Source organism: Clavibacter sp. VKM Ac-2872 (assembly GCF_015351105.1).
GTDB lineage: Bacteria > Actinomycetota > Actinomycetes > Actinomycetales > Microbacteriaceae > Clavibacter.
Genome location: NZ_JADKRR010000002.1, coordinates 166,938 through 221,097 on the forward strand (window position 1 = coordinate 166,938; position 54,160 = coordinate 221,097).

60 protein-coding genes, 1 tRNA gene and 1 riboswitch (2 of these 62 only partly in view) are annotated in these 54,160 nt (G+C 73.4%); of the genes, 30 read left to right on the forward strand and 31 right to left on the reverse strand.

Going from position 1 to position 54,160, the window contains the following annotated elements; translation table 11 throughout:
• Positions 1-54, forward strand: partial view of a DUF2795 domain-containing protein gene (locus tag ITJ40_RS11025; protein ID WP_194667118.1) — the end only. 138 nt of this gene lie to the left of the window's left edge; 54 of the gene's 192 nt are visible here — the last part of the coding sequence; its start codon lies beyond the left edge, outside the window; it ends in the stop codon at positions 52-54.
• Between the two features lie 69 nt (positions 55-123).
• On the opposite strand, the gene ITJ40_RS11030 is transcribed toward ITJ40_RS11025, so the two are convergent.
• The 4 genes from ITJ40_RS11030 to ITJ40_RS11045 all read right to left on the reverse strand — a co-directional run bounded on the left by ITJ40_RS11030 (position 124) and on the right by ITJ40_RS11045 (position 2,263).
• Positions 124-288 carry a hypothetical protein gene (locus ITJ40_RS11030; RefSeq protein ID WP_194667119.1) on the reverse strand — a complete coding sequence of 55 codons (165 nt, stop codon included), beginning with the start codon at positions 286-288 and terminating at the stop codon, positions 124-126.
• 30 nt (positions 289-318) lie between these two features.
• On the reverse strand, positions 319-1,662 hold the full coding sequence (locus ITJ40_RS11035) for a hypothetical protein (RefSeq protein WP_228512341.1): 1,344 nt from the start codon (positions 1,660-1,662) through the stop codon (positions 319-321).
• A 72-nt stretch (positions 1,663-1,734) separates the two neighbouring features.
• Positions 1,735-1,980 (reverse strand): hypothetical protein, encoded by a 246-nt coding sequence (locus ITJ40_RS11040; RefSeq protein ID WP_194667121.1) that lies wholly within the window; start codon positions 1,978-1,980, stop codon positions 1,735-1,737.
• Between the two features lie 142 nt (positions 1,981-2,122).
• A complete protein-coding gene (locus ITJ40_RS11045) occupies positions 2,123-2,263 on the reverse strand; it encodes a hypothetical protein (protein ID WP_194667122.1) in 141 nt (46 codons plus the stop codon).
• Between the two features lie 56 nt (positions 2,264-2,319).
• On the opposite strand from ITJ40_RS11045, the gene ITJ40_RS11050 reads away from it, so the two are divergent.
• Positions 2,320-2,835: a DUF2087 domain-containing protein gene (locus tag ITJ40_RS11050; RefSeq protein ID WP_194667123.1), complete on the forward strand. Its 516-nt coding sequence runs from the start codon at positions 2,320-2,322 to the stop codon at positions 2,833-2,835.
• On the opposite strand, the gene ITJ40_RS11055 is transcribed toward ITJ40_RS11050, so the two are convergent.
• The 11 genes from ITJ40_RS11055 to ITJ40_RS11105 form a co-directional block, all read right to left on the reverse strand.
• On the reverse strand, positions 2,832-3,851 hold the full coding sequence (locus tag ITJ40_RS11055) for a zeta toxin family protein (protein ID WP_370532037.1): 1,020 nt from the start codon (positions 3,849-3,851) through the stop codon (positions 2,832-2,834). The two genes, ITJ40_RS11050 and ITJ40_RS11055, sit on opposite strands and share 4 nt — an antisense overlap.
• Before the next feature lie 3 nt (positions 3,852-3,854).
• A complete protein-coding gene (locus ITJ40_RS11060; protein ID WP_194667124.1) occupies positions 3,855-4,310 on the reverse strand; it encodes a hypothetical protein in 456 nt (151 codons plus the stop codon).
• A gap of 19 nt (positions 4,311-4,329) precedes the next feature.
• Complete coding sequence (locus ITJ40_RS11065; RefSeq protein WP_370532038.1) at positions 4,330-5,124, reverse strand: zeta toxin family protein; 795 nt, start codon at positions 5,122-5,124, stop codon at positions 4,330-4,332.
• The gene (locus ITJ40_RS11070; RefSeq protein WP_194667125.1) at positions 5,117-5,584 is read right to left on the reverse strand and encodes a hypothetical protein; all 468 of its coding nucleotides are present in this window, start codon (positions 5,582-5,584) and stop codon (positions 5,117-5,119) included. Before ITJ40_RS11070 ends, ITJ40_RS11065 begins: the two co-directional genes overlap by 8 nt.
• Positions 5,585-5,647: 63 nt before the next feature.
• On the reverse strand, positions 5,648-6,106 hold the full coding sequence (locus ITJ40_RS11075) for a hypothetical protein (RefSeq protein WP_194667126.1): 459 nt from the start codon (positions 6,104-6,106) through the stop codon (positions 5,648-5,650).
• A 19-nt stretch (positions 6,107-6,125) separates the two neighbouring features.
• Positions 6,126-7,001, reverse strand: a complete 876-nt coding sequence (locus tag ITJ40_RS11080; protein WP_228512343.1) for a zeta toxin family protein — start codon at positions 6,999-7,001, stop codon at positions 6,126-6,128.
• A 150-nt stretch (positions 7,002-7,151) separates the two neighbouring features.
• The gene (locus ITJ40_RS11085) at positions 7,152-7,610 is read right to left on the reverse strand and encodes a hypothetical protein (RefSeq protein WP_194667128.1); all 459 of its coding nucleotides are present in this window, start codon (positions 7,608-7,610) and stop codon (positions 7,152-7,154) included.
• Positions 7,611-7,812: 202 nt separating this feature from the next.
• Positions 7,813-8,259: a helix-turn-helix domain-containing protein gene (locus ITJ40_RS11090; protein WP_228512344.1), complete on the reverse strand. Its 447-nt coding sequence runs from the start codon at positions 8,257-8,259 to the stop codon at positions 7,813-7,815.
• Between the two features lie 101 nt (positions 8,260-8,360).
• Positions 8,361-9,536, reverse strand: a complete 1,176-nt coding sequence (locus ITJ40_RS11095) for a M23 family metallopeptidase (RefSeq protein ID WP_194667130.1) — start codon at positions 9,534-9,536, stop codon at positions 8,361-8,363.
• Positions 9,533-10,102 carry a hypothetical protein gene (locus ITJ40_RS11100; RefSeq protein WP_194667131.1) on the reverse strand — a complete coding sequence of 190 codons (570 nt, stop codon included), beginning with the start codon at positions 10,100-10,102 and terminating at the stop codon, positions 9,533-9,535. The genes ITJ40_RS11095 and ITJ40_RS11100 overlap by 4 nt, the downstream gene beginning before the upstream one ends.
• A complete protein-coding gene (locus ITJ40_RS11105; protein WP_194667132.1) occupies positions 10,102-11,499 on the reverse strand; it encodes an AAA family ATPase in 1,398 nt (465 codons plus the stop codon). The genes ITJ40_RS11100 and ITJ40_RS11105 overlap by 1 nt, the downstream gene beginning before the upstream one ends.
• Positions 11,500-11,763: 264 nt before the next feature.
• Between ITJ40_RS11105 and ITJ40_RS11110 the strand changes: the two genes are divergently transcribed.
• From ITJ40_RS11110 to ITJ40_RS11150, 9 genes are read left to right on the forward strand one after another with little or no spacing between them, the layout of a single operon-like run.
• Positions 11,764-12,375 (forward strand): DUF6668 family protein, encoded by a 612-nt coding sequence (locus tag ITJ40_RS11110; protein WP_194667133.1) that lies wholly within the window; start codon positions 11,764-11,766, stop codon positions 12,373-12,375.
• Between the two features lie 26 nt (positions 12,376-12,401).
• A complete protein-coding gene (locus ITJ40_RS11115) occupies positions 12,402-12,725 on the forward strand; it encodes a hypothetical protein (RefSeq protein ID WP_194667134.1) in 324 nt (107 codons plus the stop codon).
• Between the two features lie 51 nt (positions 12,726-12,776).
• A complete protein-coding gene (locus ITJ40_RS11120; RefSeq protein ID WP_194667135.1) occupies positions 12,777-13,529 on the forward strand; it encodes a hypothetical protein in 753 nt (250 codons plus the stop codon).
• A gap of 1 nt (position 13,530) precedes the next feature.
• Positions 13,531-15,084, forward strand: coding sequence for a hypothetical protein (locus ITJ40_RS11125; protein ID WP_194667136.1), 1,554 nt, complete (start codon positions 13,531-13,533; stop codon positions 15,082-15,084).
• 12 nt (positions 15,085-15,096) lie between these two features.
• Positions 15,097-16,605, forward strand: a complete 1,509-nt coding sequence (locus tag ITJ40_RS11130; RefSeq protein WP_194667137.1) for an SCO6880 family protein — start codon at positions 15,097-15,099, stop codon at positions 16,603-16,605.
• A gap of 60 nt (positions 16,606-16,665) precedes the next feature.
• Positions 16,666-18,363 carry an ATP/GTP-binding protein gene (locus ITJ40_RS11135; RefSeq protein ID WP_194667138.1) on the forward strand — a complete coding sequence of 566 codons (1,698 nt, stop codon included), beginning with the start codon at positions 16,666-16,668 and terminating at the stop codon, positions 18,361-18,363.
• A complete protein-coding gene (locus tag ITJ40_RS11140) occupies positions 18,360-20,126 on the forward strand; it encodes a type IV secretory system conjugative DNA transfer family protein (RefSeq protein ID WP_194667139.1) in 1,767 nt (588 codons plus the stop codon). The genes ITJ40_RS11135 and ITJ40_RS11140 overlap by 4 nt, the downstream gene beginning before the upstream one ends.
• Entirely contained in the window at positions 20,123-20,509 is a 387-nt protein-coding gene (locus tag ITJ40_RS11145) for a DUF4913 domain-containing protein (protein ID WP_194667140.1), read from the forward strand. The genes ITJ40_RS11140 and ITJ40_RS11145 overlap by 4 nt, the downstream gene beginning before the upstream one ends.
• Positions 20,506-21,351: a hypothetical protein gene (locus tag ITJ40_RS11150; RefSeq protein WP_194667141.1), complete on the forward strand. Its 846-nt coding sequence runs from the start codon at positions 20,506-20,508 to the stop codon at positions 21,349-21,351. The genes ITJ40_RS11145 and ITJ40_RS11150 overlap by 4 nt, the downstream gene beginning before the upstream one ends.
• 31 nt (positions 21,352-21,382) lie before the next feature.
• On the opposite strand, the gene ITJ40_RS11155 is transcribed toward ITJ40_RS11150, so the two are convergent.
• The 4 genes from ITJ40_RS11155 to ITJ40_RS11170 form a co-directional block, all read right to left on the reverse strand.
• A complete protein-coding gene (locus tag ITJ40_RS11155; protein WP_194667142.1) occupies positions 21,383-22,627 on the reverse strand; it encodes a PP2C family protein-serine/threonine phosphatase in 1,245 nt (414 codons plus the stop codon).
• Positions 22,628-22,758: 131 nt separating this feature from the next.
• Complete coding sequence (locus tag ITJ40_RS11160) at positions 22,759-24,087, reverse strand: PP2C family protein-serine/threonine phosphatase (protein WP_194667143.1); 1,329 nt, start codon at positions 24,085-24,087, stop codon at positions 22,759-22,761.
• The gene (locus ITJ40_RS11165; protein ID WP_194667144.1) at positions 24,087-24,509 is read right to left on the reverse strand and encodes an ATP-binding protein; all 423 of its coding nucleotides are present in this window, start codon (positions 24,507-24,509) and stop codon (positions 24,087-24,089) included. Before ITJ40_RS11165 ends, ITJ40_RS11160 begins: the two co-directional genes overlap by 1 nt.
• Positions 24,502-24,840: an STAS domain-containing protein gene (locus tag ITJ40_RS11170; RefSeq protein WP_194667145.1), complete on the reverse strand. Its 339-nt coding sequence runs from the start codon at positions 24,838-24,840 to the stop codon at positions 24,502-24,504. Before ITJ40_RS11170 ends, ITJ40_RS11165 begins: the two co-directional genes overlap by 8 nt.
• 265 nt (positions 24,841-25,105) lie before the next feature.
• On the opposite strand from ITJ40_RS11170, the gene ITJ40_RS11175 reads away from it, so the two are divergent.
• Complete coding sequence (locus ITJ40_RS11175; RefSeq protein ID WP_194667146.1) at positions 25,106-25,474, forward strand: hypothetical protein; 369 nt, start codon at positions 25,106-25,108, stop codon at positions 25,472-25,474.
• On the opposite strand, the gene ITJ40_RS11180 is transcribed toward ITJ40_RS11175, so the two are convergent.
• Positions 25,471-26,097, reverse strand: coding sequence for a histidine phosphatase family protein (locus tag ITJ40_RS11180; protein ID WP_194667147.1), 627 nt, complete (start codon positions 26,095-26,097; stop codon positions 25,471-25,473). The genes ITJ40_RS11175 and ITJ40_RS11180 overlap by 4 nt on opposite strands.
• Positions 26,098-26,221: 124 nt before the next feature.
• Between ITJ40_RS11180 and ITJ40_RS11185 the strand changes: the two genes are divergently transcribed.
• Positions 26,222-27,175, forward strand: coding sequence for a hypothetical protein (locus ITJ40_RS11185; RefSeq protein WP_194667148.1), 954 nt, complete (start codon positions 26,222-26,224; stop codon positions 27,173-27,175).
• Positions 27,176-27,178: 3 nt separating this feature from the next.
• Positions 27,179-27,817, forward strand: a complete 639-nt coding sequence (locus ITJ40_RS11190) for a hypothetical protein (RefSeq protein WP_370532039.1) — start codon at positions 27,179-27,181, stop codon at positions 27,815-27,817.
• A gap of 24 nt (positions 27,818-27,841) precedes the next feature.
• Here ITJ40_RS11190 and ITJ40_RS11195 read toward each other — a convergent pair whose 3' ends face one another.
• Positions 27,842-28,264 (reverse strand): GNAT family N-acetyltransferase, encoded by a 423-nt coding sequence (locus ITJ40_RS11195; RefSeq protein ID WP_194667149.1) that lies wholly within the window; start codon positions 28,262-28,264, stop codon positions 27,842-27,844.
• Positions 28,265-28,363: 99 nt separating this feature from the next.
• Here ITJ40_RS11195 and ITJ40_RS11200 point away from each other — a divergent pair, with 99 nt between their 5' ends.
• The 3 genes from ITJ40_RS11200 (at position 28,364) to ITJ40_RS11210 (ending at position 31,554) form a co-directional block, all read left to right on the forward strand.
• Entirely contained in the window at positions 28,364-29,455 is a 1,092-nt protein-coding gene (locus ITJ40_RS11200) for an ice-binding family protein (protein WP_194667150.1), read from the forward strand.
• Between the two features lie 150 nt (positions 29,456-29,605).
• Positions 29,606-30,565, forward strand: coding sequence for a carbohydrate ABC transporter permease (locus ITJ40_RS11205; protein WP_194667151.1), 960 nt, complete (start codon positions 29,606-29,608; stop codon positions 30,563-30,565).
• On the forward strand, positions 30,565-31,554 hold the full coding sequence (locus ITJ40_RS11210; RefSeq protein ID WP_194667152.1) for a carbohydrate ABC transporter permease: 990 nt from the start codon (positions 30,565-30,567) through the stop codon (positions 31,552-31,554). The genes ITJ40_RS11205 and ITJ40_RS11210 overlap by 1 nt, the downstream gene beginning before the upstream one ends.
• A gap of 71 nt (positions 31,555-31,625) precedes the next feature.
• Here ITJ40_RS11210 and ITJ40_RS11215 read toward each other — a convergent pair whose 3' ends face one another.
• The 7 genes from ITJ40_RS11215 to ITJ40_RS11245 all read right to left on the reverse strand — a co-directional run bounded on the left by ITJ40_RS11215 (position 31,626) and on the right by ITJ40_RS11245 (position 38,626).
• Positions 31,626-31,949, reverse strand: a complete 324-nt coding sequence (locus ITJ40_RS11215; protein WP_194667153.1) for a multidrug efflux SMR transporter — start codon at positions 31,947-31,949, stop codon at positions 31,626-31,628.
• A 9-nt stretch (positions 31,950-31,958) separates the two neighbouring features.
• Positions 31,959-32,023, reverse strand: a riboswitch (guanidine-III (ykkC-III) riboswitch).
• Between the two features lie 47 nt (positions 32,024-32,070).
• Positions 32,071-33,429: an ABC transporter substrate-binding protein gene (locus ITJ40_RS11220; RefSeq protein ID WP_194667154.1), complete on the reverse strand. Its 1,359-nt coding sequence runs from the start codon at positions 33,427-33,429 to the stop codon at positions 32,071-32,073.
• Positions 33,430-33,523: 94 nt separating this feature from the next.
• Positions 33,524-34,429 carry an alpha/beta hydrolase fold domain-containing protein gene (locus ITJ40_RS11225; RefSeq protein WP_194667155.1) on the reverse strand — a complete coding sequence of 302 codons (906 nt, stop codon included), beginning with the start codon at positions 34,427-34,429 and terminating at the stop codon, positions 33,524-33,526.
• A gap of 22 nt (positions 34,430-34,451) precedes the next feature.
• Entirely contained in the window at positions 34,452-35,438 is a 987-nt protein-coding gene (gene glpX / locus ITJ40_RS11230) for a class II fructose-bisphosphatase (RefSeq protein ID WP_194667156.1), read from the reverse strand.
• A gap of 58 nt (positions 35,439-35,496) precedes the next feature.
• Positions 35,497-36,633, reverse strand: a complete 1,137-nt coding sequence (locus ITJ40_RS11235; protein ID WP_194667157.1) for an AI-2E family transporter — start codon at positions 36,631-36,633, stop codon at positions 35,497-35,499.
• Between the two features lie 188 nt (positions 36,634-36,821).
• Positions 36,822-37,550, reverse strand: a complete 729-nt coding sequence (locus ITJ40_RS11240) for an ABC transporter ATP-binding protein (RefSeq protein ID WP_194667158.1) — start codon at positions 37,548-37,550, stop codon at positions 36,822-36,824.
• The gene (locus tag ITJ40_RS11245) at positions 37,547-38,626 is read right to left on the reverse strand and encodes an ABC transporter permease (RefSeq protein ID WP_194667159.1); all 1,080 of its coding nucleotides are present in this window, start codon (positions 38,624-38,626) and stop codon (positions 37,547-37,549) included. Before ITJ40_RS11245 ends, ITJ40_RS11240 begins: the two co-directional genes overlap by 4 nt.
• A gap of 149 nt (positions 38,627-38,775) precedes the next feature.
• Here ITJ40_RS11245 and ITJ40_RS11250 point away from each other — a divergent pair, with 149 nt between their 5' ends.
• Complete coding sequence (locus ITJ40_RS11250) at positions 38,776-39,954, forward strand: sensor histidine kinase (protein ID WP_194667160.1); 1,179 nt, start codon at positions 38,776-38,778, stop codon at positions 39,952-39,954.
• Positions 39,951-40,571 carry a response regulator transcription factor gene (locus tag ITJ40_RS11255; protein WP_194667161.1) on the forward strand — a complete coding sequence of 207 codons (621 nt, stop codon included), beginning with the start codon at positions 39,951-39,953 and terminating at the stop codon, positions 40,569-40,571. Before ITJ40_RS11250 ends, ITJ40_RS11255 begins: the two co-directional genes overlap by 4 nt.
• A gap of 114 nt (positions 40,572-40,685) precedes the next feature.
• On the opposite strand, the gene ITJ40_RS11260 is transcribed toward ITJ40_RS11255, so the two are convergent.
• Both ITJ40_RS11260 and ITJ40_RS11265 read right to left on the reverse strand, forming a co-directional pair.
• Positions 40,686-40,775 (reverse strand) — tRNA-Ser (locus ITJ40_RS11260).
• A gap of 56 nt (positions 40,776-40,831) precedes the next feature.
• The gene (locus ITJ40_RS11265; RefSeq protein WP_194667162.1) at positions 40,832-41,413 is read right to left on the reverse strand and encodes a hypothetical protein; all 582 of its coding nucleotides are present in this window, start codon (positions 41,411-41,413) and stop codon (positions 40,832-40,834) included.
• A gap of 168 nt (positions 41,414-41,581) precedes the next feature.
• Between ITJ40_RS11265 and ITJ40_RS17450 the strand changes: the two genes are divergently transcribed.
• Positions 41,582-42,223, forward strand: coding sequence for an HAD family phosphatase (locus ITJ40_RS17450; protein ID WP_194667163.1), 642 nt, complete (start codon positions 41,582-41,584; stop codon positions 42,221-42,223).
• Between the two features lie 15 nt (positions 42,224-42,238).
• Here ITJ40_RS17450 and ITJ40_RS11275 read toward each other — a convergent pair whose 3' ends face one another.
• The gene (locus ITJ40_RS11275; protein WP_194667164.1) at positions 42,239-42,964 is read right to left on the reverse strand and encodes a GAF and ANTAR domain-containing protein; all 726 of its coding nucleotides are present in this window, start codon (positions 42,962-42,964) and stop codon (positions 42,239-42,241) included.
• 151 nt (positions 42,965-43,115) lie between these two features.
• Between ITJ40_RS11275 and ITJ40_RS11280 the strand changes: the two genes are divergently transcribed.
• From ITJ40_RS11280 to ITJ40_RS11325, 10 genes are all read left to right on the forward strand, one after another.
• Positions 43,116-43,862 carry an NADPH-dependent F420 reductase gene (locus ITJ40_RS11280; protein WP_194667165.1) on the forward strand — a complete coding sequence of 249 codons (747 nt, stop codon included), beginning with the start codon at positions 43,116-43,118 and terminating at the stop codon, positions 43,860-43,862.
• A gap of 9 nt (positions 43,863-43,871) precedes the next feature.
• On the forward strand, positions 43,872-44,672 hold the full coding sequence (locus ITJ40_RS11285) for a TSUP family transporter (protein WP_194667166.1): 801 nt from the start codon (positions 43,872-43,874) through the stop codon (positions 44,670-44,672).
• Between the two features lie 77 nt (positions 44,673-44,749).
• On the forward strand, positions 44,750-45,019 hold the full coding sequence (locus ITJ40_RS11290) for a helix-turn-helix domain-containing protein (RefSeq protein WP_194667167.1): 270 nt from the start codon (positions 44,750-44,752) through the stop codon (positions 45,017-45,019).
• Positions 45,012-46,331, forward strand: a complete 1,320-nt coding sequence (locus tag ITJ40_RS11295; protein WP_194667168.1) for a HipA domain-containing protein — start codon at positions 45,012-45,014, stop codon at positions 46,329-46,331. The genes ITJ40_RS11290 and ITJ40_RS11295 overlap by 8 nt, the downstream gene beginning before the upstream one ends.
• Before the next feature lie 86 nt (positions 46,332-46,417).
• A complete protein-coding gene (locus ITJ40_RS11300; protein ID WP_194667169.1) occupies positions 46,418-46,978 on the forward strand; it encodes a GNAT family N-acetyltransferase in 561 nt (186 codons plus the stop codon).
• 269 nt (positions 46,979-47,247) lie between these two features.
• Positions 47,248-47,352 (forward strand): K(+)-transporting ATPase subunit F, encoded by a 105-nt coding sequence (kdpF, locus tag ITJ40_RS17455; protein ID WP_194667170.1) that lies wholly within the window; start codon positions 47,248-47,250, stop codon positions 47,350-47,352.
• Positions 47,352-49,028, forward strand: a complete 1,677-nt coding sequence (gene kdpA, locus ITJ40_RS11310; protein WP_194667171.1) for a potassium-transporting ATPase subunit KdpA — start codon at positions 47,352-47,354, stop codon at positions 49,026-49,028. Before kdpF ends, kdpA begins: the two co-directional genes overlap by 1 nt.
• Positions 49,025-51,175 (forward strand): potassium-transporting ATPase subunit KdpB, encoded by a 2,151-nt coding sequence (kdpB, locus tag ITJ40_RS11315; RefSeq protein WP_194667172.1) that lies wholly within the window; start codon positions 49,025-49,027, stop codon positions 51,173-51,175. The genes kdpA and kdpB overlap by 4 nt, the downstream gene beginning before the upstream one ends.
• 39 nt (positions 51,176-51,214) lie before the next feature.
• Positions 51,215-51,823, forward strand: a complete 609-nt coding sequence (gene kdpC, locus ITJ40_RS11320; protein WP_194667173.1) for a potassium-transporting ATPase subunit KdpC — start codon at positions 51,215-51,217, stop codon at positions 51,821-51,823.
• A gap of 32 nt (positions 51,824-51,855) precedes the next feature.
• Positions 51,856-54,160, forward strand: partial view of a DUF4118 domain-containing protein gene (locus ITJ40_RS11325; RefSeq protein WP_194667174.1) — the 5' portion only. 251 nt of this gene lie beyond the right edge of the window; 2,305 of the gene's 2,556 nt are visible here — the first part of the coding sequence; it begins with the start codon at positions 51,856-51,858; its stop codon lies off the right edge, out of view.

The window sequence follows — 54,160 nt, forward strand, 5'->3', positions numbered from 1 at the left end:
AAGGAGTACGACGCGCCCACCGCGATCAACCAGGCGGTCTCCGACGCGAGCTGATCCACGCCGCGCGACGCGACGGCCCCGGCTCTCCTCGGAGAGCCGGGGCCGTTCGGTTGTGTGCGGTCGCTACTTCTCCGTCCTGATGCCCTTGAAGCTCCCGCCGGTCTTCTTGGCCTCCAGGAACCTGCCGGTGGAGGTGTCGCGCTTGATCCAGGTCCCGCTCGCGCCCCTGACCTGAGAACGTCCCGTCACGGCTCCCTGACGGGTTCCCCGTCCCGTGTTCTTCGCCATCATGACTCCTTCGACATCGGTGCGTTCATCCTAGGCACGAGGCAGCACCCCGAGGTAGAGACCTACGGCGACTCCCAGTTGGGATAGGAGTGCCAGGAACAGCAGCCCCGAGGACACGAACCTCAGCCGCGAACCCAGCGTCGAAGGCTCGCGTGCCAGGAGCACGGAGGCCGCCAAGGCCGACGGACCGACGATCAGCGCGAGGTCCTTGAGCTGCGTCGGCGCCTCGTGGACGAGGGCGAGGGTGAGCAGTGCGAGCAGGACGAAGGCGAGGTAGGGAATGACCTGCAACCTCCGGAGGAACGCGAGACGGAACGTCAGTCGGATTCTGTAATCCCTGTCAGGGTCATGCGCGTACACCGCTCGGCTCTGCCCGTCCTCGCGGGATTGGAATGCCCCGTAGGCGTACGCCTTCGACGCGATCTGTCGTGCCGCGAAGTGGGAGATCCTCACGTTGGGGTCCGTGACCCGGAAGGTGAAGTGGTTCGTCTGGGCATCCGCGATGACCAACTTCTGCGAACCCGATCCTCGCAGGAGGGAGAGGCGGAGATCGCGGCGCTCGGAGTACTTGATCAGGAAGGGTTCGTCGAGCGGGACGCGCATGCCGACGATCAAGTCGAAGTCATTCCCGTAGTCGGCGAGGCTCACCAGGAGGTCGACTGCTTCGTCAGGCGTCTCGTCATCAGCGCGCTCCTCGGCATGCTCCAGCATCGCCCGGTACTCGCCGAGCACGGCCGTTGCGTCCGCCTCCGTGCTCACGACGCCGTTCGCGAAGAGCTCCGGGAGGACGATCGCGGGATTCTCCGGGGCCGAGTACCTGTCGAAGGCGTCCACGCGGGGGCGCAGGATCTCACGACAGGCCTCGCCGATGGCGCGCCACTGAGCGACGGCCTCGTGCGAAGGACGGTTGTCCAGACCCACGTCGAGGTATTCCTCGAGGTCGGCGACCCGTCCCTCCGCGAACCACTCCCCGGTGAAGCCCAAGATCGCGGTGATCAATTCGAGGAGTCCATCGGAGACCTCGTGGCCGCACGCGTGCGAGAGCGTCGCGATGTAGAGAGCCTGCCGGCGGCCGATCTCGACGCGCGGCAGCAGCCATGCTTCTCCGAGAGGTCCTTCGATGTCGAAGTCCACGAGGGGGCCGCGAGGGACAGGCGCGACGTTAATCGCCACGAGCGCATGCGTGTCGCCCCCGTCGACGAACTCTGCCAGCAGCGACCGGAGAGGTGCCGCCTGCAGCGACCTGCGCCGCAGACAGGAGGTCGCCGAATCGACGAGGATCTCCTCAACGACCCTCGTACGCCATTCCAACGGCCGTGAGAGGAGCACGACCGTGGCCTCCGGAACGTCGATGAGGTTTCGATCATGTGCCATCAGAGGCTCCACTTCGTCTCTCCATGACGCGTCTCCGTGAGGCGGGACGCGGATCTGCATGAGGTCGAGAAGTCATGCGACGAGCACGTGCTTCCTCGGCAGCTCGGCCGCGACGGCCGCGAGCGCGTCGTCGAGGCTTCCGAACCAGTCACACAAGCCCGGCACCGGCCGCATCCGCATGAGCTCGACCCGGCCGCCGCGCCGTTGCGCGTACGCGATGAGCCGGGTGGCGTCGGAGGCGGCGATGCGCGCGTCGCACACCCGCCACTCGGTCGGGCTGAGCGCGACCACCTCGAGCCGTGCGTCGATGCTTGCCATGGATCCCCATCCCCGCGGGAAGACCTCCCCCCGCCTGCACGACGCTAGGGGCGACGCCCGACACGGCCGCGCGCCGGGGCGCCGACAGTGCAGAGCCCGACGGCGGCGCATCTCGGGAGGAGGGGCGCGGCCCGCCGCGCGGTCAGGGCCGGTACTGCTGCGGCTTCTCGAACCCCATCGGGTCGCCGTTCGCCGGGTTCTGGCCGTCGCCGACCATGCGGATCTTGCCGAGCACGTGGATCACGCGCGCGAGGACGCGGCCGAGGATGCGGAGGACGGTCATGTCCCGACCGTATCGGCGCGGTCGGCGCGCGGGAAGGCGCCGGGCAGGATGGGGGCATGGACCACATCGACCCGCGCCGCCTCGCCGCCGTGCTCGCCGACGCCGAGATGCGGGCCGCGTACGCCCGCGTCGTGCTCGGGTCCGACCTCGACGACGCCCTCGCGCACCTCTCCCCCGCGCGCCGCACGAAGGCCGCACGGGCGCTCACCGGCTCGGGGCTGGTGGTGGTCGCGGAGGACGGCACCGCGTCCGCGACCGACGCCGTCTTCCGCGCGATCCTCGCCCAGCAGCCCGCGACGCCGCCCGCCCAGGGCGTCGAGCGCTTCCTCCGCGACGGCCGCATCGCGCAGTGGCCCGCGAGCCCCACCGACCTCGACGAACTGTTGCGGCACGTCGTCGCGCAGGTGCTGGACCCCGACGAGGTGCTCGACGAGAAGGCCCTCACGGAGCGCCTCCTGCGGCTCACCGACGACCACGCGCTACTCCGCCGCCACCTCGTGGACGCGGGGCTCGTGCTGCGGACCCGCTCGGGATCCGAGTACGCGAGGGCGACGACGGACGAGCCGGACTAGCGCCCGCGGTCGACGCGCGCTGGTCCGGCTCGCCCTGGCGTCGTCCGACCTGCGCGCGCGATCCCCGGCAGCACCCGCGCCTGCGGCACCTCAGCAGCCGGACCCGACCGCGTCGGCACCAGCGGCCCGCCCCGCGTCGCCCGTGACATGTCCGTCTCCAGGGTCGGCCCCGCCTTCACTTCCGCTTGCTCCGCCGACGTCCGATACACCCGGTACCACGACACAGCGGGAGACTCTTCCGCCACCATCCGCGCATTCGCCTCCGGCCGCGACCGACCGTCCGGCCCATCGAACACGTTGCGCGCGAAGTCCGACGGCACCCACCTACCGCCGAGCCCTTCGCCCCGTCGAGCCGCCTCGTTGCCGTCCAGCCACCTCTGCCGGATCCGCGCCTCGGACACCTCGAACGGCACCTCCACATCCACCACCTGCACGTCGTACCCCGCCGCCTCCAACTGCGCCGAGATCCTCCGCGCCTTGTCCGCCGAACCCAATACCGTGTCGATCACCACGTTGTCGCCGGCCCGGATCGACTCGAAGCTCGAGCGCTTCGCCAGATACGACGACTCCTCGTGGACGAGCGAGGCCAGTTCCAACGGCTGCTGGATCGCTCCGATCTGCGGATGATCACGTACTGCGCCGGGCACGATGTCGGAGTCGTAAGTACCGTCACGAATGGCCTCCGGCAGAAGAGACTCCGTGAAATTGTCGGCATCGATGATGAGGAAATGACGCTCTCGTTCCCCCAGGAGCTGTTTCCGTGCGTAGCCCTTGCCCGCGCCCGGTGGTCCCGCCATCGAGATCGCGCGCCGCTCTTGCTTCAGGTCGGGTACCGCCGACCTCGCGTCCGAGATCAGGCGTTCATGCAATTCGTCACGAATCGCGGTCGGGCCTGCACTGTCCCACCAGATGGGGTTGTTGATCGTCGCGGTTGGGGCATCCGGGCTGAGCGGCCCGCCCGTTCGGGAGAGCTCCCGCAACGCCACCAGCCTGCTCTCGTCGGCGTGGCTGAACACGAGTCAGCTGTTCCCGAGACGACGCGATCGGACTTCGCCGTAATCGAGCACGTCGATGTATCCGTCCCACCGCGCCTGAGACACTTCCGACCAGGTGCCCGGCAGATCCACGGTGAGGTCGTCCCCGGGGGTCGTCGTGTCGAGCGGCACGTACGGATACCGCGCCAACTCATCCACCAGCCGCTCCCGATCCAGCAGCCCCGCCGCGTACCGCTCGCAGATCTCGTACGGCAACGCCCCCGAGAACCCCTCCAGCGGCAGGCTGACCTCGCGCGCAGCACGCAACAGCGCGAGGTCCTCGGGCTTGAACACGCGCAGCTCCCGCGCCAGCTGCTCCTCGGAACGCCCGGCATCCAGAACACGCCGCACCTCCCGCAGGTAGTCCAGCTCCGCCAGACGGAAACGCAACAACGCCGACGCCGCCGGAGCGACCTCCTCGGGAACATCTCCTGCACTCATGAACCGATCACCTTCCTCGTCATCTGCCTCTCCCTCCACGGGCCGCGTCGGCCGACCTGGCCGGCCCGACCGCCCGCGTGATCCCCGGCAGCACCCGCGACCCGAACTCGCTCGGCACCCACCGGCCCCCGAGTCCCTCGCCCCGCTCGGCCCGCTCGTTCCCCTCACGCCACCGCTTCTGGATCCGCTCCTCCGACACCTCCCGCGGCACCTCCACGTCCACCACCTGCACGTCGTACCCGGCCCGCTCCAGCTCGCCCATGATCTGCCGCGCCTTCGTGTCGGAGCTCAGGACCGTGTCGATGATGACGTTCTTCCCCGATCGGATCGCCTCCGTCCTCTGCCTGTCGGCGAGGTCAGCCGATTCCGCGTGCACGAGCGAAGAGAGCTCCATCGGGTGGAACCGCTCGCCGGCCGCCTCGCTCTCTCGAACAGCAGCGGGTTTGATCCACGACTCGTAGCTGCCATCCGCGACCGCCTCGCGCAACAGGCGGGTCTTGAACTCGTCGGCATCGACGACCAGGAAGCTCTTGGACGCATCGCCCAACAGGTCTTCCCGGATCGAGGTCTTGCCCGCACCCGGCGGACCCGCCTGCACGATCGCCCGGCGCTCCGATCGCAGTTCAGGGACCTCCTCCACCGAGTCACGCAGCAGCCGCTCGTGCAAGGCCTTGCGGCTACTCGTGTAGCCATCTCGCCCATGCCAGCGGGGATTCTTCTTGGATGAGGTCGGTGCATCCCATGCGACGGGACCCCCCTCGCCGGAGAAGCTCCTCAGCGCATCGAGGCGAGTGGAGCCGTCCTCGTCAGACACCGGCCTCGTCCTGGCCATTGCGGCGGTCGAACACCTCGCCGTAGATGTCGATGCCGATCAGGTCATTGCCGCTGGCCCTCTCCACATCCGCCCATGTCCCCGGCGGGTTGACGACGAGATTGTCATACCCATCCACCTGGTCGCGCGGAACGTACGGGAACCGCACCAGCTCATCCACCAGCCGATCGCGATCCAGCATCCCCACCGAATACCGCTCGCAGATCTCATAGGGCGTCGCCCCCGAGAACCCCGCGACCAGCACCGGCACCTCCCGGGCCGCGGCGATGCGATCCAGGTCAGCAGGCTGGAACACCGCCAGATCCTGGGTCAGCTTCGCCGCGTCGTACCCGGAATCCAGGAGCCGACGCACCTCCCGCAGGTAATCCAGCTCCACCAGCCGCAGCACGCGCAACGCACGCTCCGCCGGGCGCACCTCCACCGGCGCATCGAACAGACCCATCACATCCTCCTCAACCACATCGTTTGAATCCCACCACCGCGCGCGGCGTCGCACGCGCGCCTATCAACTCGGGTCGCCGTGACGACGCTCGAACGCCTCCTCGTAGACCGCGTCGTCGACGAGTCCCGCTGCCGCAGCCCGCGAGACATCGGCCCACGTGCCCGGTTGGTTCACCACCAGGTCGTCGTAGCCGTCCGGGAGGGCTCGCGGCACATACGGATACCGCGCCAGCTCATCCACCAACCGCTCCCGGTCGATCAGCCCCGCCGCGTACCGCTCGCAGATCTCCATCGGCAGCGCACCCGAGAACCCCTCCAGCGGCAGGCTCACCTCGCGCGCCGCACGGAGCCTGGCCAGATCCTCGGGACGGAACACCCGCAATTGCCGGGCCAGCTCCTCCTCGGAACGCCCGGCATCCAGAACACGCCGCACCTCCCGCAGGTAGTCCAGCTCCGCCAGACGGAACCGCAGCAGCGCCAGCGCCGCCGGCACGACCTCCTCGGGAACATCCCCTGCACTCATGAATCGATCACCTTCCTCGTCATCTGCCTCTCCCTCCACGGCCCGCGCCGGCCGACCTGGCCGGCCCGACCGCTCGAGTGATCCCCGGCAGCACCCGCGCCTGCGGCGCCTCGGCTGCCGAACCGGACCGCGTCGGCACCAACGGTCCGCCCCGCGTCGCCCGCGACATGTCCGTCACCAGAACCGCCGGCGCACGCGGATCCTCCCGCTCCTGCTCCGCCGTCTTCCGGTACACCCGATACCGCGACACCGCCGGCGACTCCTCCGCCACCATCCGCGCATTCGCCTCCGGCCGCGAACTCCCGTCCGGCTGCCCGTACACCCAGGCCCCGAACTCGCTCGGCACCCACCGACCCCCGAGCCCGTCGCCCTTGTCCGCGCGCTCGTTGCCCTCCTGCCACCGCGTCCGGATCCGCTCCTCCGACACCTCCCGCGGCACCTCCACATCCATCACCTGGACGTCGTACCCGGCCCGCTCCAGCTCGCCCATGATCTGCCGCGCCTTCGTGTCCGACGACAGGACGGTGTCGATGACGACGTTCTTGCCCCCTCTCAGGGCACGGGCCCTCTGCTCGTCCGCGAGGTAGGAGGACTCCGCGTGGACGAGCGAGGACAGCTCCATCGGGTGGAACCGCTCCCCCGCCGCCTCGAGCTCCCGCACCGCGGCGGGCTTGATCCACGACTCATAGCTCTTGTCCGCGATCGCCTGCTTCAGTAGCCGCTTCTTGAACTCATCAGCGTCGATGACGAGGAAGCCCGTGGCCGCATCCCCCAGCGCGCGCTCTCGCGTCGAGGTCTTCCCGGCGCCGGGCGGCCCCGCCAGCACGACCGCCCGTTTGTCAGCCCCCAGCTCCGGCACCGAAGCCTCAGCATCCGACAGCAGGCGCTCGTGCATGACAGCGCGTGCAGCCGTCGGCCGGCCGGCCCGGTACCACGCAGGGTTGGCTGTCGACGCGCTCGGGGCGTCCAGCCCCAGCGGACCATCATCCCGAGAGAGCTGACGCAGCCTCGTCAGGTGATCGATGTCGCCCTCGGACTGCATCCTTCAGTCGCCCGACGTGTCGACGCGATCGAAGACTTCGCCATACACCTCTATGTCGATCAGCTTCTCGCCGAGAGCCAGCGACAGGTCGTTCCACGTTCCGGGGGGATTCACCACGAGGTCATCCCACCCCTCCGGCTTGTCCAACGGCACATACGGGAACCGCGTGAGCTCGTCCACCAGCTGCTCCCGATCGAGATGTCCCACCGCGTACCGCTCGCAGATCTCCAACGGCGTCGCCCCGGAGAACCCCTCGACGGGCATCGTCACGTCGCGGGCTCCGTCGAGCCGCCGCAGGTCATTCCCGCCGAAGAGACGGAGGTCCTTCGCCAACTCGTCACGGTCGGCTCCGCCATCCAGCAGTCGTCGGACCTCCCGCTGCAGATCGAGCTCCGCCAACCGCCAGCGCACCACCGCCCGCACAGCCGACTCTCGCTCCGCGGGTGCGTTCCATATCCCCATCAATTCCTCCTCATAGAAGTGCCCCGCATCGGAGGCGAGGCGGAGATTCGCCTGCCGACGTCGACGCCAATGTGCTGCGCACGGCGAAACGAGCCGATCACGCTGCCAGTCCTCCGGAGCCGGATCCGGATCCGGGAAGCAGCCAGGCTAGGCCACCCGCCGACGCCGAGGTCGCCGAGGCCGCCGGGCCGCACCGCGCACGTCAGCTCGCCGCGCGATCGCCCTTCGGCACGAAGTCGGCCCGCTGGTTGCTCGTCTCCTCGAGCAGACGGCGGATCGCCGCCTTCTCGATCAGCCAGCGGCCGCCGGGGCGCATGGCCGGGATCACGCCGTCGCGCAGCCACCCGAGGATCGCCGGCCGGCTCTTCTGGAACAGCTCCATGAGGTCGCGATGCGTGAGGTGGTCCGGGTAGGCGTCGAGCGGATGCGGGTACGGCTCGTGCGGCGGCACCGGCACGGTCGACGTCGACTCGAGCCACTCCCGCACCTCGGAGCGGAAGGCGATCCACGAGTGCGAGACGCGGTAGCCGGGGATGATGCCCTTCGCGAACCAGAGGCTCACGGTCGTCTGCCCGATCTGCAGGATCCGCTGCAGGTCCGCCGACCGCAGGGTCGCCGGCAGCGTGTCCCAGGTGTCGTCGTCTGCCATGCGCGGGTGCTGCTCCGGTCGGATCGAGGGCGGGATGCTCGAATTTACCCGCCTGGGCAATTATCGTCGGTCCACCCGGGTGCATCGCAACCCGGCCCGCCTCATTCGGACGCATGCCGGCACTCCCCGCCGCAGAGCGTCACGCCGAACGCGGCGAAGAACTTCTCGGGATCCACGTAGCCGCTCACCGGCGCCCCCTGCGTCTGCGACTGCGGGAGCCCGCTGACACGCGGGTCGGTCGACCCGGCGACGTCGATCCGGATGTCGAGGTGGCACCCCGTGGACGGGCCGTTCGAGCCGACCTTGCCGATCTCCTGGCCGGGGGTCACGGTGTCGCCGACGTGGACCTCCATGTCCGGCTCGTACATGTGCAGGTAGCTGATCGTGTAGCCCGCGGCCGACCGGATCGACACCGTGTAGCCGCCCGCCGTCGTCACGCTGCCGGCCTGCGCGGCGAGCACGGGCGATCCGCACGAGTAGCCGCTCCGCCCGGAGGACGTCCCGGTCTCCCGCGTCTGGTAGTCGTTCGCCGGGTGCCAGGAGGAGGCGCCCGCGGTCGGGCTCTCGCGCGGCCCGTACCCGGAGGTCTGGTCGAAGGGCGCCTTCAGCGGGAGCACGGTGCCGCCGGCGGAGCAGCCGCCGACGGGCGCGGGCATGACCGAGGGATCCGGCGTCCCGGACGCGGCAGGGGTCGCCGCCGGAGCGGAGGCCGCCGCCCCCGACAGCTGCGCGACCACGTCCTCGGCCGGCTGCTGGAACTTCCGGTAGTGGTAGGGATCCGCATTGATCTGGACCGCGTGGATCGCGAGGGTCGGCTCGAGCGTCTGCCACCCATCCACGGTCTGCAGCCGCTGGAGGAACAGCTTCGCGCTCGACGTCGGATCCATCCGCTCCTGCACCGAGCCCCACGACGACTGCTGCTGGAAGAGCCCGATCGAGTCGGCGATGGATCCGTCCGGGTTCACCGCATCGTCGCCGTAGTCGATGGCGCGCAGCGACGACTCGCCCATCGCCGCCATGACCCCGAGCACCTGCGCCTGCCGGGAGAGGCCGAGCCCGGCGGCGGCGTCCATGATCGCGGCGGCGTTGTCGAGCTGGTCGCCCGAGTAGCCGTCGACGGGCGTGCGCGGCCCGGTCGACGAGGACGCCGCGCCCTGCGTCGTGCAGGCGGACGCGTCGTCGCCGCCGAAGCCGAACAGCACCAGGAAGACGATCATCCCCATCAGCGCCGCGGGCGTGCCGATGAGGATCAGGACCCCCTTGCCGCCGCCGTTCACTTGTCGCGGACGGCCTGGATCTCGTCCGCCAGCCACGGAGCCGTGGTCGCGGAGCGGACGAGCGCGACGTCGTAGTCGCCGTCGTCCGTGGGCACGCGCACGATGAGCGCGTAGGCGGTCGGCGCCGGCATGACCGTGCCGGCGCCCGTGACCGCGTGGGCCGTGAGCTTCGAGGGGATCGTGGGCACGAACGCCACCGCGCCCTGCTGCGACAGGAGCGGCGTCATCTGCCGCTCCCACTCGGCCTCGGTGATGCCCGGCTGCGCGTACGTGCGCATGACCTTGTCCGCCGCGGTGAGCGCCGCCGCCTGCGATGCCGCGTCGGCCACCGGTTCGGGCTCCGCGGCGGCGCCGTCGTCCGTCGCGCCCGGAGAGGACGTACCGGAGCCCCCGCCGGTCGTGCCGTCCGCCGTCACGGCACCGGACGAGGGGGCGGGATCCACGGGGCTCCCGTCGTCGTGCACGGTGACGCTCGCGCATCCGGCGGCCCCGAGCGCGAGGGCGGCGGCGAGCGCCACGGCACCCGCCGCGCGGACGACGCCCGACCGCGCTGCGCCGGCTCGCATCAGAGGCCCCGGGCCACGGCCGCCCCCGCGCGGAGCCAGGCCCGCTGCGTGGACGCCCGGAGCGCGCCGTAGTTGAGGACGTCCGCGCCGAGCGCCGGGTCGTAGGGCACCGTGACCACGTCGCGGGCGAGGGGCGCGAAGCCGTCGGAGATCTTCGCGAGCTCGGCGGGGGCCAGGTCGTGCTTGTGCGCGCTGACCACCACGACCGCGCGCTCCGCGAGGTCGGCGAAGTGGCCGCCGCGCTCCGCGAGCCCCTCGATGAGGAGCGCCGCCGACTCCGCCGCCTTGGCTTCGCCGATGGTCGGCACCACGATCTGGTCCGCCCGCTCGATGGCCCGCAGCCACATCGGGTCGGTCTCGTCGTTGCCCGAGTCGATGAGCACCAGCCGGTAGAACTTGGCGGCGACCGCGTGGATGAGATCCACCGTGGTGTCGTCGAACCGCTGCTGGGTGGCGAGCACCTCGGGCTTCGACCGCAGCACGTCGTAGCGGTCGCGGGTCTGGTGGTGGACGAAGTGCGCGAGGTCGGCGGACTGCGCGCCCGTGCCGAGGAGCCGGTCGACCTGCGGCAGGAGGTCGAGGATGCTCGCGTCGTGCGGCCCCTGCTCCGTGCTCCAGCCGAGGGTGCCGCGCGTCTGGTTGTTGTCCCAGGCGAGGACGCCCGCGCCGCCGTGCCGCGCGAAGACGGACGACAGGCAGATGGTGGTCATGGTCTTGCCGACGCCGCCCTTGCCGTTGACGACCGCGACGGTGCGGGGGCCGGGCCAGTGCTGGCTGACGAGGCGGGTCCACTCGCGCTCGCGACGCTCGTCCTCGGACGGCGACATGCGGATCCCGAGCCGCGTGAGGGTGCCGCGCATGCCCTGCGTGGCCGGCTCCTCCACCTCCTCGCGCGTGAGGAAGGACTGTCGGGCGGCGCGGCGGGTGAGCGGCGGATCCGCGACGGCGACCGGGGCGGGCGCGACCGCGGCGGGGATGGTCGGCGCGGGGGCACCGGCCGCGGGCGACGCAGCGGGGACGGCGGCCACCGGCGCCGCGGGGGCGACGGGCGCCGCGGCTCCCGCATGCGAGGCGGCGGTCGGCGGCACGACCGCGGGCGCCGCGATCGCGTCCGCGCGGTCGAGCTCGCTGAGCGCCTCGACCGTGCCGTCCGGCCCGACGGCGAGCGCCTGGGATCCGAAGCGGTCGCGCGTCGTGAGGCGCACCGCCCGCTGCATCTGCTCGGCGATGCCGCGCACGCTCATCACGATGCCGCGGCGGATGTCGTCCTCCGCCGCCTCCGCGAACGGCGTCGCGACGCCGTTGACGGTGAGCACCCCGGTGGCGAGCCCGTCAGCCGTGGGCGTGATGGTGGCGTCGATGCGGGGGAAGGCGGGCACGGTCGGGGCGTCGGTCATCTGCGGCTCTCGGTGAGGGGGCGTCGTGCGGGTCGTTCGGGTCGAGATGCCGGGCGCCCCATGTGGAGAGCCGGCCCGCTCGAGCGGTCGTGCCCGCCAGGATCGACGACGGCGAGACAGTCTCACGGAAAATGCGAGCAGGATCAAGCACTTGCGTCTGCGCAAGCACTTTGGCAGCATCACCGTGCAGCAACGTGTCACATCCCCCGCCCGGTGGATCACGCGTGCGGCGAGCACGAGACCCGACGGGTGGATGGGCGAGGGATGAGCGACAGCGGCAATCCGTGGGTGATCGGCGCGCCCGCGGTCGTGGACACCCCCGCGTCCGACGCACCGCCCCTCACCCGCCGCGAGCGGCTCCGCGGCCCCCGCGCCCCGCAGCCGGCCACCGTCTCCGCGCCCGCGGCGTCGGACCGCCTGCCCCTGCGGCGCGTGGACGGCACAGCCGAGCTGTGGTGGGTCGGCGCCCACGGCGGCGCCGGCGAGACCACCCTCGCGCGCCTCGCCGCCGGATCCCGCGCCGCCGACCACGCCTGGCCCGCGCCGCCTGCCGGATCCCCCGCCTCGCGCGTGGTCGTGGTCGCCCGCACCGACCACTCCGGCCTCGTCGCCGCGCAACGCGTCGCCCGCGAGTGGGCATCGGGCCAGGTCGCCGGCCTCGTCGACCTGGTCGGCCTCGTGCTCGTGGCGGATGCGCCGGGCCGCCGCCCCAAGGAGCTCCGCCAGCTCGAGCAGCTCGTCGCCGGCGGCTACCCGCGCGCGTGGACCCTGCCGTGGATCGACGCGTGGCGCCTCGGCCCCGCGGATCCCGCCGACATGGGCCGCGAGCACCAGCGGCTCCTCGCCGACCTGCAGCTCACCGCTTCCCCCCGCTGATCCCCCTTCCACGAGAGGTCCACCGCATGTCCCCCACGCTCCTCGCGCTCGACGCCGTCCACCAGGCGTCCGCGCACATCCACCACGCCCTCGACGCCGTCGCGATCGACGTGCCCGACGGCCAGGCGTCGGCCCCCAGCGACTGGACCGACAAGTTCAGCCGCATCATCGGCATCGCCAAGTGGGTGCTCCTGCCCCTCGCGGTGCTCTCCCTCATCGCCACCGGCGCGATGCTCTTCCGCAACAACCGGCACGAGGGCGGCGAGATCCAGGAGCGCCTCATCAAGATCGGCTTCGGCCTCTTCCTCGGCCTCGGCGCCGCGTCGCTCGTGAGCTTCGTCATCGCGTAGCGCGACCCCCGCCTCCCCACACGCGCCGCCCGCTCCCCCGAGAGGATCCTCATGAGCACCCCCGCCACGCCCTTCCACAAGCGCCCGCTCTGGATCGCCATCGCGGCCTTCCTCGCCCTCGTCCTCGTGGGCGGCGGCATCGCGGCGGCGAGTGGAGCGTTCTCGGGCGGCGGGACGCCGGCCGCGGCGCCGACGAGCGACGCGGCTGCCGCCGAGCCGGAGACGCCCGCCTCGCCGAGTGCGTCCGCGCTGCCCGACGGCGCCGCGTCCGTGTGCGGCCTCCCGGGATACGAGGAGACGAGCTCGCTCGCCACCGCTCCGAAGACGACGTGGAAGCTCGTCGGGACGGTCGCGGTCCCGGATGACCCGCAGGGTGCCGGCCCGGGGATCACGGGCTCGAACGGCATCCGCTCCTGCTACGCCCACACGGCGACGGGCGCCCTGTACGCCGTCGCCAACTACCTCGGGCAGGCCACCGACGCACGACTGATCAGCCACATCGCCGAGCTGGTGGCTCCGGGGCCGGGCAAGGACGCGGCCGCTGCCGCGGCAGCCGCAGGGGCGTCGTCGAGTGTCCGCCTCCAGATCGCCGGCTTCAAGATCGAGTCGTACTCTCCCTCGGAGACGACCGTCGACGTCGTCGCCACGGTCACCGACAAGGGCAACGCTCTCGTGAGCATGCCGATGATCCTGAAGTGGGTCGACGGCGACTGGAAGTTCGAGCTCACGGACAAGGGCACCCTCCCCCTCGACTCGTCGCAGCTCCAGAGCCTCGGCGGATACATCCCGTGGGCCGGGGCGTGACGTGGACTGCAGTTTCGTCGACGTCGGGTGCAACACCTCGAAAGTCGTCGCCGACGCGATCGAGCAAGGAGCCACGAACACCCTCAAGCAGCTGATGGACGCCGCCCTGACGACCTTCGGCCAGGTCATCGCGTCCCTCGGCACCATGTGGGTGTACGTCCCGGCGCCGGAGTTCACGAAGGGTGCCGCCTCGACCGACGGCTACACGGCGAGCGAGACCGTCACGAGCGACTTCGACACGCTGCTCGGGTACATCGCGTGGATCGGGCTCATCGTGGCCGTCCTCTCGATCATCGGCTTCGCGATCCTCTACATGCGCGCCCGCTCCGCGGAGACGGGCATGGACGCGCTCGGACGGCTCGGGCTGGTGCTCGGCGGCGTGTTCCTCATCACCAGCGCGTCGTCGCTGGTGGCCTGGGTCATTCCCAAGACGGCCCCGGACGGATCCACCACAGCCGTGGGGTTCCTGCAGAACTCGACCTGGTTCGTCGTCCTCGCGATGGCGGTCGGTTCGGTGATCCTCGCGGGCATCCGGCTGGCGTGGACGCAGCGCGCGGACCCGGTGCGCGAGCTGCTCCGGTCCCTGGTCACCCTCGTGATGGTCTCCACCATCGGGCTCACGGTGATCCAGCTGGCCGTCCGGCTCGGTGACGCCTTCGCCGTCGGCGTGCTGAACGCGTCGACCAAGTGCGACGTGGCGGTCGTCGGCGGGAGCTGCTTCGGCAGCAACATGGCGCTGATGATCCAGCTGACCGCGGAGTCGCCGCTGGGGACCATCGGGGTCCTGATCCTCGCCCTCATCGCCATCCTCATCTCGTACATCCAGATCGGGATGATGATCATCCGGTCGGCGATGCTCGTGCTCCTCGCCGGGATCCTGCCGCTCACCGCCAGCTTCACGAACACGCCGACCGGGAACCAGTGGTTCCGGAAGTCCCTCGGATGGCTGACCGCGTTCATCCTCTACAAGCCCGCCGCCGCCCTCGTCTACGCCGCCGCGTTCCGCCTCATCGGCACCGACCTCTTCGCGAAGGACGGTCAGGGCGTCTGGGCCGTGCTCACCGGGGTGGCGCTCATGCTCATCGCGCTCGTCGCGCTGCCCGCTCTCATGCGCTTCATCGCGCCGATGGTCGCTCCGGCCGGCGGGGTGTCGGGCGCTGCGGTGGCCGGTGCGGTGATGGGCGGGGCCGGCGAGGCCGCGTCCGGGGCGATCAAGCAGGCCGGATCCATGGCGAGCAGGTCGAACGGCGGCGGAGGTGGCGGCGGCAGCGCGGGCGGCGGTCCGTCGGGTGCCGCCAACGCGAGCGCCGGCGCACGCAGCGGCACCGCCGCCAAGGGCGCGGCAGCCGGAGCCAAGGCCGGCGCCGGCGCGAGCGGCGCGGCAGCGGGCGGTGCCGCCGGCGGAGCGGCCGCCGCCGGAGCCGCGGCGGCGGGCCCCATCGGCCTCGCCGCGCTCGGCGTCGCGAAGCTCGCCGAGGGCGCCAAGAAGGCGGCGCACGCCACGAAGGGCGCCGTCGAGGACGCCGCGGGAGAGGGCCCCTCGGGGGCCAGGTAGGGACACGGATCCATGAGCGCCATCGAGGGACGCGCCACCGCGCGCACGTACGGCAACTGGCGGAAGCCGCGCACCCGCGGCGTCGGCGGGCTCGGCATGTTCCCGACGATGTTCGGGTTCGCCGGGGCCGTGATGGTCATCATCGTCGCCACCAACAAGGGACTCGTCGCCGGGGTGATCACGGCGGCGGTGTTCGCCGGCGTGCTCGCGGCGGTCGCGGTCAAGGACAAGCACGGGGAGTCGGGGATGATCCGGATCATGAACCGCGCGGGCTGGCTGTTCGCCCGCAACCGCGGCGCGCACCTCTACCGCTCGGGGCCGCTGGGCTTCGCGGAGTGGGGCACGGCGCAGCTGCCGGGCCTCGCCGCGGGATCCCGCCTCACCGAGTGGAAGGACTCGTACGGCCGGCCGTTCGCGCTCATCGAGGTGCCGTCGACGAACGACTTCACGGTCGTGCTGGGGGCCGAGCCCGACGGATCCGCGCTCGTCGACCAGGAGCAGGTCGACATCTGGGTCGCCGAGTGGGGCTCCTGGCTCGAAGCGCTCGCCGACGAGCCCGGCCTCGTGGCCGCGTCCGTCACGCTCGAGACCGCGCCCGACACCGGCACGCGGCTCGCCTCCGAGGTGCTCGGGCGCATCGACGACCGCGGATCCGAGTTCTCCAAGAGCGTGCTGCGGAAGATCGTCGCCACCTACCCGGCGGGCGCCGCGACCATCAAGGCGTACGTCGCCATCACCTTCGCGGGCGCCACGCGCACCGGCGCCGCCCGCCGCAGCGCCGAGGAGGTCGGCCGCGAGCTCGCGTACCGGCTGCCCGGCCTCACCTCGGGCCTCTCCTCCACGGGCGCGGGCGCGGCCCGGCCGCTCACGGCGCAGGACCTGTGCGAGGTGGTGCGGATCGCCTACGACCCGGCCGCGGCGATCCTCATCGACCAGGCGAACTCCGCCGGCCAGGCCACCGAGCTGTACTGGCCGGAGGTCGGGCCGACCGCGCACCAGGCCGCGTGGGACTCCTACCGCCACGACTCCGCGCTCTCCGTGTCGTGGATGATGTCGCAGGCGCCGCGCGGGAACGTCGGCGAGTCGATCCTCTCCCGCCTGCTCGCGCCGCACCGGCACATCGCCCGCAAGCGCGTCACGATGCTCTACCGGCCCATCGACCCGGCGCGCGCCGCCGCCATCGTCGAGGCCGACAAGCGCGACGCCGAGTTCCTCGTCGGGTCGACCAAGAACCCCACGGGCCGATCGCGCAAGGACGTCATCGCGGCGTTCGCGAACGAGTCGGAGGAGTCGGGCGGCGCGGGCCTCGTCAACTTCGGGATGGTCGTGACCGCCACGGTGCAGGATCCGGCCACCATCGAGGACGCGCGCGCCGCGGTCGACAGCCTCTCCGCGCAGGCCCGCATCCGGCTCCGCGTGGTGCACGGCTCGCAGGACTCCGCGTTCGCCGCCGGCCTGCCGCTCGGCCTGGTGCTGCCGCGGCACCTGGCGATCCCGCACGACATCCGGGACCAGCTGTGATCCGCCGCCACCTCGCCGCCGCCCGCCCGGCGACCGCCGCCCGCACCGAGAGGAGCCGCCGTGCCCGCGCTTGACCAGGGATCCCGCAAGGTCGCCACCCGCCGCACCCGGAAGCTCGCCGCCGAGGCCGCCCGCGCGGCGTCCGAGGCCGAGACCCGTCCCGAGGCGCCGCGGCCGACCCGGGCGGAGCGCCGCGCCCTCCGCACCGCCGCCCGCTCCCACCGCCGCCCGTCCCCGCGCGGCTGGCTCGGCCGGGCCCGCGGCGAGACCGTCCTCGTGCAGCCCGCCCCGGAGTGGCGCGGCACCACCGTGCAGGTGTGCGGGCTGTGGCCGTACGCGGTCGGATCCAGCAGCCCCATCAGCGGCGTGCCCCTCGGCCTGCACCTCGACACGGGCGCCACCGTGTGCGCCGACCCGATCTCGTGGTTCCAGTCCGGGATCATCTCGAACCCGTCGATCTTCGCCCTCGGACTCCCGGGCCTCGGCAAGTCGACGCTCATCCGCCGCATGTGCGTGGGCGGCGACGGCATGGGCTACCTGCCGCTCGTGCTCGGCGACCTGAAGCCCGACTACGTCGACATGGTGCACGCGCTCGACGGCCAGGTCATCACGCTCGGCCGGGGCCGCGGGCACCTCAACGTGCTGGACCCGGGCGGCGCGATCGAGGCCGCCGAGCAGCTGCGCGCCGCGGGCTTCGAGCAGGAGCGGCAGCGCCTCATCGCCGACGCGCACGGGCGCCGCAACACGATGGTCTCGTCCCTGCTGACGATCCTCCGCAAGCAGGCGCCCGACGACGTGGAGGAGTCGATCATCGACGCGGCCCTGCGCGTGCTCGACGACGAGTTCCCGGGCATCCCCGTGCTCGCCGACCTGCTGCGCGTGATCCAGGACGCCCACCCCGCCGTGCGCGACGTGGCCGTGGACCGCGGCGATCTCGGGCGCTACCAGGAGATCACCCGTGGTCTCGAGGCCAGCCTCATCAGCCTCACGCGCGGCGGCCGGCTCGGCGAGATCTTCGCGCAGCAGACCGACGTCGCCATGCGGCACGACCGGCCGGTGGTCTACGACGTGTCGTCCATCGACGAGTCGGACACCGACCTGCAGGCCGCTGTGCTCCTCGCCTGCTGGTCGCAGGGCTTCGGCACCGTGAACGTGGCGACCGCCCTCGCCGACGCGGGCCTCCAGCCCCGCCGGCACTACCTGATCGTGATGGACGAGCTGTGGCGCGCGCTCCGCGTGGGCAAGGGCATCGTCGACCGCATCGACTCGCTCACGCGCCTCAACCGGCAGCGGGGCGTGGGGCTCGCGATGATCACGCACACCATGTCCGACCTGCTCGCGCTCGCCGACGAGCAGGACCGGATGAAGGCGCGCGGCTTCGTCGAGCGCGCCGGCATGGTCGTCGCGGGCGGCCTGCCGCGCGCGGAGATGTCGATGCTCACGCAGGCCGTCGCCCTGTCGCGTTCGGAGCAGGACCTCGTGATGTCGTGGCAGAACCCGCCCGGATGGTCGCCCGACCAGGAGCCCCCGGGACGCGGGCGGTTCCTCATCAAGGTCGGCGGGCACCCCGGGATCCCCGTGCACGTGGAGCTCACCGAGGAGGAGCGGCACATCAACGACACCAACAAGGCGTGGCACGCGACCGAGTCGTTCCCCGAGCCCGACGAGGCGACCGGGCGGCCGCCGGAGCCGGCCGGCGACGGGGCCGCCGACGGGTTCGCGGCCGAGCGCGAGACCGTGGAGGCCGGCGCCGCATGAGGGCCGAGCAGACCAACCGCCGGGCCGAGCCGGGGCGCGCGAACCCGGGCACGATCATCGCGACCTGGGCGATCGGCATCGCCGCCGGCCTGCTCGCGTCTGCCTGGGCCGGGCTCGCCGCGGCGCACGCGCTCACGGGCCAGGGGGCGGCGCTGCCCGCGGATCCGCTCGCCGTCGCCATCGCGCTGAAGAAGGGCGAGGTCGCGTGGACCCCGCTCGCGGTCGTGATCGCCGTGGTCGTCGCCGCGCTCCTCACGGCGCTCGCGGTCGCCGTCGCGCGCGCCGTCCGCGGCTTCGGTCGCGGCCGCACGCGCGTCGACCGCAGCGCGCGCTACCTCGCCTCCGCGTCCGACCTCGACGAGCTGCACGAGCGCGCGTCCCTCGCGAAGGCCGCGCGCCTCGGCGTGCCCGGGCGTCCGGGGCTGCCGCTCGGCCGCGACCTCCGCTCCGGCGGCATGGTCTACGCCTCGTGGGAGGACGTGGTCGTCGGCATCGCCGGGCCCCGCGTCGGCAAGACCACCTCGCTCGTGGTGCCCGCGATCCTCGCGGCGCCCGGCGCCCTCGTCACCACGTCGAACAAGCCCGACGTCGTGCGCGCCACGCGCGATCTCCGCCAGGGCGTCGGCACCGCGTGGGTGTTCGACCCGCAGCAGGTCGTGGACGAGGAGCCGACCTGGTGGTGGGATCCGCTCTCCTCCGTCGTCGACGACACCTCCGCCGCCAAGCTCGCCGGGCACTTCGCCGCGGGATCCCGCGAGCCCGACGACCGCGGCGACGCCTTCTTCGACGCGGCAGGCAAGGACCTGCTCACGGGCCTCCTGCTGGCGGCGGCGCTCGACCGCCGGCCCATCACGGACGTGCTCGGCTGGCTCACGGATCCCGACGAGCGCGAGATGGTGGGCATCCTCCGGTGCAGCGGCTACCCGCTCATCGCCGACGACGTCGAGAGCGCGTCGCGCACCTCGCCCCGGCAGCGCGACGGCGTGTACGCGACCGCCCGCAAGATGGCGTCGTGCGTGCGCAGCAGCCGCATCAACAGGTGGATCACGCCGGCCGGCGGCGACGCGGCCGCGGATCCCCGCCCCCGGCTCGACCCCGACGCCTTCGTGCGCTCCACCGACACCCTCTACTCCCTCTCGGTGGAGGGCGAGGGCACGGCCGCGCCGCTCGTCACGGCGCTCACGGTCGCGATCGTCGAGGCCGCCGAGCGCCTCGCCCGCACGCAGCCGGGCGGCCGCCTGGCCACGCCGCTCGTCTGCGTCCTCGACGAGGCCGCGAACGTGTGCCGGTGGAAGGAGCTGCCCGACCTGTACTCGCACCTCGGCTCGCGCGGGATCCCGGTCATGTCGATCTTCCAGTCGTACGCGCAGGGCGTCGACGTGTTCGGCCGCGAGGGCATGCGCAAGCTCTTCAGCGCCGCGAACGAGGTCGTGTACCTCGGCGGCGTGAAGGAGGCGGAGTGGCTGCGGGAGCTCTCGGAGCTCATCGGCGACTACGACCACGAGACGGTCTCCAGCTCGACGACGCGCGGCGTGCGCTCGACCAGCGTGCAGAACGACCGGCGCCGGATCCTCGACACCTCCGAGCTCGCGGAGCTGCCCCGGGGCCGCGCCGTGCTGCTCGCGTCCGGTGTGCGCGCCTCGATGATCGCGACGGTGCCGTGGATGGACGGCCCCGAGGCGGCCGTCATCCGGGCCTCGCTCGCGGCCGCCGACGCCCGCGCGGTATCCGGTCCTGCGGCGGCACCGGGGGCCGCGTCGTGACGGACGCGTTCGGCTGGGGCGACGCGCCGGCCGCGTCCGGGGAGCCGGTCTTCGCCGACGTCGACGCGTTCGTGCGCGGGTTCCTCGCGCCCGCCTACCGCCGCGAGGTCAGCCCGCGCGGCGAGAGCCGGTGGGATCCCGAGTGGTGGCGCCACCCCGAGGCCGTCGCGCGGCTCGAGGCGCTGTGGCTCGCGTGGGAGGCCCTCCGGCTCGAGGGCGCGACCGGCATGAGCGTGTGGTGGCGGGATCACGCGGACTACCACCTCGCCGTGCTCATGGGCCCGACCGGCCCCTTCGCGCGCACCTCCGCCACCACCGAGGCCGGGGAGCCGCTCCCGTGCGCGCCGCGGCCGGAGCCCGGGCCGATCGGAGCCGCCTCGTGAGGCGCGAGGTGCCGGGCTGGTTCCGCCTGCTGCTCTGCTGGCCGGCGCTGCTCGTGCTCGGGATGGGGCTGCTCGGCCTCCTCACCGCGGTGGCGGATCCGTCGGTGCTCACGCGACCCGAGACCCTCATCCCCGGGCTCGTGCTCCTCCTCCTCTGCGTCGCGGCCGTGCGGACCCTGATCCGCGGCGCGCGCGTGCTCGCGGGCATGGTCCGCGGCGCGCGGCACGAGCTCGCGCGACCGGCCCGCGAGGCCGAGGCCGCGCAGGACCTCGCCGTCCGGAGCGCGGCGGGCTGGGCGGAGGCGTGCCGACTCCGCGCGTCGCTGCTGCGCGGGGAGCGCCCGCCCGGCTTCCCCGTCTGGGACGTCGTCGCCGAGCCCGGGGAGGTGTTCCTCTACGACGTGGAGGCGGACTACGAGCGGTACTACGGGCAGGACGTCACGTACACGCGCTCGAGCGGGTTCCTCGTCGGGAGCCCCGCGTTCGTGTTCGGCGGGATGGCGGTCGCGGCCATCGGGAACGCATCCCGGAGGAGCGCGGCCGAGGCGCAGGCCGCCGAGCAGTGGCGCGAGCTGCAGCCCGTGCGGCTCGTGATCTCCGACCGGCGGCTCCTCTGCCAGGTCGGCGGCAGGTGGCTCGCGTTCTGGTACGCGGGCATGACGGCGGTCTACCCCGAGGTGGCCGAGTGGGCGCTCGTCTGCCAGTTCCCGGACGTCGAGCCGCTGCGCCTCCGCGGCGTCGACGCCCCCATCGCCGCCGTGCTCACGGTGCTCGGCACGCAGGGCCTCGACGCGGTCCGCGACCACCCGAGCCTGCAGCCGCTGGGGGCGACCGGATCCTGACGCGGCGCCGGCGCCGGCTGGGATCCGCCGCTCAGGCGCCGCCCGCGTAGCGGACGCACACCGCCGACACGTCGTCGCCCAGGGTGCCGCGCGCGGCGGCCGCGGCGGCGGCGTCCGCGATGCGCTGCACGGTCTCGGCCGCGTCCTCGGCTGTGCGCACGAGGTCCACGAGCGGGGCGACCGAGTCGAGGGATCCGTCGAAGAGGTCGAGCGCGCCGTCGGTGAAGACGAGCAGCCGGTCGCCCGGGGCGATCGCGCCCGGGTGGGTGGCCCAGCTCGCGTCGGGCACGACGCCGAGCGGCAGGCCGAGCGCCGGGAGCATCTCGTGCGAGCCGTCCGCACGGAGCAGCACGGTGAGGCCGTGGCCGCCGTCCGCGTAGGAGAAGGCGCCGGTGGATCCGTCGATGCGGCAGTGCAGGAACGTCGCGAACGTCTCGGTGACGTCGAGGTCGGCCTGCAGCTGGGCCTGCACCGCGGTGACCGTGCGCTCCGCGTCCGGGCCGCGATGCGCCTGGAACGCCGACCGCACGGCGGACGCGAGGATCGCGGCGCCCGCGCCCTTGCCCATCACGTCGGCGATGGTCAGGTGCAGCCCGTCGGGGTCCTCGCCCCACGCGTAGAAGTCGCCGCCGACACCGCGGGCCGGGAGGCTGATGCCGGCGAGGTCGAAGTCGGGCCAGAGCGGCCGGTCGACGGGCAGGAGCCGCCGCTGGATCTCGCCCGCGAGCTCCTCGTCCCTGCTGTCGCGCAGCTCGCGCTCGACCCAGGCGCCCATCTCGTCGAGCAGCTTCTCCTGCGCGGGCGCGAGGTCGCGCGCCTCGGTGTCGACGAGGCAGAGCGTGCCGACGGTCTGGCCGCCGGAGAGGAGCGGGCGGCCGGCGTAGAAGCGGATGTGGCGGGGACCCGTGACGGTGGTCCGGTGCGCGAAGCGCTCGTCCTGGGTCGCGTCCGGCACGACCAGGATCTCGGGACTCCGGATGGCGACGTCGCAGAACGACTGCGTGCGGTCCGACAGGAGCGAGACGCCCCGGGGCTGCGGCGACTTCGTGAACTGCTCCGTGTCGCCCACGAGGTTGATCTCGGCCACGGGCACGTCGAACAGCTCGCGCGCGATGCGGGTGACGCGGTCGAAGCGCTCCTCGGCGGTGGAGCCCACCAGCCGGAGGTCCTGCACGGCGCGCAGCCGCGCCTGCTCGTCGGGTGCCGAGGCGCTGCCGGTGGCGCGTCCCGCCGGGTCGGATCCGCCCGAGCGCGCGACGGGTGCCTGCGTGGTCATGTGTCCCCCTGGTGGATCCGGAACCGGTCGCGTCGGGCGGGTGCCGCCCGCCGCACGATCCCCCCGGATCGCGGCGCCTGCGTCGAGTGTATGCCGGGGTGTTCGGAGCGCTGCCCGGATGCGGAGGGCTCTCAGGCGTCGCGACGCAGGACCACCACGGTCACGTCGTCCGGGTTCGCCTGGCCGCCGGCGAGCGCGGTGATCCGTCCCACCAGCTCGTCCGCCGACGCGGACGCGCGCGCCAGCTCGGCCACCTGCTCGACCGCGCGCAGCGTGCCGTCGTAGAGGTCGAGGACGCCGTCGCTGAAGGTGACGATGAGGTCGCCGGGGCCGAGCAGGATCTCGTGGGTCCGCCAGCCGGCCGCCCCCGGCACGCCCACGGGGAGATCCGTCGACTCGAGGCGCTCGTGCGTGCCGTCCGCGCGCACCAGCGCGGAGAGGCCGTGACCCGCGTCGGCGTAGAGGACGGTGTGGTCCTCGGCGCGCACGCGCGCGTGGAAGACGGTCGCGAAGGACGCGGCGGCGCTCATCTCCGCGGTGAAGCAGTCGGAGGTGCGCTCGATGGCGGCGACGGGATCCGGCACGTTCTTGGCGCTGCGCACGACCGCGCGCGCGGTGGCCGCGATGATCCCCGCGCCGACGCCCTTGCCCATCACGTCGCCGAGGGTGAACGCCAGGCCCTCCTTCACCGGGTACCAGTCGAAGAAGTCGCCGCCCACGGCCTTCGACGGCAGGCACGCGCCCGCGACCTGGTAGCCGGCGAGCGGCACGGTCGTCGTGGGCAGGAGCGCCTGCTGCACGATGGACGCCCGGGTCAGCTCCTCCTCGCTCACCCGCTCGCGGTCGCGCGACGCCTCGAGGCTGAGGCGCGTGCGCCGGGACAGCTCGTTGACCACGAGCGCCGCGACGGCGAAGGCCAGGGCGCTGAAGAACCCGCGCCACAGCTCGTTCGCGTTCTGCTGCCCGAGCCGGAGGAGGAGCGGCAGGCCGAGGGTCACGTACACGCCGACGAACGCGACGAGCACGTTCGACCGCCCGGGATTGAGGCTGAACCAGACGACCGGGAGGATGACGAGCGACCCGTAGATCGAGGCGTTCTCGCCCGTCGCGATGCGCAGCATGCCCACGGCCAGGAAGTCGAGCGCGGGCACCAGCTCGGCGAAGCGGGCGAGGTCCGGGCGCCAGGTCACGAGGACGGCGAGGAGGGTGGCCGCCACGATGATCCCGCAGGCGAGGAGGAGCGAGCGCGGCGCGGTCACGCCGAGCGACGGCACGCTGAGGCTCGTGAGGACCGCGAGGACGAAGAGCACCAGCATCGGCAGCTGCTTGAGCGCGGGGGTGGGGCCGGAGGCGCCGGTGGATCCGAGGCGGGCGGCGGACTCGGGGATCCAGGCCGCGCGGCCGACCCAGGCGGGCAGCGAGAGCGCGGCGAGCCGTGACTCGCGCGCGGGCGTGTCCATCAGGACGCCTCGGGCTCGATCCGGGTCCGGCGCACGCTCCACACGTTCTCGCCGCCGACCCGCTCGTAGGTCAGCTCGTCGCAGAGCATCTGCACCATGGCGAGGCCGCGGCCGGACTCGGCGTCGACCCCCGGCATCTCGCGGCGGGCGAGGCGGAAGTCGCCCGGCTCGGATCCGTCGCGCAGCTTGGCGCGCATCACGCCGTCGTCGACCGTGACGCTCACCACGCAGGTGACGCCCTGGCCGTGGTCGGCGTGCTCGATCACGTTCGACGCGAGCTCGACGAGCGCGGTCTCGAACGCCATGCGGTCGAGCGCGCCCACGTCGGGACGGTCGTCCCAGAGGCCCGCGACGAGCTCGTGGACCGCGTCCACGTCGTCGGGCGGGGACTGGAGCGTGAGGCTGCGGGTGGTCTCAGTCACGGTAGGCCGCCTCGGCCGTCGGGGTCGAGACGAGCACGCGGTCGAGGTTGGAGAGCTGGAGCACCATCGCGACCTGCGGGCCGGGTGCCGCGATGCGGAGATCACCGCCGCCGTCGCGCGCCGCGCGGAGGCCCGCGATGAGGGCGCCGAGGCCGGACGAGTCGATGAACTCGACGCCGGCGAGGTCGACGACGATCCGTCGCGGGGCGGGCTCGAGCGCGTCGTGGATCGCCTGCCGGAGATCTGGCGCGGCCGCCATGTTGAGCAGCCCCGTCGCGGTGACGACGGTGACGTCGTCCTCGCGCAGTTCGGTGGCGGTCGTGAGCGCCATGCGTCCCCCTCGTGTGGTCGTGCGCCGTCGTCGGCATCCCCCGATGCACCCGGCGGGCGGTGCCGGTCCCGCGCGGTCCCCCGCCCGGATCCCCTGCCTCCGCCGCGCTCATCCTCTCACTCATCGTGTGGGGAAATACGACCGTCCCGGAGTCCCGTCGCATGTCCGCGCGGCGCATGCGGGTGGCGGGGCGGCCCGCGCCTTCGTTACGGTGCGGGTGATCCCCCGCACGACCACGGCCGCACCGGCCGCACGAGGAGACACCGTGTCGACCGCACCCGAGCACGTCCCCATCGAGCGCCGCATCACGCGGCTGGCGATCGAGACCTCCATCGGCCTGGCCTGGAACGCCGAGGGCGAGATCCGCGGACTGCCGCCGCTCGCGTGGCAGCTCGGCGGCCCCTGGGAGGGCGTGCACTTCTCGGGCGACGCCGACGCGTACGCGCCCGAGGTGCGGCGCGAGGTCATCGAGTCGTGGATCGCGGGGCTCGGCCTCGCCGACGCCATCGACCTCACCGACGGCCCGCTCGCGCGCCGCGGGGACGACATGGTCTGGACGGGCGCGATCGACGAGGTCGTGTTCGAGCTCCGCTACCCGGCGGACTGCACGGATCCGGCCGGGCCGGACGACTAGCCCGCGGGGGCGGCCGACTCCCGCCACCCGGATCCGTCGCGCTCCAGCTCGATGAGCTGCCCGTTCGCCCACACCAGCGACCGCGTGAGCGCGGGCGACCGGCCGAGCGCCGTGAGGTAGAGCACGCGGAGCAGGTAGCCGTGCGCGACCACGAGGGTGGTGCGCGGATCCGACGCCACGTCGTCGAGCACCGCGCGCGCCCGCACGGCCGCCGCCGCCCAGGTCTCGCCGCCGCCGGGCGCTGCGGGCTCTCCGTCGTCGCCCGTCAGCCAGGCTGCGAAGGCCGCGCCGTGCTCGGGCCCGCGCAGCTCGTCGCGCGTGATCCCCTCGAAGCCGCCGAAGTCGAGCTCCACCAGCTCGGGCCGCGGCTCGGGCGCGACGCCCGGCGCGACGCCCTGCTCCTGCAGGATCCGCGCGGTGCTGCGGGCGCGCGCGAGCGTGCTCACGAGGATCCGCTCCACGCCCTCCCCGCGCAGCCGCGCCGCGAGGGGCGCGAGCTGCTCGGCCGCGTCGTCGTCGACGTCGATGTCGGTGCGCGAGTCGTAGCGGTACTCCCGGTTCCAGGGCGTCGGCGCGTGCCGGGTGAGGAGCAGGCGCGCGGGAGGTGCCGGAGGTGTCTGCATGGGTCCATCCAACCGGAGCGCGCGCGGACCGACCGGGCGGACGGAGGGCGCGCGCCTCGTTCTGGGGGCGCGCGGGGACGACCGCCCGGCCGTCGTCGCGGATCCGCGCCCGTAGGGTCGGAGCATGGCCAGCGGCGCGTGGGTGCGGATCCCGTCCCCCGGCACCCGGCAGCGGCTCCTGCTCACCTTCGGCTCGCTCGCCATCGTGTCCCTCTTCCTCTGGACGCCCGCACGCGGGCTCACGCGCATCGTCGACGAGGCCGTCGGGCCGTCTCCGCTCATCCGGGTCGGCCTGCCGATCGTCCTGGCGCTCGCCGTGCTGGGCATCGCGTACCTGGTCGTCGCCGAGCGCACCCAGCCGCCCGCGATCGACATGGCGCGCGGCATCCTCCGCATCGGGCGGAAGGAGTGGGGCTTCTCGGAGATCACCGGCGCCCGGATCGAGCTGGCCGGCGCGGAGGGCGACGACACCCTCATCCTCCGGCTCTCCACCACCGGCGACGAGAGCTGCAGCGTCGTCGTCTCCACGCGCGAGGGCGTGCGGATCGCCGACGACCAGCGCGACGCGCTCCTGGCGGCGATCCGCGGATCCCGCATCGCACCGCCCCGCTCGAAGGACGACCCGCACGGCCGCTTCGCGCACATCGAGTTCCCCGGGCACCTGACGCGGGAGGACACCGCGGCGCTCGTCGACGGCAGCGGCACGGCGGAGCCGATGGCCGCGCGCGGGCAGCGGGGGCAGGGGTCGGGCGCGCCGAACGTGCGCCGGGCGGGGACGACACCCCGCGGCCCGCGGCCGAGCGCCCGCGGGCAGTATGGCGTCGCCGCGTTCGTCATCCTCATCGGCCTCGCCGCGACCGTGATCTCGGTGCTCCACCCCGACGCGCTCTCCGGCCGCCGCGACATCCCGGTGATCGGCATCGCGCTGGTCATGCTGCCGGGCGGGATCGCGTACGCGTGCATCATCCGGCGCGACGCGCGCCGGGCCGCGGAGCAGCGCGCCGCGGTCGAGGCTGCCCGCGTGGATGCGGAGCGCTCCGACGAGGCCGCCCCGACCCGACCCGCCGACGGGAGCTGACGCGTGGCCGACGACGCCTGGGTGCGGATCCCGGCGCCCAGCTTCCGGCAGCGGCTGCTCTTCGGCGGCCTGTGGTTCGTCCTCGTCGCCTGGCTGGGCGCCAACCCCCTCGGCTACCTCGGCCGCCGTCTGGAGGAGGCCGTCGGCGGCGGATGGCCCACCGTCGCGGCGACCGTCGTGCTCGGCGTCGCCGCGGGCGGCGCGATCCTCCTCCTCGTCATCACGCGCCTCACGCCGGCGCTCGACATCGACGCCGGTCGCGGCGTCCTGCGCCTCCGCGGCACGGAGCGCCCGTTCTCCGGGCTCGTCGGCGCCCGCATCGAGATCGCGCAGGTCCCGCGGGAGTCGCGGTACGACGCGCCCCGGAAGGGTCCGCGGCGGGATCCTCTCGTGATCCGCCTCGACCTCGCCGACGGCGCCCGGTTCCGCGTCGTGCTCGCGATCGGCGCGACCGACGCGCTCTCGGCCGAGCGGACGGAAGCGCTCCTGACGGCGGTGCGCGGGTCGCGCATCGCGGCCCCCACCGCGTCCTACGACCCCGACGGCCGCTTCACGCACCTCAACTTCCCGGGCAGCCTCGACCGGGACGCCGCCGTCGCGCTCGTCGAGCATCCGCAGAGCGCGACCGCGCTCCCCCGCTGACGACGCGACCCGGGATCGCCGCCGTCAGATCCGCAGCGAGAACGCCGCCAGCCCCTGCTCCGCGTGCGGCGCGAAGCCGAGCGCACGGTAGAAGGGGTGCGAGCGGTCGCCGTCCTCGGTGCCGCCCGCATCGGTGGTGAGCACGAGGAGGACGCCCGCGGACTGGCTCGCGCGCACGTGCTCGACGAGCGCGCGGCCGACGCCGCCGCGCTGCAGGTCGGGCCGGACGAGGAGGTCCTGGACGTAGCAGATCGTCGCCCCGTCGCCCACGGTGCGCACCAGGCCGACGAGCCGGCCGTCGGCGTCGCGTGCGGTGGCGACGAGGGCGGATGCGGCGAGCGCCCGCTCGAGCCGCTCGGGGTCGCGCGTGTAGACGCTCCAGCCGACGGATCCGTAGAGGTCGAGCAGCTCGTCGCGGGCGGGGATCTCGTCGGCTAGGAGGGTCACCCCCACACCGTAACCGCCTGTGCACTCGGCGCACGCGCGGTGCCCGCCGCTCGATGCGGTCGCGGTTCCGCCCGCCAACCCTTCCGACGAGAGCTGTCCATGCACCAGTCGCGCCACGCCTGCACGTCCTCATCCCGTCGGACCCGGTCCGGATCCCTCGCCGTCGCCTCGCTGGCCGTCGCGGCCATCGCCACGGGCGGCCTCGGCGCCGCCCTCCTCGCCCCGGCGAGCGCGTTCGCCGCCACCGCCACCGTGGGCCTCGGCACCGCCGCCTCGTACTCGGTGCTCTCCGGCCAGGGCGTCACCAACACCGGCCCCACCACCCTCTCGGCGGACCTCGGCACCAGCCCGAACGCGGCCGTCTCGGGCTTCCCGCCCGGCGTCGTCGGCGGCGCCACGCACGCGGCCGACGCCGCTGCCGGCCAGGCGCAGTCCGACCTCACCACCGCGTACGACGACGCGGCCGGCCGGCCCAGCACCGCCGCCGTGCCCGCCGACCTCGTCGGATCCACCCTCACCCCCGGCGTCTACACGGCGGCCGGCCCGCTCGGCCTCACCGGCACGGTCACGCTCGACGCGCAGGGCGACCCGTCGGCGGTCTTCGTCATCCAGGCCCCGTCCACGCTCACGACGGGCTCGAGCAGCCGGGTGTCGCTCGTCAACGGCGCCCAGGCCTGCAACGTCTTCTGGCAGGTGTCGAGCTCCGCCACCCTCGGCACGAACTCGGGCTTCGCCGGCACGATCCTCGCGCTCACCTCCATCTCCGTCGGCACCGGCGCCACGGTCGACGGCCGCGCGCTCGCCCGCAACGGCGCCGTCACCCTCGACGACGACGCGTTCATCTCCTCCACCTGCGGCACCACCACCTCGCCCATCGGCTCGGGCACCACGCCCGTCGTCACCCCGACGCCGGCGCCCTCGTCCACCCCGGCGCCGTCGCCCACCCCCGGAGGATCCACCGGCGGCGGCACCGGCGGCACGACCGGCGGCTCCACGCCGACGCCGTCGCCCACCTCCGGCGTGCCGACGTCCAGCACCCCGCCCGGCGACGTGCCGCCCCCGTCCGGCCACCTCCCCCGCACCCGCGGCGACGGGGTCCGCCTCGTCATCGAGCTCGCCCTGGGCACGGCGGCCCTCGCGGCCGGCATCGTCGCGGTGATCGCCGTGCGGGCCCGCCGCCGCAGGCACTAGCCGCCGGAGCGCCGCACCCCGGACGCCCGTCCCCGCCTCACGCGGGGGCGGGCGTCCGTCATGCGCACGGCCCTGTCGCGGAGGAGGAGCCGGTCTAGGGTCGGCAGCAGGAGCGACGACGCTCCGATCCACCAGTCGACGAGGACCACCATGACGACGACGAGCCGCCCTCCGCGCAGCAGCACCGCCGACCGGCCGCCCCGTCCCCGCCGCTCCCGCATGGCCCGCCGCGAGGCGATGGCCGGCTACCTCTTCATCAGCCCGTGGATCGTCGGCTTCCTCGTCTTCACGCTCGGCGCGATGGTCTACAGCCTCGTGGTGTCGTTCAGCGACTACAACCTCGCGACCGACGTGGCCACGCCGGTCGGCACCGAGAACTACGAGCGCCTCTTCTCGGATCCGCGCGTGGCCCTCAGCCTCGGGAACACGCTCTTCTACGCCGTCCTCGCCGTGCCGTTCGAGGTCTGCCTCGCACTCCTGCTCGCGATCCTGCTCGCCCGCCTCGGCCGCGGCGCCGGCATCTTCCGCACCCTCTACTACCTGCCGAAGATGACCCCGACGGTCGCCACCGCGAGCGTCTTCCTGCTGCTGCTCAACGGCAACACGGGCGCCGTGAACGAGGGCCTCGAGGCGATCGGCATCGACGGCCCGCAGTGGCTCATCGACCCCGCGTGGGTGAAGCCGTCGATCGTGCTCATGACGCTGTGGGGCGTGAGCGGCACCATGGTGATCTTCCTCGCCGCCCTCAAGGACGTGCCGCGCGAGCTCTACGAGGTGTCGGCGCTCGACGGCGCCGGCCCGGTGCGCCAGTTCTTCTCCATCACCGTGCCCATGATCTCCGGCGCCATCTTCTTCAACGTCGTCGTGCTCACCATCGCCGCGCTGCAGGTCTTCGACCAGGCCTACCTGCTGTTCTGGCGGGATCAGACGAACGCGTCGCCGGACTCGTCGCTGTTCTACGGCGTGTACCTGTTCCAGCAGGCGTTCCGGTCGTTCGACTTCGGGTTCGCGGCCGCGATGGCGTGGCTGCTGTTCGTGATCGTGCTCGTCATCACGCTGATCCAGGTGAAGCTGAGCAACCGGTTCGTCTACTACGAGGGGGACCGCTGATGGCCGTCACCGACCGCTCGCCCGGCGCCGCCGCGACGCCCGCGCCCGCCGCCGCCACCGGGGATCCGCGCCTCGCCGCCGCCCTCACGCCGCTGCCGTCGCGGGATCCGTCGCCCGAGCGGCGCGACCCCGACCGCGTCCGCCGCGCCCGTTCCCGCATCGGCCGCGCCCTCATCACCGCGTTGCTCGTCGGCTTCGCGCTCCTGTTCCTCTACCCGTTCGCGTGGCTGCTCGCCGCGAGCCTCAAGCCGCGCGGCGAGGTGTTCGACAACTCCCTCTGGCCGCGCACGTTCACGCCGCAGAACTACGTCGAGGTGTGGGAGCAGCTGCCGCTCCTCGGCTGGATGGGGAACAGCCTGGCGATCGCGCTGCTCTCCGCCGCGCTCGTGTCGCTCTCGAGTGCGCTCGTGGCGTTCGGCTTCGCGTACTTCCGGTTCCCGGGCCGCAGGATCCTGTTCGGCCTGGTGCTCGCCACGATGATGCTGCCGGGCGCCGTGACGATGGTGCCGCAGTTCCTCATGTGGAAGAACCTCGGGCTCATCGGCACGTGGATCCCGCTGTTCGGCATGAACCTGTTCGGCTCGGCCTTCTACATCTTCCTGCAGCGCCAGTTCTTCCTCGGGCTGCCGCGGGAGCTCTTCGAAGCGGCGAGGCTCGACGGCGCCAGCTACTTCGGGATGTTCCGGCGGATCGCGCTGCCGCTGTCGATCCCGTCGTTCGTCATCATCTTCATCTTCGAGTTCCAGGCCAGCTGGAACAACCTGCAGGCGTCGCTCATCTACCTCAACGCCGGCAGCGTCGAGGGGTTCACGGTGCCGCTCGGCCTCTCCTACGCGATGACCGCGTTCAGCCCGACCAACGGCGGCCAGGGCGACTACCAGCTCGTGATGGTCGCGGCGCTGCTCGTGACGCTGCCGATGCTCGTGCTCTTCGCGTTCGGCCAGCGCTACTTCGTGGAGGGCATCGCGACGCAGGGGCGGAAGGGCTGAGTGATGTGAGCGAATCCTCACATCGGTGGGATGTGAGGAAATGCCCACATCCGGCGGAGGCCCGACGCAGGTCAGCTCCCGGAGTCGACGACCTTGAGGCCGACGACGCAGCCGACGAGACCCAGCAGCAGGAGCACCTTCACGACGCTCGCGGGCTCCTCGCCCGTGACGATCGCGTAGGTCACCGTGAGCGCCGCGCCGATCCCGACCCATACGGCGTAGGCGGTGCCCGTGCTGATCTCGCGCATCGCGTACGCGAGGCCGACCATGCTCAGCACGACGGCCACGGCGAAGACGATCGACGGCCCGAGCTTCGTGAACCCGGTGGACTTCCCGAGGGCGGTGGCCCAGACGGCCTCGAGCACCCCGGACACGATGAGGACGATCCACGACATGGCACTTCTCCTGGCCAGTCTTGTCGCGTTCCGGGTACTGATCCCTCGTCCGGGGGCGCGGATGGGCGCCCGTTCCCGACGCTACTCGGGCGCCCTGGTCACGGCGTGTGCAGATCGCCGGTCAGCGCGCCGCCTGCTCGTAGGCCCGCATGGCCGCGGTCTGCGCGTCGGCGAGCGCCTGCTCGGGCGTCTTGTCGCCGAGGAGCGTCGAGGCGACCGCGTTCTGCATCTCGCTCTGGATCTGCTGCCCGGCCGGGGATCCGCCGATCGAGCGGCCTTCCGCGACCACGTCGTAGAACGTCGCGATGGCCTGGTCGATGCCGTCGTCGCCGCTCGGCACGACGTGGGCGTCGCGGATGGCCTGGTCGGCGGCCGGGGATCCCGTGAACAGGCCCGTGTTGATGCCGCCGTTCTCCGTCACCGTGGCGGCGCGCACGTCGCCCGCCGCCTCCCACGACTCCTGGCTGGTGAGGTCGAGCATCCACGCGCAGGCGGCGTCCTTGTTGGTGGCGCCCGCGGGGATCACGAACGCGGATCCGCCGGCGACCGCGAACGGCTCGCCGTCGCTGTCGCGGAAGGGCACGGCCGAGATGTCGATGTCGTCGCGGTACGGCGCGACCACGTTGAGGTACCACTGGGCGTCGATCTGCGCGCCGACCTGGTCCTTCACGAACTGGTTGCCGTCGCCGAAGGTGTCGAACGCGTCGCTGAAGCTCTTCCCCTTGGCGTAGCCGCCCTGCGCGTCGGACAGCTGCTTCAGGAACTCGAGGCCGGGCAGGTTCGCGTCGTCGTCGAGGGTGGGCTTCCCGTCAGCGTCGACGAGCTGGCCGCCGAAGCCGAGCATCCAGAGCGCGGCCTGCGCGGTGGGCACGGCGTCGAGGCCGAGCACCGCGGGATCGCCGCCCGACTCGCGGTAGACCTTGCCGACCGCGTCGAGCAGCTGGTCCGGCTGCGAGGTGTCGAACTGGTCGCCCGAGACGCCGGCGGCGGAGAGCACGCGCTCGTTGAGGAGGATCGCCGGCGGCTGGAAGAACTGCGGCACCGCCCAGATCGCGTCGTCGTAGCGGATGTCGTTGGTGACGGACTCGTAGAAGCGCTCCGCGGGATCCACGTCGTGGGCCGCGTAGCACTGGTCGAGCGGGAGGATGAGGTCCTGCGCCGCGTAGGTCGCCACGAACTGGCGGTCCATCTGCACGACGTCGGGCGTCTGGCCGCACGCGACGCGGGTCGTGAACTTCTGCGCGTCGAACGCGGTGGAGTCGAGGTCGATCTCCACGCCCGAGAGCGCGTCGGCCGCGTGGGCGAGGCGGGCCTCGCCCACGTCGTCCGCGCCGTCGAACGCCCACGCCTTCAGCGTGCCGGTGGCCTCCGTGGTGAAGGAGGCGTCGGCCGCGCCGGTGCCGCCGGATCCGCATCCCGCGAGCAGCATGGCCGTGGCGGCCGTGGCGATCACCGCGAGCGTCCTGCGTGTCTGGGTCATGTGGATCCCTCCGAGAGCACCGGGCCTCGTCGCCCGTCCCTCGAACGTACGCCGCTTCCGGCGGCGCGATCCGGGCGGCGGCGCGGGTCCTGCGTCAGGAGAGGAGGAGCTCCACCATCGCGTCGCGCGCGCGGGCGCCCTCGGGGATGGGCATGAGCGCGTACACGTGCAGGAGGTTCGGCTCCACGTGGATCCGGACGGGATGCCCGACCGCGGCCGCCTTCCGCTCGAAGGCGCGCGCGTCGGCGAAGAGGATGTCGTGCGTGCCCGAGAACACCGTGACGCGGCCGAGCCCCGCGAGCGAGCCGTGCAGCGGGCTCACCCGCGGATCCTCCACCGGCAGGTCGCCGCGCCACGACTCGACGGCGGCGCGCATGCCGTCGACCGCGAGCCACGGGTCGGTCGGCTGGATGCGGGCGATGAGCGGATCCGTGAACGACAGGTCGAGCGCGGGCGACAGCAGCACGACGTCGCGCGGCGCGGGCACGCCCCGGTCGCGGAGCGCCATCGCGGTGGACAGGGCGATCTGCCCGCCGGCCGAGTCGCCCATCAGCGTGACGCTCCCGGGACCGACCTCGGCCACGAGCGCCTCCGCGAGGTCGGCCGTGCGCTCGACGACCTCGGCGGCCGTGGCCGACGGGACGAGCGGGTAGATGGGCACGGTGAACGTCGTGCCCGTGCGGCGGGCGAGCCCCGCGACGAGCCACCAGTGGAACGGGCTGATCTCGTGGGTCCAGCCGCCGCCGTGCGCGTACAGCGCGCGACGCCGGGACGCCGGACCCGTCGGGGTCACCTCGTACACGTGCCAGCCGCCCTGGATCCGGGCGGTCACCCGCACCCCGCGGAGCAGCGGCGGCGGCGCGAAGGCACCCGGCCGCACCACGCGGCGGTGCGCGCCGCCCATCGTGCGCGCGGGCGACGCGAACTCCCCCTGCCTGCCGACCAGCGCGATCACGGGCGGGACGAGGCGGGACAGCAGGCTGCGGCGGGTGCGGGTCATGGCGGGGTCGGCTCGGATCGGCTCAGCTGGCCGCGCTGTACCACTTGGAGACGAGGTGGTCGGCCTCCACGCGGCGGATGGTGCCCGAGTGCGAGCGGAGCACGATGCTCGAGGTGCGGATCATGCCGCGGTGCCGGGTGACGCCCGCGACGAGCGCGCCGTCGGTGACGCCGGTGGCGACGAAGTACGCGTTGTCGCCCGTGACGAGGTCGTCCTGGTCGAGGATCCGGTCGAGGTCGTGGCCCGCGTCGATCGCGCGCTGCCGCTCGGCGTCGTCCTTGGGCGCGAGGCGCGAGAGGAGGACGCCGCCCAGCGCCTTGATGGCGCACGCGGTGATGATGCCCTCGGGGGTGCCGCCGATGCCGACGCACATGTCGATGCGCGAGTCGGGGCGGGCCGCGTTGATGCCGCCCGCGACGTCGCCGTCGAGCAGGAGGCGGGTGGAGGCGCCGGCCGCGCGGATCTGCGCGATGAGGTCGGCGTGGCGCGGACGGTCGAGCACGGCGACCTGCATGTCCTCGACCGCGAGGCCCTTCGCGTCTGCCAGCGCGCGGATGTTCTCGCCGATGGGCCGGTCGAGGTCGACGACGCCGCGACCCTCGGGACCGGTGACGAGCTTGTCCATGTAGAAGACGGCCGACGGGTCGAACATGCTGCCGCGGTCGCTCACCGCGATGACCGAGAGGGCGTTCATGCGGCCGGCGGCGGTGAGGCTCGTGCCGTCGATGGGATCCACCGCGATGTCGCACGCCGGGCCGAAGCCGTTGCCGACGTGCTCGCCGTTGAACAGCATCGGCGCCTCGTCCTTCTCGCCCTCGCCGATGACGACGAGGCCGTCGAAGGCGACGGTGCCGAGGAACTTGCGCATCGCGTCGACCGCGGCGCCGTCGGCGGCGTTCTTGTCGCCCTTGCCGATGAAGGGGGCGGAGCGGATGGCCGCGGCCTCGGTGGCGCGGACGAGCTCCATCCCGAGGTTGCGATCCGGATTCGAGTAGTTCTCCTCGGTCATGTGGGGTCCTCCCGTAGAGACGTGCGCGGGCGGCTCCGTCGACTCCGCAGGTGCGTCCCTACGATCCTACGGCGGGGCTGCCGGCCTTCCAGCTGCCGCCCGCGATGTACCGGACCATCACGTTGAGGGTGGCGACGAAGGGCACCGCGAAGAGGGCACCGGCGACGCCGCCGACGTAGGAGCCCGCCGCGACGGCGAGCACCACGGCGAGCGGGTGCACGTGCACGGCCCCGCCCATCACGAGCGGCTGCAGCACGTGCGACTCGAGCAGGTGCACGCCGACGACGGCGACCAGCATGATCACCGCCTGCAGCGGCCCCACGAACACGAGCGCGATGACCACCGCGAACGCCCCGGAGACGATGGCCCCGACGACCGGGATGAAGGACGCGAGGAACACGAGGACCGCGATGGGGATCGCGAGCGGCAGGCCGAGCAGCCACGCGGCGATGCCGATGCCGACCGCGTTGCCGGCCGCCACGAAGATCTGCACGCGCGTGAAGGCGGAGAGCGTGCCCCAGCCCGCGCGGCCCGCGCCGTCGATCGCCGGGCGCGCGCGGCGGGGGAAGACGGAGACGACGAAGCGCCAGATGCCGCGCCCGTCGATGAGCACGATGACGATGGTGAAGAAGGCGAGCAGCGCGCCCGTGACGAGGTGGCCGACGCCGAGCCCCGCGTCGAGCGCGCCGGTGAGGAGCGCCTCGCGGCTGTTCTCGATGGCCTTGCCCGCGGAGGCGAGCAGCGCGTCGTAGTCGGACGGCACCACGTTGAACGGCGGCTGCGCGAGCAGGTCGCGCACGGACTGGAACCGCTCCATCGCCTCGCGCTGCAGCGTGGGGATGCCCGTGCGGATCTCCGTGACGAGCAGGAGCACGAGCCCGGAGATGACGACGGCGGTGCCGAGCAGCGTCGAGGTGATGGCGACCCAGGCCGGCCACCGGCGCTTCCGCAGGGCGCCCACCAGCGGCTCCAGCAGCGCGCAGACGAGGAGGCCGATGAGGAACGGGATGACCACCTCCTTGACCGCGATGAGGATCCACACGGCCGCCGCCACCGCGATGCCGATGACGAGCAGGCGCCACGACCACTCGGCCGCGAGCAGGACGCCCGGGGTGACGCCGCGCCCGGCGGCGCGGCCGGCGTGCGGGGCGGCGGGCGCGGGCTGGCCCGGCGAGGGCTCGACGTCGTGGGACATGGCGGTGCTCCGATCTCGATGCGCGGGAGGCCACCTCGCTCGGAGGGAGGGCCAGGCGCCCATCATGGCGGTGCGCGCGGGCCGGCGGCCCGCGATGTCCCGCATGCGTGCGCATGAGGATCCTCCGCGCCGCTGTGCGGGATCCGTGCATCGTGCCGGGCCCCGCCGCGCGCCGTGCGCCGCGACGGTCAGCGCGCGGCCGCGACCGCCCCCGCCGCCCGCGCGTCGGCGGGCTCCTCGACGTCGGCGATCCGCCCGTCCACGACCCGGACCAGCCGGTCGAGCGACGCCCGGTGCACGAGGTCGTGGGTCACGAGCAGGGTCGCGGTGCCCTGCTGGTGGCTGAGCTGCGCGATGAGGTCCATGGTCTCCGCGCCGCGCTCCTGGTCGAGCGCGCTCGTCGGCTCGTCGACGAGGAGGACGGACGGGTCGTTCACGAGCGCCCGCGCGATGGCGACGCGCTGCCGCTGGCCGCCGGAGAGCTGCGCGGGGCGCTTGCCGGCGTGGGCGGCGAGGCCCACGGCGTCCAGCAGGGCGTCCGCGCGACGACGGACGGCGCGACGCCGCACGGATCCCCCGCCGCCGCCGAGCTCGGCCATCACCAGCAGCTGCTCCCGCGCCGTGAGCGAGGGCACGAGGTTCGACTGCTGGAACACGATCCCGATGCCGTCGCGCCGCAGCGCCGTCGCCTCCTTCCTGCTGAGGGTCGCGGCGTCGACGTCGCCGATCAGCACGCGGCCGGAGTCGGGCCGGATCAGCGTGGCGGTGACCGCGAGGATCGACGACTTGCCGGAGCCGGACGGCCCGGTGATCCCGGTGACCAGGCCCGCGGGCGCCGTGAGCGTCACGTGGTCGACCGCGGTGATGCGGGAGTCCCCGTCGGGGAAGGTGAGGGTGACGTCGTCGAGGTGGATCATCGGTTGCTCCCGAGTGCGGTGAGGGGGTCGGCGTGGGTGACGGTGCGGAGCGCGACGGCGGCGCCGGCGAGCCCGAGGACGGCCATGGCGGCCGCCGGGAGGAGGGTGGTGAGCGGGCTCAGCAGGAACGGGAGGGCGCCGCCGGCGAGCGTGCCGAGGCCGACGACCGCGGCCATCCCGACGCCGATGCCCAGGACCAGGACGACGAGCGCCTGGCCCAGCGCGTCGCGGATGAGGGACGCGTCGGAGGCGCCGAGGGCCTTCAGGACGGCGACGTCGCCCGCGCGCTGCATGGTCCACACGGTGAAGAAGGCGCCGACGACGAGGGCGGAGACGCCGAACAGCATCGCGATCATGAGGGCGAGGGATCCGATCTCCGACTTGAAGGTCTCGAGCGCGCCGAGGCTCGCGAGGGCGGGCGACGCGGAGGTGCGGGTGACGCTCGCGGCGGCGGCCCAGTCCGGGGATCCGGAGACGGCGAGCACGGTCGCGTCGCCGTCGCCGCCGAGCCGCCGGTCGGCGTCCGCCCACGCGGCCGGCGTGAGCGCGACGACGGGCGTGTGGCTGTAGGAGGCGTCGCCGCCGACCGAGGCGACGTCGTAGGCGGCGCCCGCGATCGTGATCCGGTCGCCGACGGCCGCGTGCAGGGCGTGGGCCGCCTCCGAGGAGAGCCCGACCTCGTCGTCCGCGGAGGGAGCGAGGCCGGTGACCGTGGAGGCCGGTGCGCCGTGCGGGACCCCGAAGAGGGCGACGGCGACCGCATCCGATCCCGGCACGGTCGCCCGGCCCTGCGCGATGCCGACGGGCGTCACGGCCGTGACCCCGGCGGTGCCGCGCCAGGCGGCGACCGTGGCGTCGTCGAGCGACGACTGCGAGAGCGACGGCTGCCCGGAGTCCGGCTGCGCGAGCACGAGGCGGTCCCCGGGGAGGCCGAGCACGGCCGACACGTCCTGCGCGGCGAGCCCGCCGGTCAGTCCCGCGAGGAACCCCACGAGCAGGGTGATGAGGGCGACGACCGCGCCGATGAGCACGAACCTCCCCCGGGCGAATCGGAGATCACGCCAGGCGACGAACACGGTGGATCCTTCCGGCGCCGGGGTCCCTCCCCACCGCCGTGATCAGCCTCGCCGTCGGGCTCCCCGCGGCCATCGGGGAGAGGTTCGGTCCCTGCTTCCCACTTTCGATGGATCCCATCCCCCGCGGGCCGCCGTACGCTCCAGGGGACATGGCCCACAGCACCCTCTCCCCCGTGTTCGTGGGACTCCGCACCGGACTGCACGTGCTCGTCGCCGCGCTGCTCGCGCTCGTGGTGGTGCGCGTGCTCGTCGCGGACTCGCCGCGGACGGGGCCGGCGCTCGCGCTCGCCGCCGCGTTCGCCGTGCTGTACCTGCTCGGCGCCCGGGTGCGGCTGGTGCGCGAATCGCGCCGGGCCGCGGTCGGCGCCCTCTGGATCACCGCGCTCACCGCCGCGTGGATCGCGCTCCTCGTGCTGGTGCCGGACGCCGCCTACCTCGTCTTCCCGCTCTTCTTCCTCTACCTGCACGCCCTGCCGCGCGCCGCCGGGCCGATCGCCGTGGTGGTCGCGACCCTCGTCGCCGTGGTGGCGCTCGGGCTGCACGGCGGCTTCACCATCGGCGGGGTGATCGGGCCGCTCGTCGGCGCGGGCGTGGCCCTGCTCATCGGCCTCGGCTACCGCGCGCTCGCGCGGGAGTCGGCCGAGCGGGAGGCGCTCCTCGCGGAGCTCATCGCCACGCGCGACCTGCTCGCCGCGACGGAGCGGGAGCAAGGGGTGCTGACGGAGCGCGCGCGGCTCGCGCGGGAGATCCACGACACGGTCGCGCAGGGCCTCAGCAGCATCCAGATGCTGCTGCACGCGGCCGAGGCGGCCGACGGCGACCGGCCGGGCCTCGACCACATCCGCCTGGCCCGGGCCACCGCCGCCGACGGGCTCGCCGACACGCGCCGCTTCATCCGGGAGCTCGCGCCTCCCTCGCTCGACGCGGGGCTCGGCGCGGCGCTCGGGCGGCTGAGCGCGCAGTGGCACCGGGAGGGGCTCCGCATCGACGTCGCCGTGCCGCCGCTCGAGTCGCGACTGCCGATGGACGTGCAGACGGCCCTGCTGCGCATCGCCCAGGGCGCCGTCGCGAACGTCGCGCAGCACGCCGAAGCGAGCGTCGTGGCGATCGGCCTCGCCGTCACGGCCACGCACGCGACCCTCACGGTGCGCGACGACGGCGCGGGCTTCGACCCGGCCCGGGTGGCCGCCGACGCCGGCGCGTCCGACTCGTTCGGCCTCCGCGCCATGGCGCAGCGCGTCGAGCAGCTCGGTGGCACGCTCGACGTCGACAGCGCGCCCGGCCGGGGCACCACCATCACGGCGATCCTGGAGGTGGGGGCCTCGTGATCCGCATCGTCATCGCCGACGACCACCCCGTGGTCCGCGCCGGGCTGCACGCCGTCCTCGACGCCGCGGCCGACATCGACGTCATCGGGGAGGCGGCGACGCCCGCCGAAGCCGTCGCGCTCGCGGAGTCCGAGGATCCCGACCTCGTGCTGATGGACCTCCAGTTCGGCCAGGAGCGCACGGGCGCCGATGCGACCCGGCAGATCCGGGCAGCGGAGGCGGCGCCGTACGTGCTGATCCTCACCAACTACGACAGCGACGGCGACATCCTCGGCGCGGTGGAGGCCGGCGCCAGCGGCTACCTCCTCAAGGACGCGCCTCCGGCCGAGCTGCTCGCGGCGGTGCGCGCGGCCGCGGCCGGCGAGAGCGCGCTGGCGCCCGCGGTCGCGAGCCGTCTGCTGGCCCGGATGCGCGCCCCGCGGGTGAGCCTGTCGTCGCGCGAGATCGAGGTGCTGCGGCTCGTCGCCGACGGCGCGTCGAACACCGACGTCGCCGCGCGCCTGCACATCACCGACGCGACCGTGAAGTCGCACCTCGTGCACGTCTTCTCGAAGCTCGGCGTGAGCTCGCGGACGGGCGCGGTCGCGGCGGCGCGGGAGATGGGCGTGCTGCGCTGACGCACGCCTGCCCGCTCGCCGGGCGGCCACCCCGTGCACGCAGAAGGGCCCCGGTCTCCCGGGGCCCTTCGCGCGGATCCCGGGCTGCGCGCGAGGCGCGGTGCCGGATCCGTCTGGCGGTGGCGGTGGGATTTGAACCCACGGTGGAGTCTCCCCCACACACGCTTTCGAGGCGTGCTCCTTAGGCCGCTCGGACACGCCACCGGGATCGAGTGTAGTACAGGGCCAAGGCGGAGCCGCACGGGGCGGACGGCCGCGGATCAGCGCACGTGCGCCAGCGCGCGCACGACGACGGGCACCTCGATGCGCACCGGGACGGCGGCGATGCGGGCCGCGCGCGGGAGCGTCACCGGCGTCGACGCGTCGACCACGCGGATCCCCCGCACCTCGACCGCAGCCGGCACGGGCACCGCGATGAGGTCGCCTGCCGCCAGGTCCGCGGGAAGCCGGACGGCCTGGCCGCCGACCTCCGCGGGGCGCGCCGCGGCGGTGGACGCGCGGCCGATGAGCCGCGCCTCGGCCCATGCGCAGGCGAGGCCCGCGACGTCCGCGTCGACGAGGAGGGCGCGCGGGGCGTCGGCGGTCGCGGGGGCGACGGCGAGGATCCGCAGCACGACCGCCGAGGCGCGGGCCGTGCGCGACGCGCGTGCGCCGCTGCCCCGCTCGACCGCGGCCGCCGTGGTCGTGCAGGGCGTGCCGCGCTCCGCGGCGAGCGCGACGAGCGACACCTCGCCGACGCGCAGGTCGGTCGTGGTGGCGACGGTGCCCGCGGGCCAGAGGGCGGCGGCGAGCGGATCCGGGATGCTGCGGCGGAGCGACGGGAGGATCGCGGTGAGGGTCATGGCAGCAGGTCTACCGCCGCGGACGTCGGCGGGAGCCGACCCTCACGGAAACCGTGCGGCCGGACGCGCGACCCTCACGGGATCCGCACGGACGTGGACCCCGCGGGTGCTCCGGGCGCGCAGCGGGCATGCTCGAGGGATCCCGTCCGCTCGTCCCGAAGGAGACCCGTGCCCGAGAACCGCGACCCCGCCCTCCCCTGGCTCCTCTTCGACATCGGCGGGGTGCTCATCACGAAGCCGGACGACATCGGCGCGATCAGCCGCGCGCTCGATCCCGATGCCCCCGGTGGCGCGGACGCGGAGGCCCGCGTTCGCGCCGCGTTCGACGCGCACCGCGAGCCGTACGACCGCGGCGGCAGCGCGCGGGAGTTCTGGGAGGCCGTCGCCCGCGACCTCGGCCTGCCCGCGCCCGGCGAGGATGACCTCGCGGAGCTCGTCGCGATCGAGCAACGCCGCTGGGGAGCGCCGGACGACGAGACGCTCGCCGCCCTGGATCGCGCCGTCGCCGCGGGCTACCCGCTCGCGATCCTCTCCAACGCGCCGCACGAGCTCGCCGACGTGCTCGAGGATCCCGCGGGCTGGGGCGGGCGCTTCGATGTGGTGCTGGTGAGCGCGCGGATCGGCATGGCCAAGCCCGACGCCGACGTCTGGCAGCACGCCGTCGAGCGCCTCGGCAGCCCGGCCGACCGGATCGTCTTCGTCGACGACAAGCCCGCGAACGTCGACGCGGCGCGCGCAGCCGGCATCCATGCCCACGTCTGGGATGGCCTCGGCACGCTCGACCGGATCCTCGACGGCACGCTCGCCTGACGCGGGGCGCCGCTCCTACGGCTGCGCCGCCCGGAGCGTCACGCGACCCTCCACGATGGCCGCCGCGACGACCGGCATGGCCGTGCTCGTGCTGCGGGCCTCGCGGCGGATCAGCCGGAACGCCTCGTCCATGTCGACGCCGAGGGTGTGCGCGATGACGCCCTTGGCCTGCTCGATGACCACCCGGCTGTCGAGCGCGTGGCGGAGCTGGTCGTGCACGACGCTGCTGTCGTGGATGATCCGCTCCTGCAGCACGCTGATGGTCGCCACGTCCGCGAGCGCCTGCGCGGCCGTCGCGTCCGCCTCGTTGAGCACGCCCTCGTGCTCGCGGAAGAGGTTGAGCGACCCGATGACCTGCCCGCGCAGCCGCAGCGGGATCGCGTGCACCGACACGTACCCCGCGCCCGCCGCCTGCGCCGAGAAGGCCGGCCAGCGGTGGGCGATCGCGCGCACGTCGGCGACGGACACGACCCGGCCGGTGGTCACGGCCTCGACGCACGGGCCCTCGCCGACCTCGAGCTGCATCAGCCCGACCAGGCGGCTCTTCTCGCTCGTGGACGCGACGACCTCGAGGTGCTGGGCGTCCGGGCCGATGATGATGCCGGACGCGCTCGCGTCGAACAGCAGGGTCGCCTGGTCGACGAGCGTCTGGAGCAGGTCGAGCACGTCGTAGCCGCTCACGAGCGAGTCGGCGAGGCTCACGAAGGTGCGGACGAGCTGCGCTTCCCGGGTCTCCGGCATCGTGGTTCCTCTGGGTCCATCCGGCGCGGTCGGGCGGTGGCGGGGCGGGCCCGCGGAGGGCGGCGAGCGCGCGGACCCGCCACTTGCATCCCACTCTGCCCCCGCGGGTCCTCGGCGACTAGGAGAGCGCGGCGGCGGGGATGATGGAGGCATGACGCAGTCCCCCGACGCCCCCGCCCGCCGCGACGACGAGGGGACGCCGGGATCCGCTCCGACGGGCGGCCGCGGCGCGCTGCCGACCATCGGGATCCTCGGCGCCGGCAAGGTCGGCACCGTGCTCGCCCGCCGCGCGATCGCCGCCGGGCACCCGGTGCTCATCTCCGGATCCGGCGACCCGTCGCGCATCGCCCTCATCGTCGACGTGCTCGCGCCCGGGGCGGTCGCCACCACCTCGGCGGACGCGGCCGCGCGCGCCGACGTCGTGATCCTCGCGCTCCCCCTCGGCAAGCTGCCCTCCGTCCCTGTCGCCCAGCTCGCGGGGAAGCTCGTGGTCGACGCCATGAACTACTGGTGGGAGGTCGACGGCCACCGCGACGACCTCGCGAACCCCGCCTCCTCCACGAGCGAGCTCGTGCAGGACTTCCTCCCGGACTCGACGATCGTCAAGGCCTTCAACCACATGGGGTACCACGACCTCGACGAGGGGCCCCGGCCGTCGGGCTCGCCCGGCCGCAAGGGCATCGCGGTCGCGGGCGACGACGACCGGGCGCGCGCGACCGTGGCGGCCCTCGTGGACGCGTTCGGCTTCGACCCGGTGGACATCGGATCCCTCAGCGCCGGCCGCGTGCTCGAGCCCGGCCGCTCGCTCTTCGGCGTGAACGTCGACGCGGAGGAGATCCGACGCCTGGTCGCGCTCGAGGCGGCGGACGTGCGCGCCTCCTCCGCCGCCGCCGAGTAGCGAGCGCGCATGGACATCGGCGGCTCCCTCGGCGAGATCACCGTCACGGTGGCGCTGCTCATGCTGCTGGCGGCGCTCGCGGCCGGGTGGATCGACGCGGTCGTGGGCGGCGGCGGCCTGCTGCAGCTGCCGGCCCTGCTCCTCGTGCCGGGGATCACGCCGGTGGAGGCGCTCGCGACCAACAAGCTCGCGTCGCTGTTCGGCACGACGACGAGCGCGGTCACCTGGTACCGGCGCACGCACCCGGACCTCCGCACCGCGCTGCCGATGGCGGCCGTCGCGCTGGCCGGGAGCTACGGCGGCGCGAGCCTCGCGGCGCTGCTGCCGGCGTCGGTGTTCAAGCCGCTGGTGGTGGTCGCGCTGATCATCGTGGCCGTCGTGACCATCGCCCGCCCGCGGCTCGGCGACGTCGCCGCGCTCCGCCACACGGGCCGGAAGCACCACGGCATCGCGGCCCTGCTCGGCGTGGTGATCGGCTTCTACGACGGCCTCATCGGACCCGGCACGGGCACGTTCCTGATCATCGCGCTCATCACCGCGCTCGGCTACGACTTCGTGCTCGCGAGCGCCAAGGCGAAGATCGTCAACGTCGCCACGAACCTCGGCGCCCTCGCCTTCTTCATCCCGCAGGGCCACGTGCTCTGGGCGCTCGCGCTCGGCATGGGCCTGGCGAACATGCTCGGCGGCTACGCGGGATCCCGGATGGCCGTCGCCCGCGGCAGCCGCTTCATCCGCATCGCGTTCATCGTGGTGGTCGCGGTGCTCATCGTGAAGGTCGGGTCGGACGTGGTGGCGGAGTGGGGCGCGTGATCGATCGATCACCCTTGACGCCGTGATCGATCGATCACATACTCTCCAGTGATCGATCGATCACCCGAGGAGGCGGCATGGCCAGGACGACGCGCACGCTCGCCGCGGAGCTGCGCCACCGGCGTGAGGAGCTGGGCCTCACCCAGGCGGGCGTCGCGGAGCTGGCTGGGGTCTCGCGGGAGTACATCGTGCGACTCGAGAGCGGGAAGCCCGGGTCGGAGATCGGATCGATGATGCGCGTCGTCCGCGCGCTGAGCTGCGAGCTGAGCCTCACGATCGACCCGCGAGCCGCGGATCCCGACATGCCCTCGCCGTTCGACCGCGCCTGGGGCGACGACGATGAGTGAGGCCCTGAGCGTCTACCTCGACGGCCGCTTCGCCGGACGATACGAACGGACGACCTCCGGTCGCGTCGGCTTCACCTACGACGCCGCCTACGTCGAGAGGCGCGGAGCGACGCCGCTGTCCATGTCCCTCCCCTTCGGCGCGCGCCTGCCGGCGCGGGCGGTGGATGCCTACTTCTCGGGGCTCATCCCCGAGGGCGCCGATGCACTGGAGCAGATCCGACGGACGCACGGGCTGCGGACGACCGCCGACGCGTTCTCCGTCCTCCGCCACATCGGGCGCGACGCCCCGGGGGCCGTGCAGATCCTGCCCGAGTCGGAGGAGGCCGACGACGACGCCCGCGCGCAGGGCGACGTGACGGAGCTCTCGCCCGATGAGCTCCGCGGTCTCATGTCCGATCTCGGATCCGGCACCGGCACCACGCCCGCGACCCTGCAGGGGAGGTGGTCGCTGCCGGGCGCGCAGCGGAAGGTGGCGCTGCACCGGCTCGCGTCCGGCGCCTGGGGGATCCCCCGGGACTCGACGCCCACGACGCACATCCTGAAGCCGGCGATCCCGGGCTTCGCGCATCACGACGTGAACGAGTTCCTGACGATGCGGGCGGCCGCATCACTGGGGCTCGACACGGCGCGAACCGACGTGCTCGACCTGGGCGACGGCCTCTCCGTGGTGGTCTCGCACCGCTACGACCGGCTCGAGGTCGATGGCCGGTGGCGTCGGCTCCACCAGGAGGACCTCTGCCAGGCGCTCTCCGTGATGCCCGGTCGCAAGTACCAGGACCAGGGCGGTCCGGGGATCGCGCAGGCCGCCGACCTCTTCAGCGAGTTCGAGTACCCGGCCGAGGCCGCATCCGCTCGAGCGCGCTTCTTCGACGCCGTCGTCTTCAACGTGGCGGCGTGGGCCACGGATGCGCATGCCAAGAACTTCTCGATCATGCTGCGCGGGAACGGCCAGCAGCTCGCCCCGCTCTATGACCTCGCCTCCTACGCGCCCTACGGCGGAGGGCCCCAGGCGGAGCGCTCCGCGATGAAGGTCGGGGACGAGTACCGACTGTCGGCCATCGGGCGGCGTCACCTGCAGAAGGCGGCCCGGCGGTTGCAGGTCGACGCGGATCTCGCGGATGCGCGGATCGATGCAATCCGCGGCGGCATGACGGACGCCTACGCCGAGGCGGCGTCCGCGCTCGCGGATCACCCGACGCTCCTCGCACCGGCGCGCGTGATCGTGGACGCGGTCCACGCCACGGCGGTCGAGCGCGGGTGGGCGACCGCGACGACACGGGTCGATCTCGGCGGGTCCGACGATGGGGACTGACCGACACGCACCCGCCCGGAGGTCGGGATCGAACGGGGAAGCGGAGCGCGAGGCGGGATCCGCACGGCGCCGGATGGCGTGACCGGATGGTGCTGATCGAGATCGCCTCGCCGCCGACGGATCCGCCCACGGCCGACGAGGTGCGGGCCCTCTACGCCGCGGCCTCCGGCCGGCCGCCGCTGCACGAACCCCCGTCGACGGCCGCCCTCTTCGCCTCCCTCTACGCGTCCTCCCTGCGCGGGCAAGACGTCACGGTGGCGACCGCGCGCGACGGCGGCCGGCTCGTGGGATTCGCGTACGGCCACCCGTGGCGCTGGGCCGAGCAGCGGGACCCGTGGGCGGACCAGCTGCGGGCGCGGCTCGGCGAGGATGCCGCCGCGCAGCTGGACGGCGCCTTCGCACTGAACCTCCTCGCCCGGGATCCGGACGAGCACTACCGGGGCCTCGGGCGACAGGTCCTCGACCGATGGCTCCGCGCGGTGGCACCGGGATCCTGCTGGCTGCAGACGACCGACGTCGACAGCCCCGCGCGGCGCGTGTACGAGGCCGTGGGCTTCGCCCCGGTCGGCCACGGCCCGGACGCGCCCGACGGGAGACCGGGGCTCGTCCTGCTCCTCCCGACGGCCCCCGGACCCGAGCGGAGCTGAGCCGCGCGGACGCGCGCGATCCGCCCCGCGACCCCCGCGTAGGAGTGTCGTGAGGTTCCCCGCCACCCCGTGAGGGAACCGTATGGATGCGTGAGGACGCCCGATCGCGAGGTGTCTACTCGTCCTCCGTGCCCCTGCCGGGCACCCGCGTCCGACCGGCCGCGGCATCCCTCAACGGAGGATCCCCCAGTGCTCGACCTCGTGTACATCGCAGGCGCCATCGTCCTGTTCGCCCTCGTCGCCGTCGTCGGCCGAGGAGTGGAGAAGCTGTGATCACCTCGTTCGCCGACGCCGCCGGCCTCGTCGCCGCCGTGCTCGGCATCGCCTCCGTGGTGTACCTCGTGTACGCCCTCGTCCGCCCCGAGAAGTTCTGATGGACACGCTCGCCGGAATCCTCCAGGTCGCGTCCGTCGTCCTGGTCCTCGTCCTCATCCACCGCCCGCTCGGCGACCTCATGGCGCGCATGTACGAGTCGCGCCACGACTCGCGCGTGGAGCGGTTCCTCTACCGCCTCATCGGCGTGGATCCCCGCTCCGAGCAGACCTGGCCCGCCTACCTCCGCGCGGTGCTCGCGTTCTCGCTCGTCGGCGTCCTCGTCGTCTACGGGCTGCAGCGCCTCCAGGGCTTCCTCCCGTACGCGCTCGGCCTCCCCGCCGTCCCCGAGGGCCTGTCCTTCAACACGGCCGTCTCGTTCGTCACCAACACGAACTGGCAGTCGTACTCGCCCGAGGCGGTGATGGGCTACACGGTCCAGCTGGCCGGCCTCGCGGTGCAGAACTTCGTCTCGGCGGCGGTCGGCATGGCGGTGGCCATCGCGCTCGTCCGCGGCTTCGCCCGCACGCGCAGCGGCACGATCGGCAACATGTGGGTCGACCTGCTCCGCGGATCGCTCCGCCTGCTGCTCCCCCTGGCGCTCGTCTCCGCGGTGGTCCTCATCGCCGGCGGCGTGATCCAGAACTTCGCCGGCTTCCAGGACGTGGCCACCCTCACGGGCGGCACGCAGACGATCCCGGGCGGCCCGGTGGCCTCGCAGGAGGCGATCAAGATCCTCGGCACGAACGGCGGCGGGTTCTTCAACGCGAACTCCGCGCACCCGTTCGAGGACCCGACCGCCTGGACGAGCGCGTTCCAGGTGCTCCTGATGCTCGCCATCCCGTTCTCGCTCCCCCGCACCTTCGGCAGGATGGTCGGCGACACCCGCCAGGGCATCGCGATCGTCGCCGTGATGGCCACGATCTTCGTCGTCTCCCTCACCGCGCTCACGATCTTCGAGCTGCAGGGCGCAGGCACGGCCCCGATGTCCGCGGGCGGCGCGATGGAGGGCAAGGAGCAGCGGTTCGGCATCATCGGCTCGACGCTCTTCGGCACCGCCTCCACGCTCACCTCCACGGGCGCGGTCAACTCCATGCACGACTCGTACACGGCGCTCGGCGGCATGATGCCGATGCTCAACATGATGCTCGGCGAGGTCGCCCCCGGCGGCACCGGCTCGGGCCTCTACGGCATGCTCATCCTCGCCGTGATCTCGGTGTTCGTCGCGGGCCTCCTCGTCGGCCGCACGCCCGAGTACCTCGGCAAGAAGATCGGGCCGCGCGAGATCAAGCTCGCGAGCCTCTACATCCTCGTCACGCCGACGCTCGTGCTCCTCGGCACCGCGCTGAGCTTCGCGATCCCGGCCGTCCGCGAGGACGTCGAGGGCACCTCGATCCTCAACAGCGGCCTGCACGGCCTCTCCGAGGTCGTCTACGCGTTCACCTCGGCGGCCAACAACAACGGATCCGCGTTCGCCGGCCTCACCGCGAACACCCCGTGGTTCAACACGGCGCTCGGCGTCGCGATGCTGCTCGGGCGGTTCCTCCCGATCGTGTTCGTGCTGGCGCTCGCCGGATCCCTCGCGGCGCAGGACCGCATCCCCACCACCTCGGGGACCCTGCCCACCCACCGGCCGCAGTTCGTCGGCCTCCTCATCGGGGTGACGGTCATCGTGACCGCTCTCACCTACTTCCCCGTTCTCGCGCTGGGTCCCCTGGCGGAAGGGCTCGCATCATGACCGCCATGACCACCCCCGAGGCCCCGGCCGCACCGGCTCCCGCCTCCCGCGCCCGGGCCATCGACGCCCGGCAGCTCGCCGAGGCGCTCCCCGGGGCGTTCCGGAAGCTCGACCCGCGTCTCATGTGGAAGAACCCCGTGATGATGATCGTCGAGGTCGGCGCCGCGTTCACCACGATCCTGGCGATCGCCGAGCCGTTCACGGGCGGCGCCGGATCCTCCGGCGGCAGCGCCGTGCCCGCGACCTTCACGGCCGGCATCGCCCTGTGGCTCTGGCTCACCGTCGTCTTCGCGAACCTCGCGGAGTCGGTGGCCGAGGGCCGCGGCAAGGCGCAGGCCGACAGCCTGCGCAAGACCCGCACCAGCACCATGGCGCGCGTCGTCGCGTCGTACGACCAGGCGCGCGATCCCGGTGCCGAGCGCGCCGAGCTCCGCGAGGTCTCGAGCGCCGACCTCACGCTCGGCGACACGGTCGTCGTGGTCGCCGGGGAGTCGATCCCGGGCGACGGCGACGTGGTGTGGGGCATCGCCTCCATCGACGAGTCGGCCATCACGGGCGAGTCCGCCCCGGTGGTCCGCGAGTCCGGCGGCGACCGCAGCGCGGTCACGGGCGGCACGCGGGTGCTGAGCGACCGGATCGTCGTGCGCATCACCTCGAAGCCCGGCGAGACCTTCGTCGACCGCATGATCGGCCTCGTCGAGGGCGCGTCGCGCCAGCGCACGCCGAACGAGATCGCGCTGAACATCCTGCTGGCGAGCCTCACGATCGTCTTCGTGATCGTGGCGCTCACGCTCAACCCGATCGCCTCCTACTCGGCGGCGACCGTGAGCGTGCCGGTGCTCATCGCGCTGCTCGTCTGCCTGATCCCGACCACCATCGGCGCGCTGCTCTCGGCCATCGGCATCGCCGGCATGGACCGGCTCGTGCAGCGCAACGTGCTCGCCATGTCGGGCCGCGCGGTCGAGGCGGCGGGCGACGTCACGACGCTGCTCCTCGACAAGACCGGCACCATCACCTACGGCAACCGCCGCGCCAGCGCGCTCGTCGCGGTGGACGGCGTCGGCGCCGAGGAGCTCGCCCGGGCCGCGGCCATGTCGTCGCTCGCGGACCCGACGCCGGAGGGATCCAGCGTCGTCGACCTCGCCGTCGCGCAGGGCCTCGACACGACCACGCTGCCCCGCGGCGTCGACGTGCCGTTCACCGCCCAGACCCGCATGTCCGGCGTCGACCTGCCCGACGGCACGGTCGTCCGCAAGGGCGCGTCGTCCGCCGTCATCGCGTGGCTCGAGGAGGGCGGCCGCCCGCTGCCCTCGACGCTGCACGCCGAGCTGACCTCGGCCGTCGAGGCGATCTCGAACGGCGGCGGCACCCCGCTCGTCGTCGCGATGAAGGACCCGGCGGGCGCCGGCCGCGTGCTCGGCGTCGTGCACCTCAAGGACGTCGTCAAGGACGGCCTCAAGGAGCGCTTCGCGGAGCTGCGGGCGATGGGGATCCGCACCGTGATGATCACGGGCGACAACCCGCTCACCGCGCGCGCCATCGCCGCCGAGGCCGGGGTAGACGATCACCTCGCCGAGGCCACGCCCGAAGACAAGCTCGCGCTCATCCGCAAGGAGCAGGAGGGCGGCCGCCTGGTCGCCATGACCGGTGACGGCACCAACGACGCGCCCGCGCTCGCGCAGGCCGACGTCGGCGTCGCGATGAACACGGGCACGTCGGCCGCGAAGGAGGCCGGCAACATGGTCGACCTCGACTCGGACCCGACCAAGCTCATCGACATCGTCCGGATCGGCAAGCAGCTGCTCATCACCCGCGGCGCGCTCACCACGTTCTCCATCGCGAACGACGTGGCGAAGTACTTCGCGATCATCCCCGCGATGTTCACGGGCGTCTTCCCGCAGCTCGCGGTGCTCAACGTGATGCAGCTGCACTCGCCGGCGTCCGCGATCCTCTCCGCGATCGTCTTCAACGCGCTGATCATCGTGGCGCTGATCCCGCTGGCCCTGAAGGGCGTGGCCTACCGGCCGCTCAGCGCCTCCAAGGTGCTCAGCCGGAACCTGCTCGTCTACGGGGTCGGCGGCGTGATCGCGCCGTTCATCGGCATCAAGCTCGTCGACCTCGTCGTCAGCCTGATCCCCGGCTTCTGATCCCCTCCCCCCTCCTCGAACACGTATAGAAGGAAGCGCATGTCCTCCCCCCGCCAGTCCCTCCGCACCGCCGGCGTCGCCGTCCGCGCGATGGCCGTCCTCACCGTCGTCCTCGGCGTCGGCTACACGGCCGTCGTCACGGGCATCGGCCAGCTCGCGCTCCCCGCGCAGGCGGACGGCTCGCTCGTCTCCGCCGACGGGCAGGTCGTCGGCTCGTCGCTCATCGGCCAGTCCTTCCAGGACTCCGACGGCGTCGCCCTCCCGGAGTGGTTCCAGTCCCGGCCGTCGGCCGCGGGCGACGGCTACGACGGCACCTCGTCGAGCGGCAGCAACCTCGGCCCCGAGAACGACGACCTCGTCTCCTCCATCGAGGACCGCAAGGCCGCCATCGCCCAGTCCGACGGCGTGGATCCGAGCACCATCCCGGCCGACGCGCTCACCGCGTCCGCGTCGGGGCTCGATCCTCACATCAGCCCGGAATACGCTCGGGAGCAGGTGGCGCGCGTCGCCGAGGCAAGGGGCATCCCCGAGCAGCAGGTCGAGCGCCTCGTCGACGAGCACGTGCAGGGCCGCGACCTCGGGTACCTCGGGGAGCCGACCGTGAACGTGCTCCAGCTGAACATCGCGCTCGCCGGCCTCGGCGGCTGACGCCCGCACCACGCGGGCAAGGAAGAGAAGACATGAAGCGCGGTCGACTGCGGGTGCTGCTGGGAGCGGCGCCCGGCGTGGGCAAGACCTACGCGATGCTCGAGGAGGGCAAGCGACTGCGCGACGAGGGCGCCGACGTGGTGGTCGCGGTCGTGGAGACCCACGGCCGCGCCGCCACGGCGGCGATGCTCGAGGGGCTGGAGATCCTGCCGCGGCGCGAGGTGTCGCACCGCGGGGTGGAGATCACCGACCTCGACGTGGACGCGGTCATCGCCCGCCGGCCGACCATCGCGCTGGTCGACGAGCTCGCCCACACCAACGCCCCCGGCGGCCGATCCGAGAAGCGCTGGCAGGACGTGGACCTCATCCGCGACGCCGGCATCGACGTGATCTCCACCGTCAACATCCAGCACATCGCCTCGCTCAACGACGTGGTCGAGAAGATCACCGGGGTGCCGCAGCGCGAGACGATCCCCGACCGCGTGCTCCGCGAGGCGCACCAGATCGAGGTCATCGACCTGGCGCCCGAGGCCCTGCGCGACCGGCTCGCCGGCGGGCGCGTGTACCCGGCCGAGCGGATCGACGCGGCCCTCTCCCACTACTTCCGCCTCGGCAACCTCACCGCCCTCCGCGAGCTCGCGCTCCTCTGGCTCGCGGACGAGGTCGACACCGCGCTCGCCGCCTACCGCGACGAGAAGGGGATCGACGCCCGCTGGGAGGCCCGGGAGCGCGTGGTCGTGGCGCTCACCGGCGGATCCGAGGGCGAGACCCTCCTCCGCCGCGGCGCCCGCATCGCCGCCCGCTCGGCCGGCGGCGAGCTGATGGCCGTGCACGTCTCCAGCCAGGACGGCCTCCGCTCCGGCAGTCCCGAGGCGCTCGCCAGCCAGCGCGCGCTCGTCGACTCGCTCGGCGGCAGCTACCACCAGGTCGTCGGCGACGACATCCCGCGCGCGCTCGTCGAGTTCGCGCGCGCGTCCAACGCCACGCAGCTCGTGCTCGGCGTCAGCCGCCGCAGCCGGCTCGCCGCCGCGGCGACCGGGCCCGGGATCGGCGCCACGGTGATCCGCGAGTCCGGCGACATCGACGTGCACATCGTCACGCACGCGGCCGCGGGCGGGCGCTTCCGGCTGCCCCGGATCCGGGGCGGCGCGCTCAGCATGCGGCGCCGGATCCTCGGCGGACTGCTCGCGCTCGGCGGCGGCCCGCTGCTCACCTGGCTGCTCTCGGCGACGCGCTCGGACGACTCCATCACGAGCGACGTGCTCTCGTACCAGCTGCTCGTGGTGCTCGTCGCGCTCGTCGGCGGGATCTGGCCGGCCCTGTTCGCGGCCGTGCTCTCCGGCTTCACGCTCGACTACTTCTTCATCGACCCGCTCTACACGATCACCGTCGACGAGCCGCTGCACCTGCTCGCGCTCGTGCTCTACGTGGTCATCGCGCTGCTCGTCAGCTGGATCGTCGACCAGGCCGCCCGCCGCACCCGCCTCGCCCGCCGCGCGGCCGCCGAGGCCGAGCTGCTGGCCACGGTGTCGGGATCCGTGCTCCGCGGCGAGGGCGCCGTGCACGCGCTCGTGAGCCGCACCCGCGAGGCGTTCGGCCTGCAGGGCGTCAAGCTCACGGACCGCGACGAGACCATCGCGTGGGACGGCGTCGTCACGGGCGCGGCCTCGACCGACGTGCCCGTGGGATCCCGCGGCGTGCTCACCCTCTACGGCGACGACCTCGAGGCGTCCGGCCGGCGCCTCCTCCGGGTCATCGCCGCGCAGCTCGACGCCGCGCTGGAGCACCGCGACCTCTCCGACACCGCGCGCGAGGTCGGCCCGCTCGCGGAGACCGACCGCGTGCGCACGGCTCTCCTCTCGGCCGTCAGCCACGACCTCCGCCGGCCGCTCAGCGCCGCGACGGCCGCCGTCACCGCGCTCCGCTCCCCCGGCATGACCTGGGCCGACGGCGACCGCGAGGAGCTGCTCGCGACCGCCGAGGAGAGCCTCGGCACGCTCGCCGACCTCGTCACCGACCTCCTCGACGTCAGCCGCGTGCAGGCCGGCGTGCTCGGCGTGCGGCTCATGGACGTCGACCTCGACGACGTCGTGCTCGCCGCCCTCGACGAGCTCGACCTCGGCCCCGCCGACGCCGTGCTCGACCTCGCGCCCGACCTGCCCGGCGCCGTCGCGGATCCGGGCCTCCTCCAGCGGGTCGTCGTCAACCTGCTGAGCAACGCCGTGCGGCACGCGCCCGACGGCGTGCCCGTGCGGCTCAGCACGAGCGCGTTCGCCGACTCCGTGGAGATCCGCGTCGTGGACCACGGGCCGGGCGTGGCGCCCGAGCGCCGCGATG

What these genes read in the sequence shown, in the direction of transcription:
- ITJ40_RS11030 (WP_194667119.1), bottom strand. Translation starts at nt 288, where the DNA reads ATGGCGAAGAACACGGGACGGGGAACCCGTCAGGGAGCCGTGACGGGA.
- ITJ40_RS11035 (WP_228512341.1), bottom strand. Translation starts at nt 1,662, where the DNA reads ATGGCACATGATCGAAACCTCATCGACGTTCCGGAGGCCACGGTCGTG.
- ITJ40_RS11040 (WP_194667121.1), bottom strand. Translation starts at nt 1,980, where the DNA reads ATGGCAAGCATCGACGCACGGCTCGAGGTGGTCGCGCTCAGCCCGACC.
- ITJ40_RS11045 (WP_194667122.1), bottom strand. Translation starts at nt 2,263, where the DNA reads ATGACCGTCCTCCGCATCCTCGGCCGCGTCCTCGCGCGCGTGATCCAC.
- ITJ40_RS11050 (WP_194667123.1), top strand. Translation starts at nt 2,320, where the DNA reads ATGGACCACATCGACCCGCGCCGCCTCGCCGCCGTGCTCGCCGACGCC.
- ITJ40_RS11060 (WP_194667124.1), bottom strand. Translation starts at nt 4,310, where the DNA reads ATGAGTGCAGGAGATGTTCCCGAGGAGGTCGCTCCGGCGGCGTCGGCG.
- ITJ40_RS11070 (WP_194667125.1), bottom strand. Translation starts at nt 5,584, where the DNA reads ATGGGTCTGTTCGATGCGCCGGTGGAGGTGCGCCCGGCGGAGCGTGCG.
- ITJ40_RS11075 (WP_194667126.1), bottom strand. Translation starts at nt 6,106, where the DNA reads ATGAGTGCAGGGGATGTTCCCGAGGAGGTCGTGCCGGCGGCGCTGGCG.
- ITJ40_RS11080 (WP_228512343.1), bottom strand. Translation starts at nt 7,001, where the DNA reads ATGCACGAGCGCCTGCTGTCGGATGCTGAGGCTTCGGTGCCGGAGCTG.
- ITJ40_RS11085 (WP_194667128.1), bottom strand. Translation starts at nt 7,610, where the DNA reads ATGGGGATATGGAACGCACCCGCGGAGCGAGAGTCGGCTGTGCGGGCG.
- ITJ40_RS11090 (WP_228512344.1), bottom strand. Translation starts at nt 8,259, where the DNA reads ATGGCAGACGACGACACCTGGGACACGCTGCCGGCGACCCTGCGGTCG.
- ITJ40_RS11100 (WP_194667131.1), bottom strand. Translation starts at nt 10,102, where the DNA reads ATGCGAGCCGGCGCAGCGCGGTCGGGCGTCGTCCGCGCGGCGGGTGCC.
- ITJ40_RS11105 (WP_194667132.1), bottom strand. Translation starts at nt 11,499, where the DNA reads ATGACCGACGCCCCGACCGTGCCCGCCTTCCCCCGCATCGACGCCACC.
- ITJ40_RS11110 (WP_194667133.1), top strand. Translation starts at nt 11,764, where the DNA reads ATGAGCGACAGCGGCAATCCGTGGGTGATCGGCGCGCCCGCGGTCGTG.
- ITJ40_RS11115 (WP_194667134.1), top strand. Translation starts at nt 12,402, where the DNA reads ATGTCCCCCACGCTCCTCGCGCTCGACGCCGTCCACCAGGCGTCCGCG.
- ITJ40_RS11120 (WP_194667135.1), top strand. Translation starts at nt 12,777, where the DNA reads ATGAGCACCCCCGCCACGCCCTTCCACAAGCGCCCGCTCTGGATCGCC.
- ITJ40_RS11130 (WP_194667137.1), top strand. Translation starts at nt 15,097, where the DNA reads ATGAGCGCCATCGAGGGACGCGCCACCGCGCGCACGTACGGCAACTGG.
- ITJ40_RS11140 (WP_194667139.1), top strand. Translation starts at nt 18,360, where the DNA reads ATGAGGGCCGAGCAGACCAACCGCCGGGCCGAGCCGGGGCGCGCGAAC.
- ITJ40_RS11155 (WP_194667142.1), bottom strand. Translation starts at nt 22,627, where the DNA reads ATGACCACGCAGGCACCCGTCGCGCGCTCGGGCGGATCCGACCCGGCG.
- ITJ40_RS11160 (WP_194667143.1), bottom strand. Translation starts at nt 24,087, where the DNA reads ATGGACACGCCCGCGCGCGAGTCACGGCTCGCCGCGCTCTCGCTGCCC.
- ITJ40_RS11170 (WP_194667145.1), bottom strand. Translation starts at nt 24,840, where the DNA reads ATGGCGCTCACGACCGCCACCGAACTGCGCGAGGACGACGTCACCGTC.
- ITJ40_RS11180 (WP_194667147.1), bottom strand. Translation starts at nt 26,097, where the DNA reads ATGCAGACACCTCCGGCACCTCCCGCGCGCCTGCTCCTCACCCGGCAC.
- ITJ40_RS11185 (WP_194667148.1), top strand. Translation starts at nt 26,222, where the DNA reads ATGGCCAGCGGCGCGTGGGTGCGGATCCCGTCCCCCGGCACCCGGCAG.
- ITJ40_RS11200 (WP_194667150.1), top strand. Translation starts at nt 28,364, where the DNA reads ATGCACCAGTCGCGCCACGCCTGCACGTCCTCATCCCGTCGGACCCGG.
- ITJ40_RS11205 (WP_194667151.1), top strand. Translation starts at nt 29,606, where the DNA reads ATGACGACGACGAGCCGCCCTCCGCGCAGCAGCACCGCCGACCGGCCG.
- ITJ40_RS11210 (WP_194667152.1), top strand. Translation starts at nt 30,565, where the DNA reads ATGGCCGTCACCGACCGCTCGCCCGGCGCCGCCGCGACGCCCGCGCCC.
- ITJ40_RS11215 (WP_194667153.1), bottom strand. Translation starts at nt 31,949, where the DNA reads ATGTCGTGGATCGTCCTCATCGTGTCCGGGGTGCTCGAGGCCGTCTGG.
- ITJ40_RS11220 (WP_194667154.1), bottom strand. Translation starts at nt 33,429, where the DNA reads ATGACCCAGACACGCAGGACGCTCGCGGTGATCGCCACGGCCGCCACG.
- ITJ40_RS11225 (WP_194667155.1), bottom strand. Translation starts at nt 34,429, where the DNA reads ATGACCCGCACCCGCCGCAGCCTGCTGTCCCGCCTCGTCCCGCCCGTG.
- glpX (WP_194667156.1), bottom strand. Translation starts at nt 35,438, where the DNA reads ATGACCGAGGAGAACTACTCGAATCCGGATCGCAACCTCGGGATGGAG.
- ITJ40_RS11235 (WP_194667157.1), bottom strand. Translation starts at nt 36,633, where the DNA reads ATGTCCCACGACGTCGAGCCCTCGCCGGGCCAGCCCGCGCCCGCCGCC.
- ITJ40_RS11240 (WP_194667158.1), bottom strand. Translation starts at nt 37,550, where the DNA reads ATGATCCACCTCGACGACGTCACCCTCACCTTCCCCGACGGGGACTCC.
- ITJ40_RS11250 (WP_194667160.1), top strand. Translation starts at nt 38,776, where the DNA reads ATGGCCCACAGCACCCTCTCCCCCGTGTTCGTGGGACTCCGCACCGGA.
- ITJ40_RS11265 (WP_194667162.1), bottom strand. Translation starts at nt 41,413, where the DNA reads ATGACCCTCACCGCGATCCTCCCGTCGCTCCGCCGCAGCATCCCGGAT.
- ITJ40_RS11275 (WP_194667164.1), bottom strand. Translation starts at nt 42,964, where the DNA reads ATGCCGGAGACCCGGGAAGCGCAGCTCGTCCGCACCTTCGTGAGCCTC.
- ITJ40_RS11280 (WP_194667165.1), top strand. Translation starts at nt 43,116, where the DNA reads ATGACGCAGTCCCCCGACGCCCCCGCCCGCCGCGACGACGAGGGGACG.
- ITJ40_RS11285 (WP_194667166.1), top strand. Translation starts at nt 43,872, where the DNA reads ATGGACATCGGCGGCTCCCTCGGCGAGATCACCGTCACGGTGGCGCTG.
- ITJ40_RS11290 (WP_194667167.1), top strand. Translation starts at nt 44,750, where the DNA reads ATGGCCAGGACGACGCGCACGCTCGCCGCGGAGCTGCGCCACCGGCGT.
- ITJ40_RS11295 (WP_194667168.1), top strand. Translation starts at nt 45,012, where the DNA reads ATGAGTGAGGCCCTGAGCGTCTACCTCGACGGCCGCTTCGCCGGACGA.
- ITJ40_RS11300 (WP_194667169.1), top strand. Translation starts at nt 46,418, where the DNA reads ATGGTGCTGATCGAGATCGCCTCGCCGCCGACGGATCCGCCCACGGCC.
- kdpA (WP_194667171.1), top strand. Translation starts at nt 47,352, where the DNA reads ATGGACACGCTCGCCGGAATCCTCCAGGTCGCGTCCGTCGTCCTGGTC.
- kdpB (WP_194667172.1), top strand. Translation starts at nt 49,025, where the DNA reads ATGACCGCCATGACCACCCCCGAGGCCCCGGCCGCACCGGCTCCCGCC.
- kdpC (WP_194667173.1), top strand. Translation starts at nt 51,215, where the DNA reads ATGTCCTCCCCCCGCCAGTCCCTCCGCACCGCCGGCGTCGCCGTCCGC.